This window comes from Nocardiopsis rhodophaea (genome assembly GCF_039530945.1).
In the GTDB taxonomy this organism is placed as follows: Bacteria; Actinomycetota; Actinomycetes; order Streptosporangiales; family Streptosporangiaceae; genus Nocardiopsis_C; species Nocardiopsis_C rhodophaea.
Genome location: NZ_BAAAPC010000002.1, coordinates 284,366 through 340,237 on the forward strand (window position 1 = coordinate 284,366; position 55,872 = coordinate 340,237).

The 55,872-nt window shown below is 70.1% G+C and carries 53 protein-coding genes (2 of these 53 only partly in view); 33 read left to right on the top strand and 20 right to left on the bottom strand.

What is annotated here, in order from left to right:
• The 3 genes from ABD259_RS03165 to ABD259_RS03175 form a co-directional block, all read left to right on the top strand.
• On the top strand, positions 1–594 hold the 3' portion of the coding sequence (locus ABD259_RS03165; protein WP_344099682.1) for a response regulator. 51 nt of this gene lie to the left of the window's left edge; the window shows 594 of its 645 coding nt (coding positions 52–645); its start codon lies off the left edge, out of view; it ends in the stop codon at positions 592–594.
• A 525-nt stretch (positions 595–1,119) separates the two neighbouring features.
• Positions 1,120–2,259: a hypothetical protein gene (locus ABD259_RS03170; protein WP_344099166.1), complete on the top strand. Its 1,140-nt coding sequence runs from the start codon at positions 1,120–1,122 to the stop codon at positions 2,257–2,259.
• Between the two features lie 118 nt (positions 2,260–2,377).
• The gene (locus ABD259_RS03175) at positions 2,378–3,160 is read left to right on the top strand and encodes a hypothetical protein (RefSeq protein ID WP_344099164.1); all 783 of its coding nucleotides are present in this window, start codon (positions 2,378–2,380) and stop codon (positions 3,158–3,160) included.
• 128 nt (positions 3,161–3,288) lie between these two features.
• On the opposite strand, the gene ABD259_RS03180 is transcribed toward ABD259_RS03175, so the two are convergent.
• Positions 3,289–4,452, bottom strand: coding sequence for a GAF domain-containing protein (locus tag ABD259_RS03180; protein ID WP_344099162.1), 1,164 nt, complete (start codon positions 4,450–4,452; stop codon positions 3,289–3,291).
• 188 nt (positions 4,453–4,640) lie between these two features.
• On the opposite strand from ABD259_RS03180, the gene ABD259_RS03185 reads away from it, so the two are divergent.
• Both ABD259_RS03185 and ABD259_RS03190 read left to right on the top strand, forming a co-directional pair.
• Positions 4,641–5,381 (top strand): ANTAR domain-containing protein, encoded by a 741-nt coding sequence (locus tag ABD259_RS03185; protein WP_344099680.1) that lies wholly within the window; start codon positions 4,641–4,643, stop codon positions 5,379–5,381.
• 188 nt (positions 5,382–5,569) lie between these two features.
• Positions 5,570–5,920, top strand: coding sequence for an STAS domain-containing protein (locus tag ABD259_RS03190; protein ID WP_344160054.1), 351 nt, complete (start codon positions 5,570–5,572; stop codon positions 5,918–5,920).
• A gap of 83 nt (positions 5,921–6,003) precedes the next feature.
• On the opposite strand, the gene ABD259_RS03195 is transcribed toward ABD259_RS03190, so the two are convergent.
• Both ABD259_RS03195 and ABD259_RS03200 read right to left on the bottom strand, forming a co-directional pair.
• The gene (locus ABD259_RS03195) at positions 6,004–6,948 is read right to left on the bottom strand and encodes an anti-sigma factor RsbA family regulatory protein (protein ID WP_344160057.1); all 945 of its coding nucleotides are present in this window, start codon (positions 6,946–6,948) and stop codon (positions 6,004–6,006) included.
• Positions 6,949–7,024: 76 nt separating this feature from the next.
• A complete protein-coding gene (locus ABD259_RS03200; RefSeq protein ID WP_344160060.1) occupies positions 7,025–8,269 on the bottom strand; it encodes a glycosyltransferase in 1,245 nt (414 codons plus the stop codon).
• A 663-nt stretch (positions 8,270–8,932) separates the two neighbouring features.
• Between ABD259_RS03200 and ABD259_RS03205 the strand changes: the two genes are divergently transcribed.
• Positions 8,933–9,694, top strand: a complete 762-nt coding sequence (locus ABD259_RS03205) for a PP2C family protein-serine/threonine phosphatase (RefSeq protein WP_344099154.1) — start codon at positions 8,933–8,935, stop codon at positions 9,692–9,694.
• Between the two features lie 446 nt (positions 9,695–10,140).
• Positions 10,141–10,749 (top strand): diaminobutyrate acetyltransferase, encoded by a 609-nt coding sequence (gene ectA, locus ABD259_RS03210; RefSeq protein WP_344099152.1) that lies wholly within the window; start codon positions 10,141–10,143, stop codon positions 10,747–10,749.
• A 159-nt stretch (positions 10,750–10,908) separates the two neighbouring features.
• On the opposite strand, the gene ABD259_RS03215 is transcribed toward ectA, so the two are convergent.
• The 3 genes from ABD259_RS03215 to ABD259_RS03225 form a co-directional block, all read right to left on the bottom strand.
• Positions 10,909–11,550: a copper resistance CopC family protein gene (locus tag ABD259_RS03215; protein WP_344099151.1), complete on the bottom strand. Its 642-nt coding sequence runs from the start codon at positions 11,548–11,550 to the stop codon at positions 10,909–10,911.
• Positions 11,551–11,584: 34 nt separating this feature from the next.
• A complete protein-coding gene (locus ABD259_RS03220; RefSeq protein ID WP_344099149.1) occupies positions 11,585–12,229 on the bottom strand; it encodes a hypothetical protein in 645 nt (214 codons plus the stop codon).
• Between the two features lie 101 nt (positions 12,230–12,330).
• Positions 12,331–12,594, bottom strand: coding sequence for a WhiB family transcriptional regulator (locus ABD259_RS03225; protein WP_344099147.1), 264 nt, complete (start codon positions 12,592–12,594; stop codon positions 12,331–12,333).
• Positions 12,595–13,748: 1,154 nt separating this feature from the next.
• Between ABD259_RS03225 and ectB the strand changes: the two genes are divergently transcribed.
• From ectB to ABD259_RS03275, 10 genes are all read left to right on the top strand, one after another.
• Positions 13,749–15,014 carry a diaminobutyrate--2-oxoglutarate transaminase gene (gene ectB, locus ABD259_RS03230; protein ID WP_344099145.1) on the top strand — a complete coding sequence of 422 codons (1,266 nt, stop codon included), beginning with the start codon at positions 13,749–13,751 and terminating at the stop codon, positions 15,012–15,014.
• A 125-nt stretch (positions 15,015–15,139) separates the two neighbouring features.
• On the top strand, positions 15,140–15,565 hold the full coding sequence (locus ABD259_RS03235) for an ectoine synthase (RefSeq protein ID WP_344099143.1): 426 nt from the start codon (positions 15,140–15,142) through the stop codon (positions 15,563–15,565).
• A gap of 187 nt (positions 15,566–15,752) precedes the next feature.
• The gene (gene thpD / locus ABD259_RS03240; protein ID WP_344099141.1) at positions 15,753–16,661 is read left to right on the top strand and encodes an ectoine hydroxylase; all 909 of its coding nucleotides are present in this window, start codon (positions 15,753–15,755) and stop codon (positions 16,659–16,661) included.
• A gap of 293 nt (positions 16,662–16,954) precedes the next feature.
• On the top strand, positions 16,955–17,857 hold the full coding sequence (gene ehuB / locus ABD259_RS03245; protein ID WP_344099139.1) for an ectoine/hydroxyectoine ABC transporter substrate-binding protein EhuB: 903 nt from the start codon (positions 16,955–16,957) through the stop codon (positions 17,855–17,857).
• A gap of 16 nt (positions 17,858–17,873) precedes the next feature.
• Complete coding sequence (ehuC, locus tag ABD259_RS03250) at positions 17,874–18,602, top strand: ectoine/hydroxyectoine ABC transporter permease subunit EhuC (protein ID WP_344160065.1); 729 nt, start codon at positions 17,874–17,876, stop codon at positions 18,600–18,602.
• The gene (gene ehuD / locus ABD259_RS03255) at positions 18,602–19,252 is read left to right on the top strand and encodes an ectoine/hydroxyectoine ABC transporter permease subunit EhuD (protein WP_344099678.1); all 651 of its coding nucleotides are present in this window, start codon (positions 18,602–18,604) and stop codon (positions 19,250–19,252) included. Before ehuC ends, ehuD begins: the two co-directional genes overlap by 1 nt.
• On the top strand, positions 19,239–20,132 hold the full coding sequence (gene ehuA / locus ABD259_RS03260; RefSeq protein WP_344160068.1) for an ectoine/hydroxyectoine ABC transporter ATP-binding protein EhuA: 894 nt from the start codon (positions 19,239–19,241) through the stop codon (positions 20,130–20,132). The genes ehuD and ehuA overlap by 14 nt, the downstream gene beginning before the upstream one ends.
• An 88-nt stretch (positions 20,133–20,220) precedes the next feature.
• On the top strand, positions 20,221–20,688 hold the full coding sequence (locus ABD259_RS03265; RefSeq protein ID WP_344099133.1) for a flavodoxin family protein: 468 nt from the start codon (positions 20,221–20,223) through the stop codon (positions 20,686–20,688).
• A 108-nt stretch (positions 20,689–20,796) separates the two neighbouring features.
• Complete coding sequence (locus tag ABD259_RS03270; protein WP_344099131.1) at positions 20,797–21,705, top strand: CPBP family intramembrane glutamic endopeptidase; 909 nt, start codon at positions 20,797–20,799, stop codon at positions 21,703–21,705.
• A gap of 184 nt (positions 21,706–21,889) precedes the next feature.
• Positions 21,890–22,885, top strand: coding sequence for a CPBP family intramembrane glutamic endopeptidase (locus ABD259_RS03275; protein WP_344099129.1), 996 nt, complete (start codon positions 21,890–21,892; stop codon positions 22,883–22,885).
• 86 nt (positions 22,886–22,971) lie between these two features.
• On the opposite strand, the gene ABD259_RS03280 is transcribed toward ABD259_RS03275, so the two are convergent.
• A complete protein-coding gene (locus tag ABD259_RS03280; protein WP_344160071.1) occupies positions 22,972–23,250 on the bottom strand; it encodes a hypothetical protein in 279 nt (92 codons plus the stop codon).
• A 62-nt stretch (positions 23,251–23,312) separates the two neighbouring features.
• Between ABD259_RS03280 and ABD259_RS03285 the strand changes: the two genes are divergently transcribed.
• The 4 genes from ABD259_RS03285 to ABD259_RS03300 all read left to right on the top strand — a co-directional run bounded on the left by ABD259_RS03285 (position 23,313) and on the right by ABD259_RS03300 (position 28,016).
• Complete coding sequence (locus tag ABD259_RS03285) at positions 23,313–24,029, top strand: GOLPH3/VPS74 family protein (protein ID WP_344160074.1); 717 nt, start codon at positions 23,313–23,315, stop codon at positions 24,027–24,029.
• 340 nt (positions 24,030–24,369) lie between these two features.
• Complete coding sequence (locus ABD259_RS03290; RefSeq protein ID WP_344099676.1) at positions 24,370–26,436, top strand: RNA degradosome polyphosphate kinase; 2,067 nt, start codon at positions 24,370–24,372, stop codon at positions 26,434–26,436.
• The gene (locus ABD259_RS03295) at positions 26,429–27,481 is read left to right on the top strand and encodes an NUDIX hydrolase (RefSeq protein ID WP_344099123.1); all 1,053 of its coding nucleotides are present in this window, start codon (positions 26,429–26,431) and stop codon (positions 27,479–27,481) included. Before ABD259_RS03290 ends, ABD259_RS03295 begins: the two co-directional genes overlap by 8 nt.
• A gap of 94 nt (positions 27,482–27,575) precedes the next feature.
• On the top strand, positions 27,576–28,016 hold the full coding sequence (locus ABD259_RS03300) for an SRPBCC family protein (protein ID WP_344099121.1): 441 nt from the start codon (positions 27,576–27,578) through the stop codon (positions 28,014–28,016).
• A 100-nt stretch (positions 28,017–28,116) separates the two neighbouring features.
• Here ABD259_RS03300 and ABD259_RS03305 read toward each other — a convergent pair whose 3' ends face one another.
• The 4 genes from ABD259_RS03305 to ABD259_RS03320 form a co-directional block, all read right to left on the bottom strand.
• On the bottom strand, positions 28,117–29,175 hold the full coding sequence (locus tag ABD259_RS03305; protein ID WP_344099674.1) for an ABC transporter ATP-binding protein: 1,059 nt from the start codon (positions 29,173–29,175) through the stop codon (positions 28,117–28,119).
• A 77-nt stretch (positions 29,176–29,252) separates the two neighbouring features.
• Positions 29,253–30,161, bottom strand: a complete 909-nt coding sequence (locus ABD259_RS03310) for an ABC transporter permease (RefSeq protein WP_344160077.1) — start codon at positions 30,159–30,161, stop codon at positions 29,253–29,255.
• Positions 30,139–30,936, bottom strand: a complete 798-nt coding sequence (modA, locus tag ABD259_RS03315) for a molybdate ABC transporter substrate-binding protein (protein WP_344099117.1) — start codon at positions 30,934–30,936, stop codon at positions 30,139–30,141. Before modA ends, ABD259_RS03310 begins: the two co-directional genes overlap by 23 nt.
• Positions 30,929–31,363, bottom strand: coding sequence for a TOBE domain-containing protein (locus ABD259_RS03320; protein ID WP_344099115.1), 435 nt, complete (start codon positions 31,361–31,363; stop codon positions 30,929–30,931). The genes modA and ABD259_RS03320 overlap by 8 nt, the downstream gene beginning before the upstream one ends.
• Positions 31,364–32,155: 792 nt before the next feature.
• Here ABD259_RS03320 and ABD259_RS03325 point away from each other — a divergent pair.
• The 4 genes from ABD259_RS03325 (at position 32,156) to ABD259_RS03340 (ending at position 36,213) form a co-directional block, all read left to right on the top strand.
• The gene (locus ABD259_RS03325) at positions 32,156–33,544 is read left to right on the top strand and encodes a sensor histidine kinase (protein ID WP_344160080.1); all 1,389 of its coding nucleotides are present in this window, start codon (positions 32,156–32,158) and stop codon (positions 33,542–33,544) included.
• Between the two features lie 6 nt (positions 33,545–33,550).
• The gene (locus ABD259_RS03330) at positions 33,551–34,276 is read left to right on the top strand and encodes a response regulator transcription factor (RefSeq protein WP_344160083.1); all 726 of its coding nucleotides are present in this window, start codon (positions 33,551–33,553) and stop codon (positions 34,274–34,276) included.
• A gap of 4 nt (positions 34,277–34,280) precedes the next feature.
• The gene (locus tag ABD259_RS03335) at positions 34,281–35,267 is read left to right on the top strand and encodes a DUF4097 family beta strand repeat-containing protein (RefSeq protein ID WP_344160086.1); all 987 of its coding nucleotides are present in this window, start codon (positions 34,281–34,283) and stop codon (positions 35,265–35,267) included.
• A 235-nt stretch (positions 35,268–35,502) separates the two neighbouring features.
• Entirely contained in the window at positions 35,503–36,213 is a 711-nt protein-coding gene (locus tag ABD259_RS03340) for a M50 family metallopeptidase (protein ID WP_344099672.1), read from the top strand.
• Positions 36,214–36,323: 110 nt separating this feature from the next.
• Here the strand turns inward: ABD259_RS03340 and ABD259_RS03345 are convergent, their stop codons facing one another.
• Positions 36,324–36,830, bottom strand: coding sequence for an STAS domain-containing protein (locus tag ABD259_RS03345; protein WP_344099107.1), 507 nt, complete (start codon positions 36,828–36,830; stop codon positions 36,324–36,326).
• A 376-nt stretch (positions 36,831–37,206) separates the two neighbouring features.
• Here ABD259_RS03345 and ABD259_RS03350 point away from each other — a divergent pair, with 376 nt between their 5' ends.
• Positions 37,207–38,046, top strand: a complete 840-nt coding sequence (locus tag ABD259_RS03350; protein WP_344099105.1) for a TauD/TfdA dioxygenase family protein — start codon at positions 37,207–37,209, stop codon at positions 38,044–38,046.
• A gap of 48 nt (positions 38,047–38,094) precedes the next feature.
• Here ABD259_RS03350 and ABD259_RS03355 read toward each other — a convergent pair whose 3' ends face one another.
• The 3 genes from ABD259_RS03355 to paaK form a co-directional block, all read right to left on the bottom strand.
• On the bottom strand, positions 38,095–40,395 hold the full coding sequence (locus ABD259_RS03355) for a hypothetical protein (RefSeq protein ID WP_344160089.1): 2,301 nt from the start codon (positions 40,393–40,395) through the stop codon (positions 38,095–38,097).
• 209 nt (positions 40,396–40,604) lie between these two features.
• Positions 40,605–41,243 carry a TetR/AcrR family transcriptional regulator gene (locus tag ABD259_RS03360; RefSeq protein WP_486348480.1) on the bottom strand — a complete coding sequence of 213 codons (639 nt, stop codon included), beginning with the start codon at positions 41,241–41,243 and terminating at the stop codon, positions 40,605–40,607.
• A gap of 102 nt (positions 41,244–41,345) precedes the next feature.
• Positions 41,346–42,698 (bottom strand): phenylacetate--CoA ligase PaaK, encoded by a 1,353-nt coding sequence (gene paaK, locus ABD259_RS03365; protein WP_425573476.1) that lies wholly within the window; start codon positions 42,696–42,698, stop codon positions 41,346–41,348.
• A 216-nt stretch (positions 42,699–42,914) separates the two neighbouring features.
• On the opposite strand from paaK, the gene paaN reads away from it, so the two are divergent.
• The 6 genes from paaN (at position 42,915) to paaE (ending at position 48,652) form a co-directional block, all read left to right on the top strand.
• The gene (gene paaN / locus ABD259_RS03370) at positions 42,915–44,597 is read left to right on the top strand and encodes a phenylacetic acid degradation protein PaaN (protein WP_344160095.1); all 1,683 of its coding nucleotides are present in this window, start codon (positions 42,915–42,917) and stop codon (positions 44,595–44,597) included.
• A 174-nt stretch (positions 44,598–44,771) separates the two neighbouring features.
• Positions 44,772–45,746 carry a 1,2-phenylacetyl-CoA epoxidase subunit PaaA gene (gene paaA / locus ABD259_RS03375; protein WP_344099097.1) on the top strand — a complete coding sequence of 325 codons (975 nt, stop codon included), beginning with the start codon at positions 44,772–44,774 and terminating at the stop codon, positions 45,744–45,746.
• Positions 45,747–45,787: 41 nt separating this feature from the next.
• Complete coding sequence (paaB, locus tag ABD259_RS03380) at positions 45,788–46,102, top strand: 1,2-phenylacetyl-CoA epoxidase subunit PaaB (RefSeq protein WP_344099095.1); 315 nt, start codon at positions 45,788–45,790, stop codon at positions 46,100–46,102.
• A complete protein-coding gene (gene paaC / locus ABD259_RS03385; protein WP_344099093.1) occupies positions 46,099–46,911 on the top strand; it encodes a 1,2-phenylacetyl-CoA epoxidase subunit PaaC in 813 nt (270 codons plus the stop codon). The genes paaB and paaC overlap by 4 nt, the downstream gene beginning before the upstream one ends.
• The gene (gene paaD, locus ABD259_RS03390) at positions 46,911–47,483 is read left to right on the top strand and encodes a 1,2-phenylacetyl-CoA epoxidase subunit PaaD (RefSeq protein WP_344099091.1); all 573 of its coding nucleotides are present in this window, start codon (positions 46,911–46,913) and stop codon (positions 47,481–47,483) included. The genes paaC and paaD overlap by 1 nt, the downstream gene beginning before the upstream one ends.
• Before the next feature lie 50 nt (positions 47,484–47,533).
• Positions 47,534–48,652 carry a 1,2-phenylacetyl-CoA epoxidase subunit PaaE gene (gene paaE, locus ABD259_RS03395; RefSeq protein WP_344160097.1) on the top strand — a complete coding sequence of 373 codons (1,119 nt, stop codon included), beginning with the start codon at positions 47,534–47,536 and terminating at the stop codon, positions 48,650–48,652.
• 295 nt (positions 48,653–48,947) lie between these two features.
• On the opposite strand, the gene ABD259_RS03400 is transcribed toward paaE, so the two are convergent.
• The 3 genes from ABD259_RS03400 to ABD259_RS03410 form a co-directional block, all read right to left on the bottom strand.
• Positions 48,948–49,409 (bottom strand): hypothetical protein, encoded by a 462-nt coding sequence (locus ABD259_RS03400; RefSeq protein WP_344160100.1) that lies wholly within the window; start codon positions 49,407–49,409, stop codon positions 48,948–48,950.
• 152 nt (positions 49,410–49,561) lie between these two features.
• Positions 49,562–50,152: a DUF6069 family protein gene (locus ABD259_RS03405; RefSeq protein WP_344160103.1), complete on the bottom strand. Its 591-nt coding sequence runs from the start codon at positions 50,150–50,152 to the stop codon at positions 49,562–49,564.
• Between the two features lie 172 nt (positions 50,153–50,324).
• Positions 50,325–51,635: an aminotransferase class I/II-fold pyridoxal phosphate-dependent enzyme gene (locus tag ABD259_RS03410; RefSeq protein WP_344160106.1), complete on the bottom strand. Its 1,311-nt coding sequence runs from the start codon at positions 51,633–51,635 to the stop codon at positions 50,325–50,327.
• Positions 51,636–52,097: 462 nt separating this feature from the next.
• Here ABD259_RS03410 and ABD259_RS03415 point away from each other — a divergent pair, with 462 nt between their 5' ends.
• A complete protein-coding gene (locus tag ABD259_RS03415) occupies positions 52,098–53,729 on the top strand; it encodes a glycine/sarcosine N-methyltransferase (protein ID WP_344099081.1) in 1,632 nt (543 codons plus the stop codon).
• Positions 53,730–53,888: 159 nt separating this feature from the next.
• On the opposite strand, the gene ABD259_RS03420 is transcribed toward ABD259_RS03415, so the two are convergent.
• A complete protein-coding gene (locus ABD259_RS03420; protein ID WP_344160109.1) occupies positions 53,889–54,836 on the bottom strand; it encodes a bifunctional helix-turn-helix transcriptional regulator/GNAT family N-acetyltransferase in 948 nt (315 codons plus the stop codon).
• 131 nt (positions 54,837–54,967) lie between these two features.
• On the bottom strand, positions 54,968–55,872 hold the 3' portion of the coding sequence (locus ABD259_RS03425) for an HpcH/HpaI aldolase/citrate lyase family protein (RefSeq protein WP_344160112.1). The gene runs 49 nt beyond the window's last position; the window shows 905 of its 954 coding nt (coding positions 50–954); its start codon lies off the right edge, out of view; the stop codon is at positions 54,968–54,970.

Below are 55,872 nucleotides of genomic sequence, written 5' to 3' on the forward strand. Positions count from 1 at the left end.
ACGGCGCTCGAAGCGATCCTCACGTCCCTCGATCAGAACCTGGTGCGCGCGAGTTCGGGGGAGGACGCGCTCAAGGCGCTCCTGGAGGAGGACTTCGCGGTCATCCTGCTCGACGTCGTGATGCCTGGGATGGACGGATTCGAGACCGCCGCCCACATCAAGCAGCGGGAGCGCACCAAGGACGTCCCGATCATCTTCCTGACCGGTGCCGGAATCGACCGCCACCAGGTGTTCCGCGGGTACGCCTCCCGCGCCATCGACTACCTCACCAAACCGTTCGACCCGTGGGTCCTGCGGTCCAAGGTCGAGGTGTTCGTGGAGCTCCACCAGGTCAAGCAGCAGCTGCGGGAGCAGTCGCGGATGCTGCGCAAGGAGCTGGCCGAGGAGACGGGCGGACCGGTGTCGGGTGTCGCCGGGCGCCTGTCGCGGCGCGTCGCCGAGGTCAACACCAACCTGGAGCTGCTGCGCGGGCTGGTGGTGACCGAGGAGCGCGATGACGACAGCCGTACGGTCGAGGCGGTCCGCGACCTCGACCGCTCCGTGGCACAGCTGACGACGCTGGTGGAGGCACTGCACGGTCCGGGGCCGGAGTAGGGGACAAAAGGCAGCGGAAGAATAGCGGGGCGGGACACCTGTGCGGGGTGTCCCGCCCCGCGTTGTGTCGCGTGACGGTGACGCTTGGTCAGTTGAGGGGGGCGGGGCCGGATGCGGCCGCGCGGCCGTTCGTATGTAAACCACCCCGGTGCCGATCCGCAGGAATTCACTCTGGGTTAGGTGGTTTTTGTATTTTCGCAGTTCGTGGATCTCCGATCGTTGCTATTCGTAACGAAGATCGCGAAAAATGTGATATCTGCCGCAATCGAAACGACTTGATAACTGATCACCTTCTTATTGGTTTGTGGTGATTTGAGGGTCTAGAGTGCTGCTTGTTCGGAGGTTCACGACCGCCGACCAGTGCCAGGCGCTCAACCTCGCTCGGGTGTCCCTGCTGCCGTTCGCAGCCCCGCTCTGACCGAGCCGCCTGGCACGCCACTCGGGAGTGCGCCCGCGATACCGCTCTGGCGCCGCCGACCACGTTTTTTCAACCCCCAACTTTGGAGCTTTACCGTGTCGCGAACCATGACCCGCACGGCCGCCGGCTTCGCCGTCGCCACATTCGTCGGCCTGGGCAGCGTCCTCAGCGCGCCCCTCGCCCTGGCCGACACCCCCGCGGAGAAGCCCGAGGTGAACGCCGAGGGCGCCGGTGCCGAGTCCGGCGAGAAGCAGGACGCCGGCAAGGACACCTCCGCCGAGGGCGGCAAGGAGACCACGACCCCCGACGGCGACAGCGACGCGGACGCGTCGGGCGACGCCGACAAGGCCGAGGACACCGGTGCAGGGGACAAGGGCGAGGACAAGGGCGACAAGGACGAGACGGCCGCCGAGGAGCAGCCTCCCGAAAACGTCGACCCCGAGCCCCTGACGCTCGACACCGACATCGAGGAGGAGCTCGACTTCGAAGGCGAGCACATCGCCCAGAAGTCCTACGCCTACACCTGCAAGGCGGGCACCCAGACCGACAGCGCCAAGATCCTCTGGACCCTCGCGCACTCGGGCGACGGCAAGACCGGCGATCCGTACGTCTGGGCCGCGGGCGTCGACAACGTCCCCTACTTCTACGCCGACGAGCCGGTCACGAAGGGGACCTTCTCCGGTGCGCTCAACCTGGGCGGTGCCGCGGCTCCGCAGAAGTCGCTGACCACGACATCGACAGCTGAGGGGCCGGTCGACGAGGACGGTAGCTTCCCGATCGACAGCTATAACTTTGACGGCACCTCCGGCACTATCACCCCGCTGAAGCCGGGCAAGCTGACCTTCACGCCCGGCACCGTCACCGCCAAGATCGAGCAGGCGTCCGGTACCGTCACCACGACCTGCACCCCCTCCGAGGAGCCCGCCGCCCTGGCCAGTGTCGCCATCACCGGCAAGGACATGAGCGACAAGGACAACGGCTCCGACGCCGACAAGAACAAGGACGCTGGGACGGGCTCCGGCGGCGAGAAGGGCGACGGCTCCGGCTCCGGCTCCGACGGCGACAAGAACAAGGAGGCCGACACCAGCAAGCCCGCGAACGAGGCCGGCAGCAGCCTTCCGGTGACCGGTGCCGCGCTGGGCGGCCTGGTGGCCGCCGGTGTCGCCGCCCTCGGCGGTGGCGGTGCCGCGCTCTACCTCTCGCGCAAGAGGAAGGCCGCCACGGCGGACGTGACCGACGCTTCCTAATCACCGAAACGACGGCCAATCCCGGCTGTCGTGAGCACGGCGGGCGCCCCGCGTTTCCGGGCGCCCGCCGTGCCGTGCTTCTCTGCCGGGAACCCGCCCGGCGTAGTACAAGTGAGTCATGAGCTTCCCCCGAGACGCCTCCCCGTGGCAGCGGCTGATCAGCCCCTCTGGCATCGGGCTGGTCCTGATCTGCCTCTTCCTCCCCTTCATCGGCGTTTCCTGCGAGACCAGCCTGGGCACGCTCGACGTCCAGGCCTCGGGGTGGGACCTCGCCGTCGGCGGCGAGCCCTCGGTCTTCGGCACCGGTGTGCTGGAACGGGACGTCCCCCATGGCTTCGACCCCGCGGGCGGCGGAGCCAGCGTGAGGGATAAGCGCGAGGACGTAGGCGTCCACCCCCTGATGCTGGTCGGGATCCTCTCCCTGCTGACCGGTGCTGTGCTGGGGATCGTGCTGCCGTCGCGGCTCGCCCGCGCCCTGGGCGGACTCGCCACCGGTGCCCTGGCGCTCGTGCTGTTCTCCGTCAACGAGGTGCTGGTGTACAGCACCCTGGAAGAGCAGCTGGCCGCGGAGGCCGTGTGGCTCTCGGGCAGCGCCGAGGTGGGAACCCGCTTCGGGTTCTGGGTGACGATCGCGGTGCTGATCGCGGTCGGCGCCTTCAACGCCAACGAGCTGCGCGCGGCCGCACAGCAGTCGCGCCCGCTGCACGGCGGACCGCCCTACGGACCCGTGCCACCGCCCCCGGTGTCGCCGCAGCCTCCGCCGCACACCACCCCGCCCCCGCACTTCGGCGGGCCTCCGCCCTGGCAGCCGGGGCCGCCGTCGGGCACGCGGCCTCCGGGCATGTACCCGCCGCCGTCAGCCACCGGGCGGGACGACCCCTACGGTCCGCCCTACGGGTGACCGGCGTCCGCCTCCCCACCTTCTCCGTTGATCTCGGCGATATCGACCGAAAAATCGCCGGTATTCGGCCGATATTGCCGAGATCAAGGGGGGAAGGGGCGACACAGAGAGACAGTTGAGCGGTGCGGTCAGTCCGAGGTCCGCGGCGGGAGTGCCAGCCCGATGTGCTCGCCGATCTCCTCGATCAGACCGAGGTCGGCGAGCCGGAACGAACCCCGGTTGCTGCGCCGGATCAGCGTGAGCGCGCCGCGGACCCCGCGGCTCCCCTTCAAGGGGACGCACATCAGCGACCCGGCGCCCAGGGCGCTGAGCATCGGCGCACCCTCCTCGCTGTACCCGAGGGTGCTCTCGTCCTCGATGAACTGGTGCAGGATCGACTGCCCGCTGGTCAACACGTCACGCGGGACCTCCGACCGCAGCGGGTCCAGCGACCGCACCTGCTCGCGCTGGCCGTCATCGCCCGGCCCCGCCACCACCGCGCGGCGCGCTTGGCGGGCGTCGGCCGGGAGGTCGCACACGTCGATGATCACCCAGTCGGCGTAGGAGTCGGCGAGCAGCGCCGCCGCGTCGTCCAGGGCGAGCGGGCTTCCCGCTCCGCCCGGCCCCGCGCTGCTCAGCAGCAGCCGGGTCATCCGCGTGAGCACGTCGAGCCGTCGCGCGGCCAACACGACGACCTGGTCCTCGACCTCTGACTCCAGCGGGGCCGGCCCCTCGTCCTCGGCGGTGGCCAGCGGTGGCGACATGACGACCAGCACGATCGGGTGAGCCTCCGTGGGGACTTCGACCCGGGTCAGGGTCAGGTGCACGTCCTCGGACCAGCCCCGCTGGGCCAGCCGGGACTCGAACGAGGCCGGCTCACCGCCCCGCACCACGGCCGCCAGCCACGACCGCATCGCGGCGCGTCGCCGCAGGTCGACGAAGTTGGAGAAGGGCTTGCCGGTCAGGTAGCCGCTCAGCCCGCCCAGCCGCTCCGCGCCGATGGCGTTGATACGGCGGATGTAGCCCTCGTGGTCGAGCAGTACCACCGGGACACTCAGCTCGTTGAAGACGGCCCGCAGCACCGAGCGCTCGTCCTCGCCCCCGGTGCGGCGCGGTGCGGCGGACTCGGCCTCGGCGGTGAGCCGTGCTCCGCAGTCGACCAGCAGCTGCTCGGCGTATCCGAGTTCGGCCAGTGCGGCCTCGGCCGTCCCGGCGGCGTCGTCCGGGTACATCGCGTGCGTGGCGCGCAGCGCCGCGGCGCGCTCGCGCAGTTCTGAGATCTCACGCTCTAACTCGGCCAGATTCTCCGGCACGCGAGGGCCTCCAGGCTTTCTCGGATCCGGGGCCCTTTCGCGACGCGCGTGAACGTCGTGCCCCCGGTGTTGACGCTAACGCATGCACAGCCGGGTCCGGTTCGTGGTTACCGTGGAAGTCAGCCGGAACGGCCACCGTCCGAACTGATGGTGAGGGGCCGTGTTGACGGGGGGATTGGGACGTGCCGATGTGGATCGAGCGCCTCGCGCGGGATATCGGCGACCTCGGGCAGCGCACCCCGGAGCGGGCGCTGGACCAGATGAGCATGGCTGCCGCGCGCGGGGTGCCGGGATGTTCCGCGGCCCTGGTCGTCATCTGGCGGGAGGTCGCCCCGGGGGATGAGCCCGCTGCTGGCAGCGGGCAGCACGTGGTCGTCGACTACGGTGCGTCCCACTCCGACCTGGCGACCGCGTTCGAGTACCAGTACACGACGGACGAGGGCCCGACGGTCGCGGCGGTTCGCGAGATGCGCGCGGTGACGGTGGGGGACGTGCTGCGCGAGGACCGCTGGCCCGGCTACACCAGCATGGCCGTGCAGTGCGGGGACCGTTCCTCGGTGACGTTTCCCAGCGAGCTAGAGGGTGAGGTCGTGACGTTCGGTGTGCACGCGGGGCGCGCCGGGGTCTTCGACGACGCGGTGGTCACCCCCCTGGTGGCGCTGCTCGCCGAGCACGCCGCCATGGCGCTGCACTCAGCGGGCCGCTACACCGATGTGGAGCGCGAGGCGGCCCACATGCGCCGGGCGATGTCGGCGCGGGCCGTGATCGACCAGGCCAAGGGGATCATCATGCACGCCCGCGGCTGCGGCGCCGCGGAGGCCTTCGCCGAGCTGCGCAACGTGGCGCAGCGCAACCGGCTGAAGGTGGTCGACGTGGCGCGGAGCCTCGTCGCCGAGCACGCCGAAACCAACGCGAAGGCGCTGGGCTGACGGGGGTTGTCGCGGATCGGCACAACGCGCAGTATCGGTGTGATGACGGCCTCGCGCCGAATCTGTCTCGACTTCTGCATTGGCGCTAGGGTTGGCCGCGTGGAGTTCAGGAGCGGTGCGAGGGCACGTAGGCGGTCGGAGCCGCCGACGCCCGCGGCGATCCCCGGTTACCGGCGAGGAGCGTGAGCGTGGCGTCCGATGTCTCGATCCGGACCGAAGGCGATGTCGCGGTGGTGACACCGGCGGGCGAGCTGGATGCCACCACCTCGCCCCTGCTCGCCGAAGCTCTGGACGGAATCCTGCGCGCGGCCGAGCCGTGCCGGGGGATCGTGATCGACTTCTCCAAGGTGAGCTTCTGCGACTCGCGCTGTATCGGCGTACTCGTCTCCTCCTACCGGCAGGCGCGTGACCTGGGCATCGGCCTGGCGGTTTCCGCGCCGCAGCGCACCGTGCACCGGTTGTTCGTGATCGCCGGTATCGACCAGGTCATCACGATCGAAGAGGACACCGCGCACGCGATGGAGACGGTGCTGGCGTAGCCGCGCCGGCGGTCGTGGCACGCTGGACGGCCTTGCCGGCGATCGCCTGAGCGGTGGACGTGATGGGGGAAGCACGGGGGTATCTACAGCCGGAAGTACATCCGGACCAGGGTGCCGCGCGAGCCGCCGCTGATCTCCATGAAGTCGCAGACCTGGCGGGTGATCCACAGGCCGTAGCCGCGCGGACTGAGCGGGTCGGCCGGGTGGTAGCCGCTGAGCGGGTCGGTTAAGTCGCCGCACTCGTCGAAGACCTCGCAGACCATCCGCCCGGCCGAGGTCCACATCGTGATCGTGCCCTTGCCCGCGCCGTGTTCCAGGACGTTGGCGCTCAGCTCGTTCACCGCCACGACGAGGTCGCCGACGCGGGAGCCCGGCAGGCCGGTCTCGCTGGCGAGGTCGTGGACCTCATCGCGCAGCGATGGCAGGTCGGCGTGGATGTCGAGTCTTCGGGTCTCACACGCCGGGGGCGGCAGGGCATGCGCGGCGTCGGGCACCAGAGGCGTCGGCCGGTAGTCGGGGTTGGCGCGGCTTCCGCTGTGGGTGAGCAGGACGGGGTGCGTGCTGCGGGCCGACGCCAGGACGTCGGCGGGGGTGGTGCGGTTGTCATGCAGACACAGCAGCCGCATGCGCACATCGGACAGCGCGGTCATCAGGGCGGCGTCCAGCCGGTGCCACTCGCGGAGCTCCATAGGGTCGTGCGGCGGCAGGACCGGTTCGCCGACGACCGTGACCCGGCGCGGTTCCGCGCGAGCCAGTCGGTGCAGGGCGGCGACGGTGCGTCCGGGGGCGTCATAGAGCGCTGTTCGGTCCGCGAAGCGCACAGTGGCGCTCTCAGCGGCGTCCAGCGTGCACCGGATGTCGTCGCGTAGCCGCTCGCTCACGGCGACGACGACGTGCTCGCTCGCGGCGAGGGCGGTCCGGAGCACCGGGACGACCGCCTCGCAAAGGTCCCGGCCCGAATCGAAGAACACGCCGTGGTGCTCGAATCCTCCGCTTCCCGCGGTCGCGGACTCCGCGCGCGACGTCATGACATCACCCCGGGGATCCCTCCCGGCCTGTGCCCACTGCTGTCCGATGTTCGTGGTGCTGTTCTCCGTCCGCGGACTAGTGTGCATCATCGCCGACCGCGGCGAGCAGCTCGTCCTCCTGCGGGCGCGCCCGCGTGTACACGCGCTCCGTCTCCGCGGCCACGCGCTGCCAGGTGAACCGCGACTCCGCCCGGTCGGCTCCGGCGATGCCGTAGGCGCTGCGCATCGTCGGCTCCGAGATCAGCCCGCGCAGCGCCGCGCCCAGAGCCTCGGGGCGGGCCGAGCGGAGCAGGATTCCGGTCGTGCCGTCGAGCACAGCGCCGGTGGCGCTGCCGACGGCCGTGGCGACCACGGGCAGCCCGCACGCCATGGCTTCCAGCAGGCCGCCGCCGTAGGGGTCGTAGGGCGCCGCGGAGACGTAGATGTCGGCCGAGCGCAGCAGCCGCGGCATCTCCTTGCGGTCGACGGGGCCGGTCAGCGTGACGCGGTCGTCCACCCCCGCCTCCTTGGCGAGCAGTTCCAGCCGGCGGGCGTCGTCGTCGAGGGCGAGCTCGATCGGTGCCGGCCCGGCCACGATGACGAGTTCGGCCTCGGGGACGCGGACCATCGCCTCGATCAGCGCGTCAGCGCCACCGCCGGCCAGCCCGGTCACCGAGATGATGCGGGGGCGTTCCTCGCGGCGCCCCTTCCACGGCTCGGTGGCCACGCCGCCCTCGACGGTGAAGTGGTCGGTGTCCACGCCGTAGGGGACGACGCTCACGCGGGTGCGCGGCAGGCCCATACGGGCGAGTTCGAAGCGCTGGTCGGCGGAGTTGACGATGACGGCGTCGGCGCGCCCGGCGATCGCGGCCTCCAGGCGGACCCGCTCCTGGCGCTCGGGCAGCCCGGCGCGCTGCTCGCTCGCGTTGAGCGAGTGGAACGTCTGCACGATCGGGGTGTCCTCGGTGACCCCCTCGGCGGTGCGCGCGGCGGACAGCGCGGCCAGGCCGCTGGTCCAGCCGAAGGCGTGGATGACGTCGGGGGTGTCCTCACCCAACCGGGTGGCGAGGGCGGAAGCGAAGGTGCCGGTGTGTTCGGAGACCTCGTGTTCGCCCAGGGTGTAGTGCGGGCCTGCCGTCAGGTATTCGACGTTGACGCCGCGCCCCATACGGGAGCGGCCGGGCAGGTCTTCGGCGTCCTTGCGCGAGTAGACGGTGACGCGGTGTCCGAGCTTGGCCAGATGGCGGGAGACCGAGGCGATGTGCACGCTTTCACCGCAGGTCGGCTCCCCTTTATGGGCGGGGAGGGGGCTGGTGTGCTCGGCGACCAAGGCGATCTTCACGTGTTGCTCCTCATTGCGAGACGGCGACCCGGCGCAGGGGAACTCCGCCCGCGGGCGCGGCCGTGGTGACGCTGGGCGTACGGGGGCCGGTGGGCATGCGAAAGGAAGCCCGGGCGGGCGGAGAGGAAGTTGTGAGAGGACAGGAGAGAATTGGGCAGACGCAAAAGGACCACACCTTGACCGTTCGGAAGGAAGCACAGAACGCGCTCAGCACAGCGCGAGCGGAAGGGCCGCGCGGGAGCGTGCGAAGGAGAGGTGTGTCTGCGTCTTAGACACCCATCACTGCGTCATTCTGCCAGACGGCGCGACGGGCGGCCAAACTCCGCTGTAACGTGCGGTTGTGTGAGGAAGTGATCGCGGAGCGTGCCAGCGTGTGCGCTGGTGGGGGTGTGGTGGGCACGCGCGGCCATGGGGAGGAACACGGGTAAGGAACAGGCCCCGATGCTCGCCGAGACGGGCCCGGAATCATACGTTGGGCGATAAGGATCCGTTGAAGAACTGCGTATCAAGGCGTTTTCCGCCATGATGTACGCGGATTTTGACCATGGTCAACGGTCCCTCGATACGGTTACATGATCAACGCGCCTCGGATACCGTCCTCAAGACGAGGCGCCGCGTGGGACTGTGCGGCAGTGACTGCCGATGAAACAGGAGGTTGGGCGTATGGGTGTCGTTGGTGGGGAAGTCGCGGTCACAGCCCTCACGCACCGGGGTGCTGTACGCCCGGCCAACGAAGACGCCATTGTGGTGGGGGCGCTCACCGTTGCCAGTGCGAATATGACGCTGCCCGCGCGGTGTGTACTGCCGCTAGGTGAACCGGTGATCGCTGCTGTCGCCGATGGCCTGGGCGGGCACGCCGCGGGGGAGATCGCCTCGGAGCACGCCGTGCACCGCATGGCCGAGATGGGTCCCCGTCTGGCGGGGCCGGACGACCTGGACATTCTGCTGAAGAACATCGACGAGGAGATTCAGGAGCACGCCACCCAGCACACCGAGTTCTCCGGCATGGGGACCACGGTCGCCGGGGTGCTGCTGAACGGCGACGGGAACTTCTGGTTCAACGTCGGCGACTCGCGCACCTATCGACTGGAGGGCACCCGGCTGCGCCAGATATCCCAGGACGACTCGCCTCCGCTGCCTCCGTCCGAGGACGGCAAGCCCGTGTCCACGAACTTCATCACCCAGTCGCTGGGTGGCAGCGGTGCGTCGGCCATGACGCCCCACGTGGGCCGCGACGGCGACGCCGGCCCGGGCGCGTGGCTGATGTGCAGTGACGGCCTGTCCGACCTGGTCGCCCACGACGACATGGAACGCATCATCGCCGAGGCGGGCAGCGACGAGGCGGCCGTGCACGGCCTGTGGCAGGCGGCGATGGAGGCCTCCGGCCGCGACAACATCAGCATCCTGCTCGCGCGTCGGCTCTAGCCGCTCCTTCGCTCGACGCGGAGTCCTCGGCCGTGGGGGATTTCGCGGTCGGCTCGGGTCTGTTCGGCGGGTCGTGGGTCATGGCCATTGTCAGGTTGGGCGTGTAGCCGGATGAGGATTGTCGGCGATGCTGACGGTCGTCCGGTAGGTCGCGGCGAGCTTGTCGTAGCGGGGGTGGCCGGGGCCCGGTACCGCTTGCGCCGTTTCATCGGCCGCTCCACCGGGTCGCGCTAGCGGTAGGCCTGGCGGTGGAAGGCGGGCGGCCGCCCGCCGGCCGAGCCGCGGTTGTGGAGGTCGGCCTTCTGGTAGAAGGCGGTCGGGCGAGGCGGGAGATCCGTCGTCGGCCGCGTATGCGGGGGTGGTTCGACCCTCCCGAGCGCTGCCGAAACAGCTGGTGGAGGCCGCCTCAGGGCTGTGACCTGCGCCCTTTGCTAGGGTCAGTCGGTATGTCCCGCGATAATTCCTCCCAAAAGGACGACATCGAGCTCGCCCCGCCCGTCATGGCCGACGGCCGACTGCTGTGGGCGCTGGCCCGCGACAACGGGCTCGACGAGAACTCTCCCTATGCCTACGTGATGTGGTGCCGGGACTTCGCCGCGACCTCCGTCGTCGCCCGGGACGCTGAGGGGACGCCGCGCGGGTTCGTCATCGGTCATGTGCGGCCGGACGCCCCCGACACCTACTTCCTCTGGCAGGTCGCGGTCGATTCCGCCTGCCGCGGCCGTCGCCTGGCCCGCCGCATGCTCGACTACATCGGCGACCGGATCACCGAGCGCGGCCTGACCCACCTGGAAGCCACCGTGACACCCGACAACGGCGCCTCGCGCGCGCTGTTCGCCTCCTTCGCCCGCGACCGCGGGGCGGAGCCGGTGTGGACGCCGCTGTTCGAGCGGGAGCACTTCCCGCAGCACGGCGAGCACGCGCACGAGCCCGAAGACCTGGTGCGCATCGGCCCGCTGGGCCAGCTGGCCGCCGCGGACGCGCTGTGGGACTCGGCGGAACTCGCGGCGGAGGCCGATCGCCCCCGCCGAACGGCGGTGAGCGGGCAGGGCTGACCCGCACCCGGACAGCCAGGGGCGGTGTCCTCCGATCGGGAAAGGTCGGGGGACACCGCCCCGTGTTCGTGGGCGTCCGGTCCGGGCGCGCTGCTCTGTGGCAGCGCGCCGCGGAGGGGCCTACCCGCGGTTGATGCCGGTGGGTGCCCGGACCGCGCTCTAGCCGTCCTGGCCGTCTTGGCCGCCCTGACGGCCGCGCATGCGGATGATCAGGATGACGATCAGCGCGATGATCGCGATTCCGCCGATGACCGCGCCCACGGGGCCCAGCGCCCGCATCGGGTCGGTGGACGCCGCCGGCTCGTCCTTGCCGGTGGTCGTGCTGTCCTCGCGGTCGGAGCCCGACGTGTCGTCCGGGCTGGCGGCGGCGGTGTCTCCGTCCTCGGTTGTCGCCTCGTTGTCAGCGACGGCGTCCTCGGTGACGCTGAAGGTGAGCTTCTCCTCCAGCGGGTGGCCGTCGGCGGAGATGATCCGGTAGGCGATCGTGTACTCGCCGGCGGCGTCGAGCGGCCGGAGGTCGGTCGACGCCGTGGGGCCGTCGAGCCGCACGTCGCCCTCCTGGTAGGTCGCACCGTCCGGCCCGGTGACGACGATGGCGTTGCCACCGTCGTTCACGTCGGTGTTGAAGGTGAGCGTGACCTCCTCGGGCGCCGTGTCGAGCTTCGCGCCGTCCTCCGGGGAGGAGTCGATCAGGGTGTTGTGCGCCAGAGCCGCGGGGGCCAGGCCGATGCCCAGCAGCAGCGAGGCCGTGAGTGAGGCGAGCGTGATGGCGCCGCGTCGCGCCGTGAACGTGTGAGGCATGGGGTGAGGTGACCTTTCCGGCCGTTGCTGTCCGTCAGATGGTGTGAGGACGCGCGCGCAGCGCGTCGATCGCGAGCTGGAGACGCTCGGCCGGTAACGGCGGCCCCCGTGTGCGCTCTCGGCGCAGCATGCGCGGGCTCCGTCGGGCGGGGGTGGGGTCCGGTGCGCCGGTGCGCGGACCGGGGATCGGGCGGACGGCGGGGCGCAGGAGGGCCGGCAGGGCGGCGGTCAGCAGTCGCAGCAGCGTCCACAGACACAGCTCGCCGTACGCGAGGAGGGCGGCCGCCAGGAGTGCCGCCCACAGGTGCCCGGCCAGCATGCCGGGGGAGACACCCAGCGGGCCGAGGGCGTGGGTGAGCGGCGCTGATTGGTGAGGCGTCGCCGTGTGGGCCGCGTGCCCCGCCGCGACGGTGGGAGAGACCGCGCTGAGGCTGTGGAAGACCAGGTGCAGGCCGACCTGGGCAGCGGCGAGGACGGTGAAGATCTCACCGAACCCGCGCTGGCACAGGGTGAACCGGGCCAGCAGCATGGCCATGAGCACGGTGGCCGGAACGAAGGCTCCGAGGGCGACGGGCGAACCGGCCCACAGCGCGTGCCCGCCCCAGGCCAGGCCGGTGCAGGCCACGGCGAGCATCGTCGTGCGTATGACCCGTAGAGGGCCGCCACCGGGGGACCACACGACTCCTGAACCTAACCGAGAACATCGGGGACGTGAAGCCGCCGCCGGGGTCCGCGACGACCCCGGCGGCGGCTTCACGTCCCTCTCCGCCGGAGTCGCGGTCAGCTGGCGGTCGCCAGCTCGCGGCGCATGTAGCGGCGCTCCTCGGGGCTGGTCCCGCCCCACACGCCGTGCGCCTCTCCGGCGGCGAGCGCCCACCGCAGGCACTCTTGGCGAACAGTACAGCCGCGGCAGACGGCCTTGGCGAGCTCCGCGTCGTGTTGCCCCGGTCCGGCCGTGCTCACCGGGAAGAACAGCTCGGGGTCGTACTGTCGGCAGGCTCCCTGCGCGACCCAGTCTTCGCTTTCGTGATAGAGGCGGTTCACCAGGCGCCCTCCGTTCCCTGGCTCGATGCCCGGTGGGGCGTGATGGAGCTCCACCGGCCTGTTGAGACCTCGCGTGTCGAGTCCCGTGTGGGTTCTTGGTGGTGAGACCCTCGCCTGAAGACGTGCGCGAGACCGCGTAGAGGATGCTTCAGCGCGCCGCGACCGATTGTAGTACTACGGCGAGTCGTACTACGCAAAGTCTGCTAAAAATTCGCTGCTCTTTCAAGGTGCTCCGCGGCTCATTGGTCACATTGGTATAACGCGCGTGTCACGAATCGGACGTGGCTCCGTTGAAAAATGTTTCGGGATATTCGGTCGGGCCGCCTCGGGGGCCCAATCCCCGCGCTGGTGGGTCCTTCCGCACGTCGGGCGCGGCGATCAATGCCCGTCTCGGCTCTGTCGCGACCATTCACCCGAATTTGTGTGAGGTAGCCCACCCTTAAGATTTGCTGCGCTTGCTCTATGTTTGAACGGCGAAAGGCGGGATACTCGTCATGCCCCTCCCGCTCGCGGGGTCCGCAATTGGCCCGAGTAGAGTTCCGAAATCGCTGGTGAGTACGGCGTCCGCGGGGGGTGAGCGGGTGCGGCGTGAAGCCCCCGCCATGGCGACGGATTGTGACGGTAGGCGCTAAATAGACTAGTCCTACCCGAGGAAACGGCTCCGAAACATAGTTTCCGAATCCACGAAAAACGCTGCTCAGGAACGTTCGCTATGTTCCTTCGACGTGCCTCATCAACAGATCGACGCCGGAACCCGCGGCCGAGCCGACACCGGGGATCACCCCGCAGTAGTCAGTCTCGGCGTGGGTCTCGTTGGTGTGCGCTCGATCTGTCGTGTCGGCGCCGATAGCGTCGCACGAGTCCCCGCGACCGCGGAGGCCACACCCGCATCGGGCGTCTCCGGTTGCCGCGCCCCTTCCGCTCTTGTGGCGCGGGAGCGCGGAGCGGCCCCGGCCGCCCGGATGCGGACCCTGAACTTCGACATCCAGCAGTGGCCGCAGGAGGTCCCCAGGGGATCCGTTCCCGGGGAACCCCCGTGCGGCTCGGCCCGCTAGCAGCCATGCCGCGGGCCGCGACCCAACCATCCGTCCTGACCACCCCGTCGTCACCGCCCCGAGCCCACGAATCTGGGGAAAGGAACCAAGGAACACACGATGGAGATCTTCGACCGCCTCGAATCCGAAGTCCGGAGCTACTGCCGTAGTTGGCCGGTCGTCTTCAACGAGGCGCGAGGCAGCTACATCTACGATGAGTCGGGGCGGCCTTACCTCGACTTCTTCGCGGGTGCCGGTTCCCTGAACTACGGGCACAACAACCCGGTGCTGAAATCCAAACTCATCGACTACCTCACGGGCGACGGCGTCGTGCACAGCCTCGACACCTACACCACGGCGAAGCAGGAGTTCCTGCAGGCGTTCGGTGACGTCATCCTGGGCCCGCGCGGGCTCGACTACAAGGTGCAGTTCCCCGGTCCGGCCGGCAACAACGCCGTCGAGGCCGCCCTCAAGCTGGCGCGCAAGATCACCGGCCGTGAGGTCATCGTGAACTTCACCAACAGCTTCCACGGCATGACGCTGGGCGCGCTCGCCGTGACCGGCAACTCGATGAAGCGCGGCGGCGCGGGCGTGCCGCTGACGCACGTCAACACCATGCCGTACGACAACTACATGGACGGCGAGACGCCGGACTTCCTGTGGCTGCGCAGTGTCCTGGAGGACAGCGGCAGTGGCCTGGACAAGCCGGCCGCCGTCATCGTCGAGACGGTGCAGGGCGAGGGCGGTATCAACGCCGCCAGCGCCGAGTGGCTGCGCGGGCTCGCCGCCCTGTGCGAGGAGCACGGCATCCTGCTCATCGTCGACGACATCCAGATGGGCTGCGGACGCACCGGCGGCTTCTTCAGCTTCGAAGAGGCCGGCATCAAACCGGACATCGTCACGCTGTCCAAGTCGATCAGCGGCTATGGCATCCCGCTCGCCCTCACGCTGTTCAAGCGTGAGCTGGACGTGTGGGGCCCGGGCGAGCACAACGGCACCTTCCGTGGCCCCAACCCCGCGTTCGTCACCGGCGCCGCCGCGATCGACACGTTCTGGCGCGACGACGAGCTGCAGAAGGCCACCCTCGCCAAGGGCGAGCTCATCCGTAAGCGCCTCACGGCCATCGCCGAGGAGTTCTCCGAGGCCGGGGCGCATGTGCGCGGCCGCGGCATGGCGGCCGGCCTGGCCTTCGAGCGGGAGGGCGCCGCCACGGCGCTCAGCCGTGAGGCCTTCCAGCGCGGCCTGCTCGTCGAGACCTCCGGTCCCGAGGACGAGGTCGCCAAGCTCCTCCCCGCGCTCACCATGACCGAGGAGGAGCTGGAGCAGGGTCTGGAGATCATGGCCGAGGCCACGCGAGCCGCGGTGAAAGTCTCGCAGCCCGCATAAAGCCACTGCGCAGCGGCGGCTTGAGCCGCACAATTGCAGTGGATGAACACCCGAGGGTCCCGGCGACGCCGGGACCCCGCGTTCGGTCGCTCGCGGCCGAAACGAGTCATGAGGAGTACAAGAGCGTGATCGTTCGCAGCCTGAAGGACATCGACGGCACCGACGCCGATGTCCAGACCGAGAACTGGCGCAGCCGCCGGATCATCCTTGCCAAGGAGGGCGTGGGCTTCTCGTTCCACGAGACCGTCCTGTACGCGGGGACGGAGACGAGCATGTGGTACGCGAACCACGTCGAGCTCGTGCACTGCATCGAGGGCGAGGCCGAGCTCACCAACGACGAGACCGGGGAGAAGTTCATCATCACCCCGGGCACGCTCTACCTGCTCAACGGGCACGAGAAGCACACCATTCGGCCCAAGACCGACTTCCGGGTGCTGTGCGTCTTCAACCCGCCGGTGACCGGCCGTGAGGTGCACGACGAGAACGGTGTCTACCCCCTGCTGACCGAAGAGGACGACAGCGCCAAGGAGAGCCTGGCCACGGCCGAGTAGCGTGGGGGTGCGGGCGCGCCGACCCGCGCGCCCGCACCCGCCCTCCGGCTCCGCACGATGGATAAGCGAGTGTGCGGACCACCGGATGGGGGCACCCTCGATGAGCAGGGAAGAAACGAAAAGAGCCTGACCCGTAAGAAGTACACGATCGATAGCGCGAAGGAGAGAAACCCCGAGGGGTATAGTCATGACTGCGTTGACGACCGACTTCGAGCAGCCGACCATGGACGACTACCCGACCCGCAAGGACGGTTTTCCGTCCCTGCTCTACCGGCGGGACGCCGTGGTCTGGGGCGATGGAGACGGCCCAATCGACCGCGCCACGCTGGACTCCTACGACGACAAGGGCTACCTGCAGATCGAGCAGCTGCTGACGCCCGAGGAACTGGAGAAGTACCGCGCCGAGCTGCGCCGCCTCAGCGAGGACAAGGAGCTGAGGAAGGACGAGCGTGTCATCGTCGAGCGGGAGTCCGACGAGGTCCGGTCCATCTTCGAGGTCCACAAGATCAGCGACGCCATCGCCGAACTGGTGCGTGACCCGCGGGTCGTGGGCCGCGCCCGGCAGATCCTGGGCAGCGATGTCTACGTGCACCAGAGCCGCGTCAACTCCAAGCCCGGCTTCAGCGGCAGCGACTTCTACTGGCACTCCGACTTCGAGACGTGGCACGCCGAGGACGGGATGCCCCGCATGCGCGCGGTGAGCATCTCCATCGCGCTCACCGACAACTACGAGCACAACGGCTCGCTGATGATCATGCCGGGCTCGCACAAGACGTTCGTCTCCTGCGTCGGCGAGACCCCCGAGGATCACTACAAGGCGTCGCTGAAGCAGCAGGAGATCGGCACTCCCGACCAGGACAGCCTGTCCATCCTCGCCGCCAAGCACGGCATCGACGTGCTCACCGGTCCCGCCGGCGGCGCCATCATGTTCGACTCCAACTGCATGCACGGCTCCAGCGGCAACATCACGCCGTTCCCGCGGTCGAACATCTTCATCGTGTTCAACAGCGTGGAGAACGCCTGCGTGGAGCCCTTCGCGGCGCCCACGCCCCGCCCGCCGTTCCTCGGCGCGCGTGATTTCACCCCGGTGGTCTGATTCGGGGCCGCGGCCATGGCCGCGTTGTTTGATCGTTATTGGCCGAACCTGGCCGTAACTTGTGCATAACGCGGGATTTCGCTCCTGCCGAAAGCGGCAAAGAATAAGCCGCACATCACTCAGACGAGCGTCATGCGCGGGCCGACGGCCTGCCGACGTGACACCGGTGCCCCCTGAGGCAACCCTGGTCACAGGCGAACCGCCGGCGTTCACGCACGTACGTCCCGCACGACAGCACGGCGCTCCCTCCGGTGCAGGAGGGGGCGCCGTGCTCGTTCCTGAGGAGACACGAGATGACGACGATCAGAGGAAGCGGCATGGACCGCCGCCGCTTCCTGGCGAGAACGGGCGGGGCCGCGATGGCCGCGCTGATGGGGCCGACATTACTCGGCGGCTGCTCCCGCGTCGGGACCGGAAACACTTTCGACCGCGTCCGTGAGCAGGGCTACATCAACGTCGGCTTCGCCAACGAGGCCCCCTACGGCTACACCGACCTGGCCACCGGCAGGCTCACCGGCGAGTCGCCCGAACTGGCCCGCGCGATCTTCGCGGAGCTGGGCGTCGACGACCTCCGCGGCGTCCCCGTCAGCTTCGACGGCCTGATCCCCGGACTCATCGGCGGCCAGTTCGACATGGTCGCCGCGGGAATGGCCATCGTCCCCGACCGCTGCCGGCAGGTCGCGTTCACCAACCCCGACTACCTCAGCCGCACCGCCTTCCTGGTCCCCAAGGGCAATCCCGCCGGCATCGAGGACTTCTCGTCGATCGCCGACAACCCCGACCTCACCCTGGCGGTGATGAACGCGACCGTGGAACAGCAGATGGCCGCCCAGGCCGGAGTCCCCGCCGCCCAGGTGCAGACCGCCCCCGACACTCCCAGCGCCTACGAGCTGCTGGAGACCGGCCGCATCGACGCCGTCGCGCTGACCGCGATCTCGCTGCGCTGGATCCTGAAGACCCGCGGCGGGCCCTTCGAGGTGACCGAGGCGTTCTTCCCGGTCGTCGACGGCGAGGAGGTCATCGGCGGCGGCGGATACGCGCTGCGCAAGGAGGACACCGACATGCTCGCGGCCTTCAACGAGAAGCTGGAGGAGTTCAAGGAGAGCGGGCGGCTGCTGGAGATCATCGAGCCGTTCGGGTTCTCCGAGGACGAGCTCCCCGGCGACCTGACGGCCGAGCAGCTGTGCTCGGCCTGAACCCCGGGGAGCCGCAATGACCTTCTTCACCGACTCACTTCCGCTCTACGTCAACGGCGCCTGGTACACGCTGCTCATCACGCTCGGCGGGTGCGCGCTCGCGTTCGTGATCTCGATGGCTGTCGGCATCGTCGGCGCGACGCGCAACCCCTGGGCCCGCGCCGCTGCCACCGTCTACGTCGAGGTGTTCCGCGGCGTCGCCGCCCTCGTGCTGATGTTCTGGCTCTTCTACGCCATGCCGCTGGTGACCGGCTACCGGCTGGAGCCGGTGTTCGCCGCGATCCTGGCGTTGGGCCTCAACGTGGGCGCCTACGGGGCGGAGAACGTGCGCGGCGCCATCAACGCCGTGCCCAAGGCGCAGTACGAGGCGACCATCGCGCTCAACTTCAGCGCGTTCCAGCGCATGCGCCTGTGCATCCTTCCCCAGGCGTGGGCGCAGATGCTGCCCACGTTCGGCAACCTCGCCATCGAGCTGATGAAGGGCAGCGCCGTGGTCTCGCTGATCGCGGTCTCCGACATCACCTTCGTCGCCCAGCAGCTGCGCACTTTCTCCGGTGAGACGCTGCTGGCGTTCGCCAGCGCGCTCGTCATGTACTTCGCGATCGCCCAGGTGATCCTGTTCTTCGTGCGTATGGCCGAACGGCGGGCCAACCGGCGGCTCGGCCGCCTGCCCGCCCGGACCGCACCGTCCTGGGCGGCGCGGACGCTGCTGGGTGCCGGGCGTGAGAAGGGACGTGCTGCGTGATGTTCGACTGGGGATTCGTTGGCGAGGCACTGCCGGACCTGCTCAATGGACTCCGCTACACCTTGCTGGCGACGGCGCTCGGCTACGTGTTGGCGCTGCTGCTCGGCCTGGTGGTGGCGATGACCCGCAGGGCGGCGCCGCAACCGATCGCCGGGGTGGTCTTCTGGGTCATGGAGTTCATCCGCTCCACGCCCCTGCTGGTGCAGCTCTTCTTCATCTTCTACGTGCTGCCGGGCATCGGGATCTCGCTGAGCCCGTTGACCGCCGGTGTCATCGGGCTGGGCGTGCACTACGCCGCCTACACCGCCGAGGTCTACCGGTCCGGGATGGAGGGTGTCCCCAAGGGCCAGTGGGAAGCCGCTCGGGCGCTCAGCCTGCCGGTGCGCCGTACCTGGTCGGCGGTGATCCTGCCACAGGCGATCCGCAGGGTGATCCCGGCCCTGGGCAACTACCTGATCGCGATGTTCAAGGACACGCCCCTGCTGTTCGCCATCACCGTGCCCGAGATGTTGTTCGAGGCCAACCGCCTCGGCGGCACGCACTTCAAGTACCTGGAGACGATCTCCGCCGTCGGCGTGCTGTTCATCATCGTCAGCGCGCTGTCCGCCGTCCTGATCCGAACCCTGGAGCGACGCTATGCCGCGGTCTGACGACATCCACACCAACCGTCCCGATGCCGATGACGCGGGCGAGGCCCCCCGTCCGCGCGCGGAGAACGGGCAGGGCGGGGCCAATGGGAAAAGCGGCGACCAGCCGCTGATCCGCTTTGAGCGGGTCGTCAAGCAGTACGGCGATAACGTGGTGCTCCGCGAGCTCGACTTCTCGGTCGACGCCGGGGAGCGGGTGGCCCTCATCGGCCCCAGCGGGTCGGGCAAGACCACCATCCTGCGCCTGCTGATGACGCTGGAGCGCGTCAACGGCGGCGTTATCTGGGTGAACGGCGATCCCCTGAGCCACATGTACAAGTCGGGGGAGAGCGGCGAGCTGGTCCCGGCCACCGAGAAGTACCAGCGCGAGGTGCGCAAGAAGATCGGGATGGTCTTCCAGCAGTTCAACCTGTTCCCGAACATGAGCGTGCGGCGCAACATCACCGAGGCACCCGTCCACAGCCTGGGGATATCCCGGGACGAGGCGAACCAGCGTGCCGAGGAGCTGCTGGAGATGGTCGGGCTGAGCGACAAGGTCGACGCCCACCCCACGCGGCTGTCCGGTGGCCAGCAGCAGCGGGTGGCGATCGCGCGGGCGCTGGCGATGCGCCCGGAGATCCTGCTGCTCGACGAGGTCACCTCGGCGCTGGACCCGGAGCTGGTGGCCGGCGTGCTCGACGTGCTGCGCGAGATCGCGCGTACGACGGACATCACCATGCTCTCGGTGACCCACGAGATGGGCTTCGCCCGCGACGTCTCGCACCGGGTGCTCATGTTCGACAACGGCCAGATCGTGGAGGAAGGGCCGCCCGAGCAGATCTTCGGTGAGCCCCGGGAGGAGCGCACCAAGTCCTTCCTGCACGCCGTGCTGGAGAGCAGCTGAGCCGGGGAGGGCGGCGTCGGCGGCGGGCGCCGCGCCTCCGCCGCCCTCCCCGGCTCAGGCGCGGCAGGGTCCGTGCCACCCTGGAGGCATGGCACGCCTGCTCATCGTTCACCACACGCCGTCGCCGTCCATGCAGACCCTGCTCGAAGCGGTGCTGGAGGGCGCGCGCAACGACGAGATCGAGGGCGTCGAGGTGGCGACGCGCCCCGCCCTCGGAGCCACCGTTTCCGACGTGCTCGCGGCGGACGCCGTCATCGTCGGCACCACCGCGAACATCGGCTACATGGCCGGCGCCGTCAAGCATTTCTTCGACACGGTGTACTACCCCTGCCTGACCGACACGAGCGGGCTGCCCTACGCCCTGTACGTGCACGGTAATAACGACACCACCGGGGCGGTCCGCGCGGTGGAGGCCATCGCCAAGGGGATGTCGTGGGAGCGCCACCGCCCGCCGGTCTCCGTTATCGGGGAGGTGGGGCGCGATGACCGTGAGGCGTGCTGGGAGCTGGGCGCGGTCTGCGCGCTGGCGGCCCTGGAGCGGTCCGGGGAGGGGTGATCCGACCAGGGGTTCACCACGCCGAGGAATTGCGACATACCGGAGTCATTGCACTACTTTTAGCTTCTCTCGGGGCAGACTGATGCTCTGACCAGGGGGAGAAAGCACGTGGCAGTGGCATACAGGTGGGCACTGGCGGCCGGTCTGCTGTGTGGTGCGGCGGCGCTGGCGGTCGCTCTGGCCGTGCATGACGTGCGGTTCTACAACCTGACGTGGTTGCAGGCTCCCGTACCCGGGGCGGTATGGCTCCCCACGCTCACGGGCATCGCGCTGGCCTGGGTGCTCACGGAGCGGGCCTACGTTCGCGATCTGGACGAGCGCACATGGCGCGCGCTGCGCGGCCACCCGATCGGGAGCGAACTGACCTGGCTGCTGATCTTCCTCGCCTGCTTCATCGGCGGGTCCGCCCTCCTGGCGACCGTGTTCGGGCAGCTGCTCGCGGGGGTGCCCTTCACCCCGGTGGTCCGCGTCATCTTCCTGTTCATGCTGCCGATCCTGTTCGTCGACCGCGCCGGCTTCACGCTCACCGGCTACGGCGCCGCGATGCCCGCGCATGTCCTGCGGGTGGCCGAGGCCAAGCGCTGGCTGGGCGTGGTCCCGCTGATCGCCTGCTGCGCCCTGGCGGCCGTCTCGGTGTACCCGACGTCCCCACCGACACCGAAGCTGGTGATCCTCGCTGCCGCGGTCGGGTTCATCACGGTCGCCATCCCCGAGGAGGTCTTCTTCCGCAGCATGCTGCAGTCCCGGCTGGAGCGGCTCGCCGGGCGCTGGGCCGGAATCCTGCTCTCCTCGCTGCTCTACGCCCTGACCTACGCGGTGTTGGGCTCCTACAACGAGTTCAGCCCGCTGCCCGAAGGCGAGCTGCACTCCGACGTCGCGCACGCGCTGCTGACCTACGGCGTGCTCGGCGTGCTCTACGGGTACGTGTGGGTCTGCTACCGCAACCTGTGGCTCAATGTCGCGCTGCACGGAGCGCTGGCCCTCGTGGTCGCGTCCCCCGCCCTACTCATTCTTTGACCAATGCCGCGAATGGTCACGTAACAATGCCATTCAGGTAAAGTGCTGGTGAGGGGCGTGATGCCTCATCTTCCGATGCGCGGATGTCCCCCGCTGATCCGCGCGGTCTCCAATGAGCCAGATGCCGGGCAGCCGGCTGTTCGCGTGTCACCGAAGCGGTCCGGTCGTGGCGTCTGCCCCGGGCGTGAGAGAGGGGGAAGAGATCAAGGCGAGCACGGACACCGCGGCCATGACAACGTGGACGACTCCGAGCCGTCGAGCGCGGATCGCCGAGCACACCATCCTCCTGGCCGGGGCTGCGATCTTTCTCACGGCCGCGATCAGCCTGCTGGTCACCGGCCACACCACGATCCCCACGTCCGCGGACTACCGCCCGGGGCCGCTGTGGACGCTGTGGCTCCCCGTCGCCGCGGCGCTCCTCCTCATCCGGGTGCTGCCGTGGCGCGTCCCCGACACCGACATGACCCGGCGGGTCCGTGAGCGGCTGAAAGGGCGCTCGTTCCGACGCGAAATCGCGCTGCTGCTCGGCTGCATGGTCGGCTTCTACGTCGGCGACCTCGTCCTCTACCCGGTGTTCTGCCTGGTCGACGCGTCCTTGTGCGCGCTGTCGTACTACACCTCCAAGGTGTTCTTCCTGTTCATCACGCCGCTGGTGTTCATCGGCAGCTACGGGATCATGCGCCATGCCAGCGGTCCCGACCTGGGCGGCCTGGCGGTACGGGCGGGTGAACCGTGGCGCTGGGCGGGCATGGGAGCCGTCGTCGCCTACCTGGCGATGGTCTTCGCGCCGTGGGCGTCGCACCCGCCCGACCTGGGACGTGTCCCGGAGAGCTACGCGCTGCTGGTGGTGCTCGCGCTGAGCGTGGTGGGGACATCGCTGCTGGAGGAGGTCTTCTTCCGCGCGATGCTGCAGACCCGGCTGGAGATGCGGTTCGGCCGCTGGCCCGGCATCGTCCTCGCCGCCCTGTGCTACGGGGTGACCGGGATCGTCGCCACCAGCTACCCCGACGACCTGTGGATCGCACTCGGCACGGCGATCAGCGTGCAGGGGGTGGCCGGGCTGATGTACGGCTACCTCTGGTCGCGCTACCGCAACATCTGGCTCAACTTCCTGCTGCACACCTGCGCCACCACGCTGGCCCTGATCCCGCTGACGCACACCCTCGCCGGCCGGCCGTGACCGCGCCGGTGGCGGCGCGAACGCCGCCGCGCCGGCACCGGCCCTCGACGGTCGCCGAGGGATCGATTGGTCCACCAGGTGACGGACTACTGGTACTTACCGCAGGTGCGGCACTTTCCCGAGGAATTGCTGCTGTTGGGCGCTCCGCAGTGTCGGCACGCCCAGGTATCGGTCGCGCCGGGGCCGCGGCAATATGCGCGCACAGCGATCATTCGGGAATCGGCAACCCTGTCGATGTGGACCAGATGCCGCACGTGGTGGGGGATGGTTTCGGCCTCGGAACCCGGCAGCAGCACGGTCTTGGGGGTGCCATCGAGGCAGTCGGCGATCCGGGCCCACGCGCGTGGCGTCATCAGGACCTCCATTCAGCGAGAGCCCATCGTATAAAGGTCGCTTCGGCCGTCGCTTAATGTCGGGGGAATACGACATGCGACGGCGCCTGATCGCCTACGGGGGAGCCATGACCGAATCGAACGGCACGATTCTGGCCGAAGAATTGCTGCTGATCTGCCACGACCCCGTCACCGGACGTCCGCTGGCCGATGCCAACCGGGTGCAGGTGGCGCTCGCCGGGGCACTGCTCGCCGACCTCGCTCTGGCCGACCGGATCCGGGTCGACGAGCGCGGCTACGTCTACGGCCTGCACCCCGCCCCGAGCGGCGACCCCGATCTGGACGCGCTGGCCCAGCGCATCGCGATGGAACAGCGCCACCGCAAGCTCACGTGGTGGGTGCACAAGACCATGTCCAACAAGATCAGAACGGGGCTGCTCCATCGGGTGGCGTACCGCGGCCTGATGCGCCATGAGCAGGACCAGGTACTGGGCATCTTCCCGCGCAACCGCTACCGCCCAGCGGATCCGGCCGCCCACGCGTGGCGGCGGGAGCGGATGCGCGCGGTACTGGTCGCCGAGCGCGCGCCCGACCCCGGCACGGTGGCGCTGCTCGCGCTCGCGGGTGCCATGCGCGTCGACGGCAAGCTCTTCCCCGAGCTGCCGCGGCCGCAACGCCGGTGGCTGATGAAGGCAGTCGTCGAGAACGACGGCATCGGACAGGTCGTCCGCAAGGTAATCCAGTCGGTCGAGGCGTCGACGATCGCCGTCATGGGCGCGGTCGTGGTGGCCGGCGCCGCGGGAGGGAGCTGACCCCCGTCGTTTCGGGGCCGTCGGCGCCCCTCGCCGCGCCTGGCCCCGTGCTCTCGGCATCACCGGCTTCCACCAGCCCCTGCTCCCTCCCGTACCGCGCTTCCCCCTCAGCCCCCGGGGCCCTCTCCGCACCTTGGCGGCCCCCAGTGCGGACGCGGGCGATTTGTACCAATCAGGTCCATATGCGAGAAGATCGGGGTAGACGTTGCTAGTGAGGTGCGCGTACCCCCGAAGAGCGGGTATGGACTACGCGAAGTCGTAATGACATGGACATAAGGCTGTCCGTGCGCGTTCATGACGATGGGGGAGTTTGCGCACCGTGAGTGTGGAACCGGTGTACATGGGGCAAAGTGGCGAGAACCTTCCAGCGGAACGCTACCTGGATCGTGAGGAGGGCTGGCTGCGCTTCAACCAGCGCGTGCTTGAGCTCGCCGAGGACACCGACATCCCCCTTCTGGAGCGCGCCCGCTACCTCGCCATCTTCTCCAGCAACCTCGACGAGTTCTTCATGGTCCGGGTCGCGGGGCTCAAACGCCGCCTGGCCACCGGCCTCGCGGTGGCGTCGCCCAGCGGTCACCACCCTCGCGACCTGCTGGAACGCATCTCCGAGGTCGCACACGATCTGATGCTGCGCCACGCCCGCTGCTTCCACGGCTCGGTCCGCCCGGCCCTCGCCGAGGCGGGCATCCGCATCCTGCGCTGGGACGACCTGGAGGAGACCGACCGCCAGCGCATGCACCGGTTCTTCCGACGGTCCATCTACCCCGTGGTGACACCGTTCGCGGTCGACCCCGCCCACCCGTTCCCCTATGTCTCCGGCCGCTCCCTCAACCTCGCCGTCACCGTCGGCGATCCGCGGACCGGGCGCGACACCTTCGCCCGCATCAAGGTCCCCTCGGTACTGCCGCGGTTCATCGAGGTGTACAGCGAGCACTTCGTGCCGGTCGAGGACGTCATCGCCGCGCACCTGCCGCAGCTGTTCGAGGGCATGGAGGTGATCGAGCACCACGCCTTCCGCGTCACCCGCAACGTCGACCTCGAAGTCGACGAGGACGAGACCGACGACCTCGTCCAGTCGCTGGAGAACGAGCTGCTGCGGCGCCGCTTCGGTCCGCTGGTGCGGCTGGAGGTCGAGGAGACGATCTCCAACGACGTGCTCGACATCCTGCGCAAGGAACTCGGAGCCGAAGAGGAGGAGGTCTACCGGGTGCCCGGACCGCTCAACCTGGCCGGGCTGGACCAGATCGCCGACCTCGACCGCCCCGAGCTGACCTTCTCCCCGATGGTGCCCGTCGAACCCCGCCGCCTGATGAACGGCGACGTCCTCTCGGCGATCCGCGAGCGCGAGCTGCTGGTGCAGCACCCTTACGAGTCGTTCACGGCCACCACCGAGCGGTTCATCGCGACGGCCGCCATCGACCCCAACGTCGTGGCGATCAAGCAGACTCTCTACCGCACCAGCGGCGACTCACCGATCGTCACCGCGCTGATCGAGGCGGCCCGCGACGGCAAGGAGGTCACAGTGCTCGTCGAGATCAAGGCGCGGTTCGACGAGCAGAACAACATCCAGTGGGCGCGCAAGCTGGAAGACGCGGGGTGCCACGTCGTCTTCGGTGTCGTCGGCCTCAAGACGCACTGCAAGCTCTCCCTGGTCGTGCGCCGGGAGGACGACGGTTCTCTGCGCCGCTACTGCCACGTCGGGACCGGCAACTACAACCCCAAGACCGCTCGCATCTACGAGGACTTCGGGCTGTTCAGCGCCGACCCCGACGTGGGCGAGGACCTGAGCGACCTCTTCAACCAGCTCACCGGCTTCTCCCGGAAGAAGGAGTACCGGAGGCTGCTGGTCGCTCCCGGCGGGCTGCGCGAGTCGCTCATGTGGCAGATCCAGAACGAGATGAACAAGCACGCCCAAGGCGAGCCCGCGCGCATCAGGATCAAGGTCAACTCGCTGGTCGACGAGGACATCGTCGACGCCCTCTACGAGGCGTCCCGGGTGGGCGTCCCCATCGACTTGTGGGTCCGGGGCAGCTGCGTGCTCCGTCCGGGGATCCCCGGGCTGTCCGAGACGATCCGCGTCCGCAGTATCCTCGGACGGTTCCTGGAACACTCACGCGTCTTCATCTTTGAGAATGGGGGGGAACCGCAGGTCTGGATCGGAAGCGCCGACCTCATGCCGCGCAACCTCGACCGCCGGGTCGAAGCGCTCATCCGCGTGACCGATCCCGATCACCGGATGCGCCTGGTGGGAATGCTGGATCTGGCGATGGCGGAGAGCACCTCCTCCTGGCGGATGGAGTCCGACGGCGGGTGGACACGCGTCACCCGCGACGCCTTGGGCGAGCCCCTCCTGGATCTGCAGAACACCCTGCGCGGTGACCGCCACCTGCGGGCCGTCGATGGCTGAAAAGACCGACACGCACGCCGAGACCGGTTCCGACACAGTCGACCCGGCCGCCTATATCCCGGAGGAGGCCACCATCACCAGCGCCTTCCCGCCCCGAGACACCGCTCCGGCCGGGTACATGGAGCCCATCCGCGCCGCGGGCGCGGTGCTGTGGCGGGACGTCGACACCGCCGGAGGCGCGGGTCGCGGGAAGGAGCGCCAGATCGCCCTCATCCACCGGCCGGACCGCGAGGACTGGACCCTCCCCAAGGGCAAGGTGAAGAACGGCGAACACCTGCTCACCGCAGCCGTACGCGAGGTGACCGAGGAGACCGGGCTGCGCCCGGTGCTGGGACGCCGCATCCCGCCGCAGCGCTACCTCAAGAGCGGCTGGCCCAAGCAGGTGGAGTGGTGGGCCGCCACGGCGTCGGGGCCATCGTCGTTCTCACCGAACGAGGAGGTCGACGCGCTGGAATGGGTGTCGATCCCCGAGGCGCGGGAACGGCTCAGCTACGACCATGACGTGCAGGTGCTCGACAACATCGTGTCCGGCCCGCTGGCGACGTTCCCGGTGATCCTGATGCGGCACGCGTCGGCGGGGGAGAAGAAGAGCTGGGACGACAACGACCTGTTGCGCCCGCTGGACGAGGTCGGCCGCTCCGACGCGCTGGAGCTCGCCGAGGTCCTGTCCTCCTTCGGCACGCCGCGCGTGGTGAGTTCGGCGGCGGCCCGCTGTACCGAGACACTGCTGCCCTACGCGGTGGCCTACAACGCGCCCATGCGGACCGAGCGGGCGTTCACCGTGCAGACCGTGGACCGGTCGGCCCCCGCCTACGACCGGCAGGCCGCGCACGACGCCTTCGCCGAGGTCCTGCAGGAGGGTGAGCCGACGGTGGTGTGCACCCACGGCGAGCTCGTCACCGAGATGATGCGCGACGCGCTCGGGCGGCTGGGCGCCCCGGTTTCCCAGCAGCTGTCGCTGCGCAAGGGCACCTTCTGGGTGGTGCACGTGTCGGCCGCGGACCGCACCCTGGCCGCGATCGAGCGCCACACGGTGCGCGGCTGAGGCAGGCGGCGGGGGTCCGCCGCCCGGCCCCCTCCCCGGAGCGAATGCCGGGGCCGGGACGACGGGCCCCGGAAGGGGCTGCGAGGATGCCTCTATGGCCACAAAGAAGGTTTCGCGTAGCGTCGTGATCGCCGCTCCGGCGGAGAAGATCTTCGACGTCCTCGCCTCCCCCCACCGCCACCCCGAATTCGACGGGTCCGGCACCGTCAAGGGACAGATCCGCGGCCCCGAACGGCTGGAGCTGGGCGCCGAGTTCGGCATGGACATGCGCCTCGGCGTCGGTTACCGCATTACCAACCGGGTGGTGGAGTTCGCCCCCGACCGGCTGATCACCTGGCGGCACTTCGGCCCCCACCGCTGGCGCTGGGAGCTGGAGCCGCTCCCGGACGGGACGACGCGCGTCACCGAGACGTTCGACTACTCCGCCAGCCGGGTCGCGTTCGCTTACCAACTCGCCGGTCTACCGTCCCGCAACGCCCGGTCGATCGAGCAGACGCTGCCGCGCCTCAAGCACCTCGTCGAGGACGCCGCCTAGAGCGGACCGAACGCGCGTCCGCCGCCCCGGCGGCCCCGCAGCGCCGTTCGAGGGTGGTGTTCCACAGCGCCTGGAAAGCATCCCCCGCTCCGGGACCGAATCACGCGGGGTAACACTGCACCTCGGCGGCCTTCACCCCGACCCACAACCGGCTCCCCACTTCCAGGCGCAGCTCGGCCAGGGCGGACGGGGTGATGTCCGCGCTCATCTCCAGTTCGCCGTCGAGGTGCACGCGGACCTGGTCGCCGAAGCGCTCGATGCCCTGGATGGCCATCCGCCACACGTTGCGGGGCGTGCCCACGGGCCGTTCCCGGTAGAGCGCGACGGCGCGCGGTGGGAACGCGACGAAGACGTCGCCCGCGTGGGCGTGGCCGACCTCGATCGAGGTCGGCGCGGCCGCGCCGACGACCGGGGGAGACGGGCCCTGGACCACGACCCGCGTCCCTTCGGCCCGGCCCCGGTAGAGGTTGAGGCCGACCAGCCGGGCCACGTAGGCGGTGCGCGGGCGCTGGGCGATGTCCACGGGCGGCCCCTCCTGCACGACCGCGCCGTTCTCGATCACCGTCACCCGGTCGGCGAGCACCATCGCGTCCAGCGGGTCATGCGTGACGAGCACCGCCACACCACCGAAGCCGGCGAGGTGGGCGCGCAATCGCGAGCGAACCTCCACCCGGGTGTGCGCGTCGAGCGCGGCCAGCGGCTCGTCGAGCAGCAGCAGCCGCGGATCGGCGGCCAGCGCCCGTGCCAGGGCGACCCGCTGGGCCTGCCCGCCGGAGAGCAGCCGGGGACGGGTGCGGGCGTAGGCGGCCAGTCCCATCCGGTCCAGCCACTCCGCGGCGCGCGCACGGGCGGCGGCCCGCCCCAGGCCGCGGCAGCGCGGCCCGAAGGCCACGTTGTCCACCGCGCTGAGGTGCTCGAACAGGAGGTAGTCCTGGAACACCATGCCGATGGGACGGCGCTCGACAGGAACCCGCGCGAGGTCGGTGCCGTCCACGAGGATCCGGCCGTCGGTCATCGGGGCCAACCCGGCCAGCGCCCGCAGCGCTGTCGACTTCCCGGCGCCGTTCGGGCCGAGGACGGCCAGCACCTCGCCCGAGGCGGCCGTCAGCCCGACGTCGAGCCGGAAGGTACCCCGCTCCACCTGAAGGCGGGCGTCCAGGGCGGGGAAGGCGGCCGCCGCCGCGGCCGTGCTTTCGTCCTCCGCTCGCCGAGCGGCGGCGTTCTCGCGTCCCCCGCTCACAGCGCCCTCACCCACCGGTCCCGCAGGCCCACCAGGATGGCGATGCTGACCAGGAGGAGCACCAGGCTCACCACGATGGCGGTCTCGGGATCCCGCTGCATCTCCAGATAGACGGCGATCGGCATCGTCTGCGTGCGGCCGGGGAAGTTCCCGGCGAAGGTGATGGTCGCGCCGAACTCACCGAGAGCACGCGCCCAGCACAGCACCGCGCCCGCCAGCACGCCCGGCAGCACCATCGGCAGGGTCACCCGGCGAAAGATCGTCGCCCGCGTGGCCCCGAGCGTCGCGGCCGCCTCCTCGTAGCGCCGGTCGGCACCACGCAGCGCCCCCTCGACACTGATCACCAGGAACGGCATGGCCACGAACACCTGCGCCACGACCACCGCCGGAGTCGTAAACGGCATCGAGTAGCCGAACCCGTCGTACAGGAACTGGCCCACCACCCCGCGCCGTCCCAGTGCCAGGAGCAGGGCGACACCGCCGACGACGGGCGGCATCACCATCGGTACGGTCACCAGCGCCCGGACGAACCGGCGCCCGGGAAACGCGGTCCGCGCCAGCAGCCACGCCAGCGGGACGCCGAGCACGAGCGCGACACCCGTCGCGACGGTCGCGGTCGTCAGTGACAACGCAAGCGCGGCGCGGATCTCGGGTTCGAGCAGCCGGGTGCCGAGCGTCGACCACGGAGCACGCAGCAGCAGCCCGGCCATCGGCAGCGCCAGGAACACCAGCCCGCCCAGCGCCGGAATGACGAGCAGCCAGGGGAACCTCCCCGAACGCGCCCGCACGCGCTCGCCGGGGCGATCGCCGCCCGCTCGCCGGTCGCCTCCGGCAGCGCCCCGCGACCGCGCGTGCACGGTGACGGGGGCGTCGCCGTCGCCGTCAGGAGGTGCGGAAGCCCGCATCACGCAGCACCTTCTCACCCTCGGGGGACCGGACCAGCTCGATCCAGGACCGCGCCAGCTCCGGTTCGGAGGCCTCGGACAGCGGAGCGATGGGGTAGTCGTTGACCGCCTGCCCCGCGGCGGCGAAGTCGATGCCGTCGACCGCGTGGTCGGCGGCGGTGATGTCGGTCGCGTACACCAGGGCGGCGTCCACCTCGCCGAGCGTGACCTTGGTCAGCGCCGCCCGGACGTCCTCCTCCTCGGACGACGGGGCGACCTCGACACCGGCCGCGTCCAGTGCCGTTCGGGCGGCGGCGCCGCAGGGAACCTGCCGCGCGCAGAGGGCGACCGTCACGTCGGGGTCCGCGAGGTCGTCGAGGCCGGCTATACCGGCGGGGTTGCCGGGCGGCACGGCGATGCGCAGGGTGTTGCGGGCGAACACGACGGGCGGGTCAGCGGTGCGGCCGCCATCGTCGACCTGGTCCATGGTGGCGGGGTTCGCGGAGGCGAACACGTCGGCGGGCGCGCCCGCGTCGATCTGCTGGGCGAGGGTGGAGCTGCCCGCGAAGTTGAAGTCCACCGTGGTGCCCGGGTGCGCCTCCTCGAAGCGTTCGCCCAGTTCGGTGAAGGTGTCGGTGAGGGAAGCCGCGGCGAAGACCGTGAGGGTCGCCCGGCCGTCGGCCGCCGAGCCGTCGGTGCCGCCGCACCCCGCCGCGCTCGCGAGCAGCGCTCCGGCCAGCAGCGGGGCGCCGACCATCCGGTGCGCGGCGCTCCCGGACGGGGCGGCCCTAGGCATGGTGGGTCCCCTTCGAGGTGTCGCTCTCCACGATGACGTTGGTCGACTTCACGATCGCGCTGGCCACGGACCCCACCTCAAGTTCGAGATCCTCGGCGGCCTCCCTGCTCATCAGCGACACCACGCGGTGCGGTCCGGCCTGGATCTCCACCTGCGCCATCACGTCACCGAGCACGACATCGGTGACCAGCCCGCGGAAGCGGTTGCGGGCAGAGGACAGTCGTCGCGCCGGGTCCTCACCGGAGTCGGTGTCCGCGTGGGCGCGGGCTTCGTCCCGCATGAACGCGGCCAGCGCGGTGCCGTCGACGATGCGCTGCCCGTTCCTGTCGCGTACAGCCGCGAGGCGGCCGGAGTCCACCCAGCGCCGCACGGTGTCGCCGCTGACCCCGACGAGCGCGGCGACCTCGCTGATCCGAAAGTTCGGCATACGACCGAGCATAGATTGTGCACATGCAAGGGGAAACCGTGGATTCCTTCGGGCTTGCCTGGCTAGGGGTGCTGATCCCTTGGCAGAAGCGACGAGTGAGCCTCCGGGCCGTTGCGGTCTCGCACGGATCGCGGAGCGTGCGGGAACCGTGTCCGCTGGGCGGCCGTGTCGGCGGTCGGCTCATCCTGACCGATGTTCGGTGGTGAAAAGCGGCGCCGAGTGCGGAGAGGGTTCGGGCGCCGGTCCTCTGGCGGGTGCGGCGGCGGGCGAGTGGCGTCGGCCCGCTCGCCGGGCACCTTCCCGGTGAAGCGGGGAGAGCGGCGGTGGGCGTGGGGCGCGCCTGTATTTCGCGCGATGATCATGGGAATTCTCCCGACAAAACGGACGGAATCGGGTTCATGACCATGATCATCGCCAGAGGGAGCCCGGGGCGGGATTGTGGTCTCGTGTCGCGGAAGACCCTTTACGCGAAGCGAGAAGAGCCCCGTACACCGCGATCCCGGCTCGGCCGCCCCCGTGGGAGGCCGGCGTCCGCAGCCCCCTTTCCGCCGTTGGTGCCGCTTTTCACCACCGAACACCGGTCAGGATGAGCATCGACAAGGCCGCCCAGCAAACCCACTGCCCCATGGCCCACCCTGGTGAGAGTGGTGGGGCCGGTGCGCCGTTGCCCCCGCACCTCCACGCGTAGTGACAGCACTACCCGTCACTCACCTGGTGTCCTCATCGCCGCGTCGGCCCGGTGGCTCTAGATTGAGCGGGAAACATCCGGATCACCGCGGGAGTAGGGCGAACATGGCGGGCACGCGTGCGGCCGGTGGGCGAAAGCGCGCGGTGCGGGCCGCCGCCGAGCTCGTCTTCGCGCGGTCGTGGGGCGAGCGCCTGATCGGGGTGCTGCACCTCATGGCGTCGCTCGTGCTCTCCGCGCTCTACCTCCTGCCGGCGGTGATGCTGGCGGTCGCGGTGGCCTGGGTCGTCCTGCGGGCCTCCGGGCTGGTACTCCAGATCGGCGAGCGGGTCGCCCAGGACCTGACCGTCACCCTCCACCTCGGCGACCTGGTGATCGAGGGCCTGATCTTCCTGGTCCTCTTCCCGCCGCTGGCGACGCTGATCGCCCGGCTCTCGTGCGCCGTCCAGCGCAACCGGCTGGAGAGCGTCTTCGGCGTCACCGGGCCCGGCGCTCTCATCCTGGAGTCGCTGTCCACGGGCCGGTTCCGTGTCCTGGGCTTCCTCTTCGGCCGGGACGCCTGGACGGCCGTCGTCTACAGCACCGCCGCCGGTCTGCAGGGGCTCTTGTCCGGCGGGATCACCATCGGCCTCGTCGTCTACGGGATCGCCATGTCGATCGGCTCCTTCCTGGGGCTCGGCTACCTCGTCATCGACGGCGCCGCGGCCGACATCGCGCGGCTGATCACTGTCATCGTCGGCGGGCTGCTGTCCGCGCTCCTCGGGCTCCTGCTGGTCCCGCTGCTCGTCGGCTTGGAGGTCGAGGCGGCGCGTCGGCTGCTGCTCGACGGCGCGGACGTACGCGTCCGGAGGCGGCTGCTGGAGGTCCAGGACAGCCGACTGCGGATGGTCGACGCCGCCGAGTCCGAGCGCCGCCGGATCGAGCGCGACCTGCACGACGGCGCCCAGCAGCGGCTTCTCGCCGTCACCATGACCCTGGCCCGCGCCCGCTCCCGGTTCGACCGCGATCCCGACCAGGCCCGCGACCTGCTCGACCAGGCACAGACCGAGGCCAAGGAGGCCATGGCCGAGCTGCGCGAGGTCGCCCGCGGCCTGCACCCGCGCGTGCTCACCGACCACGGGCTGGAGGCGGCGCTGCCCGTCGCCGCGGGGCGCTGCCCGGTGCCGGTCCGTGTCGATGTCGACCTGCCCGATCGGCCGTCCCACCGGGCGGAGGGGATCGCCTATTACGTCGTCTGCGAGGCGCTGACCAATGTGGCCAAGCACGCGGGCGCGGATAACGTCGCGGTACGCGCGGAGCGGGTCCGCGACCACAGCCGCGACGACCTGCTTCGGCTCACCGTTACCGACGACGGTGCGGGCGGCGCCGATCCCGACGCCGGAACCGGGCTGTACGGCCTGTGGGACCGGGTCAACGCCGTGGACGGCACGCTGCGCGTGCACAGCCCCGCGGGTGAGGGCACCGTCCTGACCGCGGATATCCCCTGGGAGGCATAGACAGCGATGCGGATCATCATCGCCGAGGACTCGGTGCTGCTGCGCAGCGGCATGGCCAAGCTCTTGGAGGACGAGGGTGTGGAGATCCTCGCGCAGGTGGGCGACGCCAAGGAGCTGCTCGCGGCGGTCGCGGAGCACGATGCCGACCTGTGCCTCGTGGACATCCGGATGCCGCCCACCTACTCCGAGGAGGGCATCCAGGCCGCGATCGAGATCCGCACCGCCCACCCGGACGTCGCCGTCCTGCTGCTCTCCCAGCATGTGGTCAGCAGGTACGCGGCCGATCTGCTCGGCGGGGGCGCCACCAAGGTCGGCTACCTGCTCAAGGACCGCGTCGCCGACATCGACGAATTCCTCGACACGCTGCGCCGGGTGGCGGCCGGCGGGACCGCTATCGACCCCGAGGTGGTGGCGCAGCTGCTCAGCCGCCGACACGACAGCGAGCTGGACCGGCTCAGCCCGCGCGAGGGCGAGGTCCTGGAGGTGATGGCGCAGGGGCTGAACAACGCGGGCATCGCCGCGCGGCTGTTCATCACCGAACGCGCCGTCGAGAAGCACATCCGATCCATCTTCACCAAGCTCGACCTGGGCCAGGACGACCATGACCACCGCCGTGTGCTGGCGGTCCTGCGCTACCTGCGCGGGAGCGAGGTCGAGGCCTCCGGCGCGCCGACCGGTCGACCGGAACCAGGAGGGGCGACGAGCAAGGGGGCTGACTCCCCGGAGAGGTAGGGACATGACGTTCACCAGCAGGGGGCTGTACGCCTCATCCAGCAAGGTGCCGCGGCGGCGCAGGCCGCGCGTCGGCTGGCTCGTCCTGGGGGCGATCGTCGCGGTCGCGGCACTGGTGCTCGGCGCGCTGGTAGCGCTGGCGGACGTCTCCCTCGACCGGGAGGAGAAGGCCGCGTCGTTCAGCGGGGTCGGCGGACTCGTGGTGCGGAACCAGACCGTCGGGGACATCCGCCTGACCGGGACCGAGGGGGACGCCGTCACCGTCGAGCGGACGTCGCGCGGTTCGCCGCTGGCCGAGCCGGTCGAGTCTCTCACCGAGAACGGCGATGAGCTGCGGGCGGAGGCGCGGTGCGAGGGCCCCGCACTGTTCGTGTTCGGGTCCTGCCGAGTGGACTACGTCATCGGCGTACCCGAAGGCACCTCGATCAGCGTCGAGACCGGCTCCGGCGCGGTCGACGCCGTGTCGTTGGATGCGGACCTGAAGGTGTCGTCCGCGTCCGGGACGGTCGAGGTGGACGGCATGCGGGGGGACGTCACCGCCTCCACCTCCTGGGGCGAGATCGAGCTGGAGGGCGTCGAGGGCAGCATCGATCTGGAGACGAGGTCCGGCGGTATCGAGGCCTCGGGATCCGGTGACAGCGCCCGCGCGGTGTCCACCTCGGGCAGCGTGGACCTGGACGACTTCTCCGCGACGACCGTCGAGGCGAGCTCCACCTCGGGCGGTGTGGAGCTCGGCGGCGGGTTCGAGACGGCCGATGTCAGTTCCACCTCCGGGCACGTGGCCATCGAGACCGCGGGGCCGTTCCAGCGGATCACGGCCGAGAGCACCTCGGGCGGCGTCGACATCGAGGTTCCGGCCGGGACCTACGACGTCAGCGCCGAGACCGGCAGCGGCGGTCGCGACATCGGGGTCGGCACCTCCCCGGACGCCTCCGCCCGGATCGAGGCGAGGACGACGAGCGGGTCGCTGAGCATCCAGCCGGAGGACTGACTCCACGGAACCAGGGCTTGGCTGACCCGCTCGTCGGCCCGGCGCCGGGCCGAGCACTGCCCCCGATGTCCTACAGTGCGCCTTACTGAGCCTTCGCCCGCGATGTCGGTGACACCGTTGGCGGAAGTTCGGTAGCGCGTGCTGATCACTCGGTATCGGGAGAGAGCGGGGCCGGATGGCAGGAACATCGTTGGCGGGCTCAGGGAGGGGTTCCCTCGCGGTGGACGTGCTCCCGATGGAGGCGACGCGGCTCGGCGACGTCATGCGCGACATCTTCCTCGTGCAGTCGGCGCCGGAGCAGTGGATCATCGTCGCCGCGGGCGTCCTCGCCCTCCTCGTGGTGCTGGCGCGCGGCCCGTGGCGTGTCGCGCGCAATGTGGTGACGATCGTGCACGAGGGCGGGCACGCGCTCGTCGCGCTGCTCTGCGGCCGCCAGCTCTCCGGTATCCGACTGCACTCCGACACCTCCGGGGTCACGGTGACCCGTGGCAGGCCCGACGGCGTCGGCATGGTCCTGACCGTCCTGGCCGGGTACATCGCCCCGTCGATCGTCGGCCTCCTGGGCATCCTGATGCTCGCTGGCAACCGGATCACCGCGCTGCTGTGGATCAGCATCCTGCTGCTGCTCGCCATGCTGCTGCTGATCCGCAACATCTACGGCGTGCTGTCGGTGGTCGGCACGGGACTGGTGATCTTCGGCGTCTCGTGGTTCACCCCGGCCGATGTGCAGGCGGCGTTCGCCTATTTCTTCACCTGGTTCCTGCTGCTCGCCGGGGTCCGTCCGGTGTTCGAGCTGCAGGCGCAGCGCAGGGCGATGCCCACGCCGCAGTCCGACGCCGACCAGCTCGACCGGCTCACCGGCGTTCCGGGCACCGCCTGGGTGTTCCTGTTCGGTCTCGTCAACGTGGCGGCGCTGGGGACGGGCGTCTGGCTGCTGATGTTCTGATCGGTCGGTCCGGGGCAGAACGAAAAGGAACACAGCTGAGGGGCGCCGCGCGGTGATCGCGCGGCGCCCCTCAGCTGCGTCTGGGTCGTGGTGTCGTCGCCGACGCCCCCTCAGCCCGTGGGGCTCTCCAGCGGTGCGGCGAGCGCGGCGTCGACGGTCGGGAACACGGGGATGCGCGTGTTGATGCGGGTGACGTGCAGCAGGCGCGCGACACGGTCCGTGGGGGCGGCGATGAACACGCTGGTGTCGTGCTCCCTGGCGATCTTGTGCGACTGGATGAGGACGCGGAGTCCGCTGGAGTCGATGAACCCGAGCCGGGAGCAGTCCAGAACGACGCGGCCGTGGGCCTGGGGGTCCACGGCGTCCAGGACGGCCTGGTGGAACTGGTCCTCGGTGGCCATGTCGATCTCGCCGTCGAGGGCGATGACGAGGCCGTCGTCGTGGTTGCGGGTGGTGATCGTGAGCGCGGGCATGGAATTGGCTCCGGGGTGAAGCGCCGGCACCGGCGGCAGATCGGACAGGGCCGCGGTCCGGATGGTCTCCGTCCTCGGACGTGCGGCGAAGACGCGGGTCGTCGTGTACCCGGGCACGCTGCTGCGGCTGAACTGCTGTGTCATCGGTGTGCTACCCCTCATGCCGACAGTGCGGACTGCCAGGCATTCGTGTGGTGGTCCGCCGTCCGGTGGTGACTGTGACGACGTGGCGATTCCGACGTCGGCTCGGGGCGCCCGGCGGGATGTGCTGCTGGCTGCGGCCTGGGCGGCCTTGCGTGTGTTCCGCGGTGTGCGGATGTCGCGTCGGCTCGGTCCTAAGACGCTTAGAACAAGCATCCGCACCGCACCATACCACAAGGTCGTGGCCGTTTCGTGATGTGAGTGAAGCGGGAGTGTGTTCCAGGGGATGGGGTTGGTCACCCCGGTGCGGACGGGCCGCCGCGGAGCGTGGTGTTAGGCTCACGGTGACCAAGCAATTGCTTGTTTTATGGAGGCGTCCATGGCCATCCAGTTCGCCAGAGCCACGGCGCGCGTTGGCGCGTACGTCACCGGCGTCGACCTCCGAAAGGAACTCTCCGACGCCGAGATCGCCACGATCTATCAGGGGCTCCTCGACCACGGCGTGCTGTTCTTCCGCGACCAGCACATCACCGACGAGGAACACCTCCGCTTCGCTCTGCGCTTCGGCACGCTCAGCGTCCCGCCGCTCAAGGCGCGCCCGGACACCGGCGACCCCGTCGCCGACTCCGTCCACGTGCTTAACCAGACCAGCCCCAAAGGCGAGGGAGGGGACAACTGGCACGCCGACAACACGTTCATGCCCGAACCGCCGATGGGGTCGCTGCTGCGCGCCATCACCCTGCCCACGGTCGGCGGCGACACCCTGTGGGCCAGCGCCTACGCCGCCTACGACGACCTGTCCCCGCAGATCCGGGAGCTGGCCGAGAACCTGGTCGGGATCCACGACATCACCCCGGGAGCGACGAAGGCGATCGCCAAGGGCCACGCCCTCGACCTGGAGAAGCTGCGCCGCGACTGGCCGCCCGTCGAGCACCCGGTAGTGCGTGTCCACCCCGAGACCGGACGCAAGCTCCTCTACGTCAACCGCAGCTCGGTCACCCGCCTCAAAGGGCTGAGCCCCTGGGAGAACGAGGCGCTGCTGCCCCTGCTGTGCGACCAGGTCCGGCACCCGGAGTTCCAGGTTCGGCTGAAGTGGGAACCGGGCACCATGGCGTTCTGGGACAACCGGGCCGTGCAACACTACGCGGTGCCCGACTACACCGAGCGCCGGGAGATGCACCGCGTCACGGTCGACTTCGCCCGGGGCTTCACCGACTGATCCGCGACGCCCGTGGCCGCCTTCGACGTGTGAGCGGCCGGGCCTCCCTCACAGCGGGAGCTTGCTGGCCTGCCGCGGATGGGGTGCCTCGCGCGGCCCTTCCTGTTGCAGTACCCACGTGCACGCCGACAGGGTGAGCGGGACGGCCACGGTCAGCGCAAGGGCGGGGATGGCGATGCCGGAGTCGTTGACGGCGAATCCGACGAGCGCGGTGACCAGCGATCCGGTGAGCCCGGCCCGCAGGGTGGGCGCGTACTCATAAGCGCGCTGCAGCGCGCCCATCCTCCAGTCGGTGGGCTTGTTCAACACGGCGAACAGGAACAGCAGCGCGCACGCCGAGAGGAGGGTGAGCTGCCAGTTGCCCAGTGACCCGAGCATCGCGGCCAGCTTGCGGCTGATCACCATGACCGCCTCGCCGCCGGTGAGCTGGTCGAAGAAGTGCCCGAAGTGGCTGCGTTCGCCGGACGGCCGCAGGAAGTCGAGGTAGGCCAGCAGGCCGATGACGACGAGTGCCGCGGTGACGATGCCCAGCCCCCACCGCCAGGTGACGCGCTGGCCGGCGATCATCAGCACCGTTACCGCCAGCCCGGGGATGATCGCGATGACCCCGCCGAAGTCGGTGCCCAGTCCCGGCCAGCCGATCACGAAGAGCGTGGCCGTCCCCACGAGCAGCGCGGTCGCCACGGCCGCCGTCCTGCTCCCGAGCCGGACCAGGTAGTGGCCGATCCCCGCCACCGTCATCAGCATGCCGGTGGCGAAGGTCGCGAACGCGATGTTGCCCAGGCCGTAGAAGCGCCCGGCGACGATGGGGGTGTAGCCCGTCGGCGAGTTGAGCTGCAAATTGGCGCCAGTGCACATGTCGACGAACAGGACGGCGGTGGTGATGCCCGCGACCGCCGTCATCGGGCCGAGGATGCCGCGCCGCCAGGGGCCCGCCATGGAGATGGCGACCACCAGCAGGTCGGTGAGCAGCACGCAGCCGATCAGGGCCAGCTGCGGCACGTCCGCCGACCACCACGGGATGAGGTTGGACAGGTAGCTGGAGACCGGGAACGCCGCGCCGCCGAGCGCCACCACGCGCGTGACCGATAGCACCAGGGAGCGCTTCTGGCGGTCCCGGTCGCCGTAGCGGTGCAGGGCATAGGCGGCCGCGGCGTAGATGAGCAGCTGCAGCGCCACGAAGAACGCGAAGAACCCCGCGGTCAGCGCCCCCACCACGCGCGCGGCGGTGTTGAGGTCGGCGAGGCCGCCGATCGCCGCCCTGAAGTCGGCGGGGCGCTCCTCCCGCTTCCAGACCCGCCCCACCGTGCCGTCGACGGGCAGGCCCATCGTGCTGGCGACGGTGGTGGTGGCGTCGGTGAGGGTCACCAGGCCGTCGCGCCGGGTGGAGTCGGAGGTCAGAAAGCCGCCGTCGAAGCGCGTGCCGCGCGGCCCCGGGCCGTGCATGAGCGCCGCGTTGAGGTTGGACGCGCCGGCCTCCACCGACACCCCCGCCACCATCAGCGAGGTGTTCTCCGGAAGGAGGTCGAGCACCCGCCCGAGCTTCTCGTCGATCCCGGCCAGCGCCTCCAGCCGGTCCTCGTGCTGGATCGGGTCGGGCTCCGGTTCCTCCTCGGCGTCGGGGCCGTCCTCGTCGACCTCGGCGTCGGGGTCGACCGGCGGGTCGAGGTAGAGGTCCGCGAGGCCGTCGAGGTCGATGACCGCCAGCCTCGCCGCGTTCAGGTCCGAGCGCCGCAACCCGCCGACCTCACCGATGTAGCGGTCGATCCGCCCGTCGCGGTCGGCCGCGGCCAGCGCCGCCCCGGCCCCGACCGCCAGGGTCGCGCCGCCGGCCTCCCGCACGGCCCCGCCGAGCGCGCCCACGCGCGCTCCGTAGGGGGAGGTCGCGTTCTCCTCGATGAAGTTGTCGTAGTCGGGGAAGACCGCGCCGCGTCCGTCGCGCTCGGGGGCGACCGGCAGCTCGCAGATGGAGTACTGCTGGCGCTCGCTGAATGCGCGCTGCCCGGCGGAAAGGGTCAGCCAGCCGTCGACGGGGCAGGTGCGGGAGGTGGCGGTGCGGATCGACATGTCGCCGATGGCGCTGTTCTTGGCGAGGTCCCACAGCACCGGCATCGTCGCGGGGTCGATTTCCTCCCACATCAGGCCCGGCACCCCGACGACCACCACGGGGCTGTGCCCCCGTTGTGCGGCCGGGACGGAGGAGGCGGCAGGGGCGCCCGCCCGCGCGTCGGGGGCGAGGACGATGACCAGGGCCAGGGCGGCGAGGACGGCGTGCAGGCGGGCGAGCGGGCGGAGGTGTCGACGGAGGGCGCCGTCCATCGCGCGTATCAGCGGCCCGCTTTGTGCCATGGCGCCACTCCCTCATTCCGCCGTCGGCCGAGCACGCAGAACACAGTATCCGCACGGTTACCGCGATCGTGGGATATGCCTCGGCGCCGCGTCGTTCGCCGTTCCCGCCGTTGATGCGGTGCTATGAGGGGCCGTCACGTCGGGAACGTCCACGCTTCCGCCGTCACTACCGACGGTAGGCGCATCGGCGGGCGCGGGGAAGTGGGTGGTCAGGCGCGCAGCCCGTTGAAGGCGACCGTGGCCAGGGCGTCGGCGAGTTCCGGAGCGTCCAGGCCCTTGCCGGGCCGGTACCACTCGACGATGGAGTTGACCATGCCGAAGAGCAGCCGACCGGCCAGCGCAGGGTCGATGTCGGGGCGGATGTCGCCCGCCTCCACGCCCGCGCGCACGAGGTCGCCGACGAAGTGGTCGAACTCGCGGCGCCGCTCCAGCGCGTGTCGCTCCACCGCGGTGTTGCCGCGCACGCGCAGCAGCAGGGTCACGTGCGGGAGTTCCTCGACGAGCACGCGGACGCTGCCGCGCACCACGTACTCCAGCCGGTCGATGGCCGGACCGGAGGTCGCCCCCGGCTCGTCGGTGACCGCGAAGAGGGCGTCCAGCGCGTGGTCCAGCGACCGGCGCAGCAGCTCGGACTTGCCGCTGAAGTGGTGGTAGATCGCGGACTTGGTCACGCCCAGCGCGCGGGCGAGGTCCTCCATGCTGGTGCCGTCGTACCCGCGCTCGTTGAACACCCGCACCGCGACACGCAGTACGGACTCGGCGTCGTGGCCGGGACGGCCGGCGCGGCGCCGGACGGGCGGTTCGCCGGATGATGACGCGCGTGGTCCGGATGCGGGCGGTGGGGACACAGTCGGTGAATCTACCGCTCGGCGCGTGCCGGGGCCGCGTGCATCGCGGGCATGGGGATCAAAGGTGCGCAAGGTTACAGTCCTCGCAATCGCCTGTACCGGTTACCGGGGGCGCTCGTCGACGATGCGCCGGATCTTGCCGACGGAACGCTCCAGGGTGTCGGGCGCGACCACCTCGACCGCGGCTCCCACACCGATGTTCGTGCGCAGGGCCGCGGTCATCCGGTGGCGGGCCTCGTCCCGGGCGCGGGGTGGCGCGTCGGGCCGGTGCTCCACGCGGACCGTCAGCTCGTCGAGCCGGTGCGGGCGGCGCAGCACCAGCTGGAAGTGCGGGGCGAGCGCGTCGATGCGCAGCACCTGCTCCTCGACCTGGCTGGGGAACATGTTCACGCCGCGCAGGATGATCATGTCGTCGCTGCGCCCGGTCACCTTGGCCATCCGCCGGAACGCGGGCCGGGCGGTTCCGGGCAGCAGCCGCGACAGGTCGCGGGTGCGGTAGCGGACGATGGGCAGCGCCTCCTTGGTCAGCGACGTGAACACGAGCTCGCCCGCGGTGCCGTCCGGGAGCCGGGTGCCGTCGATGGGGTCGACGGTCTCGGGCAGGAAGTGGTCCTCGAAGACGTGCAGTCCGTCCTTGGTCTCCACACACTCGTTGGCCACGCCCGGACCCATGACCTCCGAGAGCCCGTAGATGTCGACGGCGTTGAGGTCGAAGGTCTCCTCGATCTCCGCGCGCATGTCCTCGGTCCACGGCTCGGCGCCGAGGATCGCGGTGCGCAGCGAGGTCTGCCGGGGGTCGAGGCCCTGGGCGCGGAACGCGTCGGCGATGGTGAGCAGGTAGGAGGGCGTGACCATGATGGTCTCGGGGCCGAAGTCGCGGATCAGCTGGACCTGCCGCTCGGTCTGCCCGCCGGAGACCGGGATGACCGCGCAGCCCAACCGCTCGGCGCCGTAGTGGGCACCGAGGCCGCCGGTGAACAGTCCGTACCCGTAGGCCACGTGCACCTTCTCGCCGGGCCGTCCGCCGGAGGCGCGGATGCATCGGGCGACCAAGTCCGCCCAGATGTCGAGGTCGCCCGAGGTGTAGCCGACGACGGTGGCGCGTCCCGTGGTTCCGCTGGAGGCGTGCACGCGCACTACCCGGTCCATGGGGACGGCGAACGCGCCGAACGGGTAGGCGTCGCGCAGGTCCTGCTTGGTGGTGAACGGGAACCGCTCCAAGTCGGCGAGGTCGCGCAGGTCTTCGGGGGCGACGCCGGCCGCGTCGCACTTGCGCCTGTAGAAGGGCTGGTGGTCGTAGGCGTGCCGGAGCGTGTGCTTGAGCTGGCGCAGCTGGTGCTCCTCCAGCATGCCCCGGGACACCCGCTCCATGGGGTCGAGAAGGGCGGGCTCGGGGGCGGGCCCGAGCCGTCGCGCGTGGGTGGACGGGCTCGGCTGCGTGTCGTGCTCGGTCAACGCACGCGTTCCTTCCATGCTGATACTTATCGCATCTGACCTGCGACGTTCCGATGTCCGGCGGGGTGGGTCGGGGCGACGGGCACAGCCGCGGGCGCGGTTGCGGGCCTTGCGAACTGAATGAACGGTCGGTTAGTAATGCCTCATAGACAAGCACCACCGGCAGGGGAGCTGTCAAGAGCGGTTCCCCCTGGCACGCGTTGGGAGTACGGATCAGTGGCCGCACACGGCGCTTCCCCCGCAGAGCTCTTCGAACGGCACCAATCGACCCTCCAGGAGGCGGTCAAGGCCATCCACGGCCGGTACTTCTGGACACCCCACCCGGAGTCGCCGAGCCCGAAGGTGTACGGCGAGGAGGCCGCGCCCCAGGGTCAGGCGGCGTTCGAGGCCTACCTCGGCACGGACTTTCCCATCGACCAGCCCGGGGGTGACGACCGCATCGTCACCGAGCGCTCCCCGTACGGGATCACGCTGGGTGTGGGCTACCCGCACGCCGACGCCGACGCCCTCATCGCCGCCGCCCAGGCCGCGCTGCCGTCCTGGCGCGACGCCGGGCCCGAGGGCAGGGCGGGGGTGTGCCTGGAGATCCTGCACCGGATCAACCAGCGCAGTTTCGAGATGGCGCACGCCGTCCAGCACACCAGCGGGCAGGCCTTCGTCATGGCCTTCCAGGCCGGCGGCCCGCACGCCCAGGACCGCGGGCTGGAGGCGCTCGCCTACGGCTACGACACGATGGCCCGCTACGCCAGCTCCGCGCGCTGGGAGAAGCCGCAGCGCAAGGGCGACCCGCTGGTCATGGACAAGCGCTTCCACGTGGTGCCGCGCGGGGTCGCCCTGCTGATCGGCTGCAACACCTTCCCCACCTGGAACTCCTACCCGGGCCTGTTCGCCAGCCTGGTCACCGGCAACCCGATCATCGTCAAGCCGCACCCGCGCGCGGTGCTGCCGCTGGCGATCACCGTGGCCGTCGCCCGCGAGGTGCTGTCCGAGGCCGGCCTCGACCCGAACACGGTGCTGCTGGCCGCAGAGCGGGCCGACGAGAAGCTGGCCGCGACCCTGGCGGTCCGGCCCGAGGTGAAGATCGTGGACTTCACCGGCTCCACCGAGTTCGGCCAGTGGCTGGAGGAGCACGCCCGCCAGGCCTTCGTGTGCACGGAGAAGGCCGGGGTCAACGCCATCGTCGTCGACTCCACCGACGCCTACAAGAAGATGCTGGGCAATATCGCGTTCTCGCTGTCGCTGTACAGCGGGCAGATGTGCACCACGCCGCAGAACATCTTCGTGCCGCGCGGCGGTATCGAGACCGACGAGGGGCACAAGAGCGCCGAGGAGGTGGGCGCCGACCTCGCGGCGTCGGTGTCCGGGCTGCTGGGGGACGAGACGCGGGCCACCGGCATCCTGGGCGCCATCGCCAACGACGGGGTACTGCGCCGCATCGAGGAGGCGGGCAAGCTCGGTGAGGCCGTCCTGGAGTCCTCGGACATCGCCCACCCCGAATTCGCCGACGCGACCGTGCGCACGCCCGTCATCGTCAAGCTCGACGGCGACCGGCGCGACGTGTACGGGCGCGAGCACTTCGGGCCGATCTCGTTCCTGGTCACCGCGGAGGACACGGATGACGCGCTGCGGCTGATGCGCGAGACCATCACCGAACGCGGAGCCCTCACCGCCGCGGTGTACGCCACCGGCGAGGACGTGCTGGACGCGGCGGAGAAGGCCGCGCTGGAGGCCGGTGTCAACATGTCGGCCAACCTGACGGGCCAGGTCTTCGTGAACCAGTCCGCGGCCTTCAGCGACTACCACGGCAGCGGCGCCAACCCGGCCGCGACGTCGTCGCTGACCGACCCGGCGTACGTGTCCGGGCGGTTCAGCTTCGTGCAGTCGCGGCGCCACGCGTGACCGATCCGGCACCCGTGCGGGCCGATCACCCCCGTCGGGGTGGTTGAGCCCAGCGCGTCGGAGGCGTGGGGAAGGCGGGGCCATTGACCCCGCCTTCTCCCTCGCAGTATTTTCTAACTGAACGTTCGGTAGGTAATGGCGGCCGCCCGGGAAGGGCGGGCGGGAGGACACCACATGACCGCGACCGACAGCGCACCGGACACGGCGTCGGATGCCGGGCGCGAGCGCTTCGACGCGATAATCGCCGCCGACGAGCGGATCGAACCGCGCGACCACATGCCCGACGACTACCGCAAGACCCTGGTCCGGCAGATCGCGCAGCACGCGCACTCCGAAATCATCGGCATGCAGCCAGAGGGAAACTGGATCACCCGGGCCCCCAGCCTCAAGCGCAAGGCAGTCCTCATCGCCAAGGTCCAGGACGAGGCCGGGCACGGCCTCTACCTCTACAGCGCCGCCGAATCCCTGGGCGTCGACCGCACCGACCTGCTCGACCTGCTCCACCAGGGCCGGCAGCGGTACTCGTCGATCTTCAACTACCCCACGCTGACCTGGGCCGACGTCGGCGCCATCGGCTGGCTCGTGGATGGTGCGGCCATCACCAACCAGGTGCCGCTGTGCCGCTGCTCCTACGGCCCCTACGCCCGCGCCATGGTGCGCATCTGCAAGGAGGAGAGCTTCCACCAGCGCCAGGGCTTCGAGAGCCTCTACGTCCTCGCGCGCGGCACCGACGCGCAGCGGGCCATGGCGCAGGACGCCGTGAACCGGTGGTACTGGCCGTCGCTGATGATGTTCGGCCCGCCCGACGCCGAGTCGCCGCACAGCGCGCAGTCCATGGCCTGGAAGATCAAGCGGTTCTCCAACGACGAGCTGCGGCAGAAGTTCGTCGACATCATCGCGCCGCAGGCCGACGCGCTCGGGCTCACCCTGCCCGACCCCGACCTGCGATGGAACCCCGAACGCGGGCACTACGACTACGGCCCCATCGACTGGGAGGAGTTCACACAGGTCCTCAAGGGCAACGGGCCGTGCAACCGGCAGCGCCTGGCTCACCGGCGCGCCGCCCACGACAGCGGCGCCTGGGTCCGCGAGGCGGCCCGCGCCCACGCGGCCAAGCGTGCCGCGCGGGCGCAGCGGGAGGCCGCGTGAGCGGTCAGGCCGGAGCGGTGAACGGAAGGGAGCGAAACGGCGTGAGCCCCAACGATGACGGACGCGGCGGCCGGAGAGGCGAGTGGCCGCTGTGGGAGGTGTTCGTCCGGGCCCGGCGCGGCATGTCCCACGTGCACGTCGGAAGCCTGCACGCCGCCGACGCCGAGCACGCCCTGTACAACGCGCGCGACCTCTACACCCGCCGCCAGGAGGGGGTGAGCGTGTGGGTGGTCCCGGCCGCCGCGATCACCGCCTCGGCGCCGGAGGACAAGGGCGCCTTCTTCGACCCGGCCGAGGACAAGGTCTACCGGCACCCGACGTTCTACGAGGTCCCCGAGGGGGTGGAGCACCTGTGAGCGAGCCCAACGGCACCGTCAACGCGCCCGCGGCCGACACCGCGCTGGTCGCCTACGTGCTGCGGCTGGGCGACGACGCGCTCATCGCCAGCCACCGGCTCGCCGAGCTCGTGTCCAGCGCGCCGCAGCTGGAGGAGGACGTCGCCCTCGCCAACATCTCCCTCGACCTGCTCGGCCAGGCCCGTGCGCTGCTGACCTACGCCGGGCGCGCCGAGGAGCAACTGACCGGCGTGCTGCGGACCGAGGACGACCTCGCCTACATGCGCGATGAGAACCAGTTCGTGAACTGCCGCCTGGTCGAGCTGCCCAACACCGACTTCGCGCACACCATCGCCCGGCAGCTGCTGTTCTCCGCCTACGCCTACGAGCTCTACGGGACGCTGGTCGACTCCGCCGACGAGACCCTCGCGGGTGTCGCCGCCAAGGCGGTCAAGGAGCTCGACTACCACCGAGACCACGCCGCGCTGTGGACCGTGCGGTTGGGTGACGGCACCGACGAGAGCAACGCGCGCATGGCGGCGGCGCTGAAGGCGTTCTGGCCCTACGTCGATGAGGTGTTCGCCTCGGACGACGTGACGCGCACCGTCGCCGCGGCCGGCACCGGGACCGACCCGGCGTCGCTGCGGCCGGCCTGGGACACCTACATCGACGGCGTCCTCGCCGAGGCCGGGCTGGACCGCCCGGACACACCGCCCCTCACCGGCCTGGCCGGGCTGGGCGGCCGCCAGGGCGTGCACACCGAGACCTTCGGCTACCTGATCGCCGAAATGCAGCACCTGCACCGTTCACACCCGGGGGCGACGTGGTGATGTCCCGGGAGACAGAGCGGTCCCGGCGGGCGGCACCGTCCGCCCCCGCCGGGACGAACGAGGATGCCGAGCGCTCCGACCGCGCCGGCGGCGACGCCGCGGGCATCACCCGCCTGGTCGGATCCGTCCCCGACCCGGAGATGCCCATGGTCGACCTGGCGGACCTCGGCATCCTCCGCGACGTCAGCGTCGACGGCGCCGGGGCCGTCACGGTGACCATCACCCCGACCTACTCGGGGTGCCCGGCCATGGACACGATCCGCGACGACATCCGCGCCCGCCTGGCCGAGCACGGCCACACCGACGTCACCGTGCGGACGGTGCTCACCCCGCCCTGGTCCACCGACTGGATCACCGCGGAGGGGCGGCGCAAGCTCGCCGAGCACGGCATCGCACCCCCGCCGCAGCGCGCCCAGCGGCCGAACGCCACCTTCGTCCCGTTGTCCGTCCGCTGCCCCCACTGCGGCGCGACCGACACCCGCGAGGTGAGCAGGTTCGGTGCCACCGCGTGCAAGGCGCTCTACGTCTGCGCCGCCTGCAAGGAACCCTTCGACCGCGTCAAACCCCTCTGACCGGCCGGCCCGAACGCCTTTCGGCACGTCCATCGAGCACCAGGGGAGCCATGAACACAGAAGTCAGTGAGCGCCCGGCGGCCGCGCGCACCCGCGGCGTGTTCCACCCGCTGACCGTGGCGGCGGTCGACCGGCTCACCGACGACGCGGTGGCCATCACCTTCGATGTCCCCGAAGAGCTGGCCGAGGAGTTCCGCTTCGTCCAGGGGCAGCACCTCACCATCCGCTGCGAAATCGACGGCCGGGAGCTGCGCCGCAACTATTCCATCTGCTCTCCCGCCCCCGACGGCCCGCTGCGGATCGCCGTCAAGCGGCTGGAGGACGGCTCCTTCTCCGCCTACGCCAACGAACGGCTGCGCCCCGGCGACGTCCTCGACGTCATGCACCCGATGGGAGGCTTCCACGTCCCGCTCACCCCCGGCCGGGCCCGCGTCCACGCGGCCGTCGCCGCGGGCAGCGGGATCACGCCGGTGCTCTCGATCATCACGACGACCCTGGCCGCCGAGCCGTCGAGCACGTTCACCCTCGTCTACGCCAACCGCACCGCGCGCGACGTGATGTTCCTGGAGGAGCTGCAGGACGTCAAGGACCGCTACCCCCAGCGGTTCCAGCTGGTCAACGTGCTCAGCCGGGAGGTGGGCGAGTCGCCGCTCAGCAGCGGACGCCTCGACGCCGACAAACTCGACCTGCTGTTCACCCGCCTCATCGCGCCCGACGAGGTCGATCACTGGTACCTGTGCGGCCCGGCCGAACTCGTCCGCCTGGTCCGCGACGGCCTGCGCGCACGCGGGATCCGCGGGGACCGCGTGCACTACGAACTCTTCCACGCCGAGGACGAGCAGCCGCTGCCGCGCCGCCGCCACACCGAGGGCGGCGGAGCTGCCGCCGCCACCAGCCACGTCCGCTTCACGCTCGATGGGCGCACCACCACGGTCGACGTCGACCCCGACGCCGAAACCGTCCTGGCCGCCGCCCTGCGCGTCCGCGACGACGCGCCCTACGCCTGCCGCGGCGGAGTCTGCGGGACCTGCCGCGCCAAACTCCGGGAGGGCGAGGTCGACATGGCCCGCAACTACGCCCTCGAACCCGACGAACTCGCCGACGGGTACGTCCTCACCTGCCAGTCCCGCCCCCTCACCGAGAACGTGGTCGTCGATTACGACGCCTGACGCCGCCAGCCCCACGGGCACCGATTCACGGCGCGGGCCGATAACCGCCCACATGGCGTTCGAGGGGATGGCCGAACCGCGTCGCGTGGTTCAGCCCCCGCTTGAAGGGGGCGGAGCTCCCACGTCAGGGCGTCGTCGAGCGCCGCCCTCGGGCTTCCCCGTCCTCGGTGTGCTTGGGCGGCCGTGTCGGCTTTTCCGATGTTCTGGGGTAACGACGCCGGGGTCGTGTCCCGTCCCCCAATGACATCGGACGCGCCCCCGGGATAGCGGTTCATGGGATCTTAGTGTTCAGGCCTCAGGCCTGGTCACCCATGTATTTCTTGTAGGCCGTGCCGTTCTTGTAGCCGGTGTCCATCCAGCCCTCTTCCTGCACCCCTTTCTCGCTCCAGCTGCCGTCCTTGGCGATGTACCCCTTGTCCAGCCAATACTTGAACTGAAGCAGGCTGACGACCGGGTCGTCGGCGTACTCGATTCTGTTGGGGTTCATCCAGCCCGTCTCCCTCAGTCGGACGATCTCCTGGTAGGCCTTGGCCGGGTCGATGGTGACGAACACGGTGGGTTTCCCCTTCGATACGGTGTTCTGCGCCTTCACCGGCTGTTCGCCTCCCACCGAGGCTGTGGCGGGGGAGACCGCGATACGTGCGTTCTGCGCGGCTTTGGCAGCTTCGGGCCCGAAGTTCGGACGTTCCATAAGCATGGCGACAGCCGGGGCCCCGACCATGGCTATCAGGGCAACGGCGGTCAGTTTCTTCCGCATCTTCAATCTCCTCGGGTCCGCGGCCTTGAATTCGGCTCACGCAGAGGACGCGTATGAGCGTCCCGTGGTTTTCACGCGGATTCCTTGCGGCCACATCACGGTGGCCCGTGGAGTGTGCTGCGGTTGTGTATCAGCCCTGGCGTGGTGCGGGGTCAGTCGCGTTCGATGCGGGTGTCGGCATCCGGCTCGTGATCGCGGTGCCGCCCGCCGTAGGGCCGGGTCGGCCGTTCGGTCGCATCGCGGTAGCCGCTGCTGTACCCCGTCCCGGGCACGGTCCCGTCCTCGCGGTGGGTGCGCCGTGTGCCGCGGTTGGGGCGCACGGAGCTCCCCCCGACGCTGGTGAGCAGCGAGATGATCGCGATACCGGTGACGGCGTTGATGACGCCCGTGGCGATCTGGCTGGCCAGGGACGCGCTCTGGGTGAACGGGCTGACCGCGGCGACGATCGTTGCCAGCCCGACGATCCAGCCGAAGAACGTCATCGGCCGAGGGGCGCTGAGCAGAAGCAGGTGCAGCAGGGCGGTGGCGATCAGCGCGGCCGCGGCCGCCATGGCCGCGTAGACGCCGGTACCGGCGTCGCCGAAGTATCCGGCTTCCTCAGGGGCGAGCACCGGGATCTGCAGCACCCCGCGTGCGACGAGCGTCCCCACCAGTATGAGCAGCCCGGCGACCACGGCCGTGGCCAGTCCGCCCGACCACAGCCGGGTGACGTTGATACGCCGATCGTTCCCATATTCGCTCATGCCGGTCCCCCCTGATACGGCGCCGAATACGGTCATGGCACCCATACCCGGACACCTATGGCCATAATCGCCCGTCCCGCGCGGCGGAGGAGTCGGGAGCCGCGTCGGCGGGGCGGCGGGCGGCGCGGGCGGTGGTGGACGGAACCGGGCGCGGGGTAGGGGAGACCGCGGTTCAGACGGCGGGTCCCCCGGGACGGACGGCCGCGGCGATGTCGGCCGCTAATGTCGCCATATCCTGCGTGTCCAGGGCAGATATGGTCACCCGGATGCCCGGCGGCGAGTCGAGCCGAAAACGGCGCCCTGGTGTGCAGGACCACCGGCGTGCCAGCAGCCCGGCGACCGCTCGGGCCTCGTCGGGAACCTCCACCCACACGTTGACCCCCGACCTCCCGCGCCCGCGCAGGCCGTGGCGCTCCAGCTCCCTGATGAGCCCCGCACGCCGCTCGCCGTAGGACCGCCCCGCCTGCTCCGCCGAGACTTCGGCGCGCCGCCGCAGCTCGACAAAGGCCTCCTGGAGGACCTGGCTCACCCAGCCGTGCCCGGACTGCTGCTGGGCGCGGACCCGGTCGACGGTGACGGGGTCGCCGGTGACCATGGCCAGCCGCAGGTCCGGACCGTACCCCTTGGCGACCGACCGGACCAGGGTCCATCTTTCGGTAGCGCCGCCGATGCGTTGGAAGGGCAGATCGACGAACGCGAACCCGTGGTCGTCCTCGACCGTCAGCACCTGGGGGTGATCGGCGAGGAGGGCGCGCAGGCAGGCGGCTCGCTCGGCGCTGATCGCCGCGCCGGTCGGGTTCTGCGCCCGGTTGGTCACGATGACGGCCCGCGCCCCGCCGCGCAGGGCCGCGTTCAGATCGTCGGGCAGCGGCCCCTCATCATCCATCCGCATCGGCACCCGCTTCAGCCCAAGGCCCGCGGCGAGGTCGTATTCGCTGGGCCAGCCCGGATCCTCCAGGGCGACAGTGTCGCCGGGCCGCAGCGAGGAGCGCAGCACCCGGTCGATACCGTCGAGGGCACCCGAGGTCAGGGTCAGCGCGGAGCAGGGAACGCCATCGGCTTCGAGGATGGCCCGCGCCTCGTCTCGCATCTCCGGGAGGATCGGCGGATCGCCGTAGAGCGGGTGGCGGCCGGAGCGCCGTGCCGCCACGGCGGCAAGGGCGGCGCCGAGGTCGGGGAGCAGCCGGGGATCGGGGTTGCCGCTCCCGGCGTCCCGGGTGTCCGGAGAGGCGGCGGCCTCGGTGTCGCGTGGAAGGCTGGCGGGGCGGGCGCGGACGCGGGTGCCGCGCCGACCGCCGGTCTCGACGAGCCCGCGGTCCCGCAGCAGCCGGTAGGCGGAGGCGACGGTGTTGGGGTTGACCCCCAGCTCGCTGGCGAGGTCGCGGATCGAAGGAAGAGCCGTCCCCGATGGCAGGTCACCTTCGATGATCGCCTGCTCGACGCTGCCGGCGATCTCGTACGATCCGCGTCCGGTGATGGCCATGTTCCGCATTATCCAGCAGGGCGGCGGGCTGGAGTGCGGCACCGCTCGCCACCCTACGCCACGGACGCCGGGTCCGCACCCGTTCCCGCGCTCCGACTTCCGCCGCCCGACGTCGGCGACCGCCGTTGGCCAGCGCCGGGTGGGACGCGCGTTCCCGTGAATTCTCTGTCACCCGCTGATTAATTCTCCATTGGTTATCGGCAATCTGTTGCGTCTTCCGATTCGTGTTGTCCTATAGCGGAACATTGTTTTGCGGGGCGAACGTACGTACGCCTGCGACGGGTTGTGTGCGCAGGGTGAATTCATCCCCGCTGACCTGCGAAGTTGTTAAGATTTTGTATGGGGTACTTGAATTCTCGCGTGGGTCGTGTTTTTCAATGGAAGAACGCGGAGTCTCGCCCTTGGCGCCGTATGGCGTCGTGCGGGATGGTGTTTCGAGTGTGAGGAGTCGACATCAAAGGCATGGATCAGCAGCGTTTTGGGGATGACCCGCTCGCTGTACGCGACACCGACCACTACAAAGCGGAATACGTCACCGGCTTCGTCGAGAAGTGGGACGAGCTCATCGACTGGAAGCGCCGGTACGCTAGCGAAGGGCGCTTCTTCATCGACCAGCTCAAGGAGCGTGGCGTCCGCAACGTGCTCGATGTCGCCACCGGCACCGGGTTCCACTCGGTGCGACTGGTGGAGGAGGGTTTCGACACCGTCAGTGCGGACGGAAGCCCAGAGATGCTGGCCAAGGCGTTCGCCAACGGGCTGGACTTCGGCGGCCACATCCTGCGCGTCGTGCAGGCTGACTGGCGCTGGCTCAACCGGAGCGTCCACGGTACCTACGACGCCATCATCTGCCTGGGGAACTCCTTCACCCACCTGTTCTCCGAACGCGACCGGCGAAAGGCGCTGGCCGAGTTCTACGCCATGCTCAAGCACGACGGTGTGCTCATCATCGACCAGCGCAATTACGACGCACTGCTCGACGGCAAGTACGGTAACAAGCACACCTACTACTACTGCGGTGAAGAGGTCTCCGCCGAACCGGAGTACGTCGACGAGGGCCTGGCCCGGTTCGTCTACCGGTTCCCCGACCGGTCCGAATACCACCTCAACATGTTCCCGCTGCGCAAGAACTACACGCGGCGGCTCATGCGCGAGGTGGGCTTCCAGCGCATCGACACCTATGGGGACTTCCAGGAGACCCACCAGGGTGAAGACCCGGACTTCTTCATCCACATCGCCGAGAAGGCCTACTACGAGGACGACCGCCGCGCCGACGGCTACTCCGCCGCCGTCCAGACCGCGCGCGACTACTACAACTCCAGCGACGCGGACACCTTCTACCACACCATCTGGGGCGGCACCGATATCCACGTCGGCCTCTATGACTCCCCGGAGCAGGACATCGCCGAGGCGAGTCGCCTCACGGTGGAGCGCATGGCCGCGAAGACGGACATCACCCCCCGTACGCGGGTGATCGACGTCGGCGCCGGATACGGCGGCTCCGCCCGCTACCTGGCCCGGACGTTCGGCTGCAAGGTCACCTGTCTCAACCTCAGCGAGGTCGAGAACGAGCGCAACCGGGTCATGAACCGCGAGGCCGGGCTCGACCACCTGATCGAGGTCGTCGACGGCTCGTTCGAAGAGATCCCCTTCCAGGACAACTCGTTCGATGTCGTCTGGTCGCAGGACGCCTTCCTGCACAGCGGCGACCGGACGCTCGTGCTGGAGGAGGTGGCGCGGGTGCTGCACGGCGGCGGCCACCTGGTCTTCACCGACCCCATGGCCACCGACGACGCCTCTGCCGAGGTGCTGCAGCCCATCCTGGAGCGGCTGCACCTGGACACCATGGGCACGCCGGGCTTCTACGACCGTGAGGCGAGCCGACTCGGGCTCCGCAAGGTGGAGTTCGATGACCTCGCCAGCCACCTGCCCGTCCACTACGCGCGGGTGCTCGCCGAGACCGAGCTGCGTGAACCCGAGCTGACCGGAAAGATCAGCGAGGAGTACCTCGACCGGATGAAGACCGGTCTGCGCAACTGGGTCGAAGGCGGCAAGTCCGGCTCGCTGACCTGGGGGATTCTCCACTACCGCAGCTAACGGCGGCTGAGGCGGCCGGTACGCCCCCGCGACCTCGCCCCCGTCGCGCCCCACCAGCGTTCCCCGCCATCATCCCCACCCCCGGTCCGGCCCCGCGAACCAGCGGGGCCGGATCCCGTTTCCGGTCGCGCCTTCGCCGAGATCAACGGAGGAAGGCGCTCAGGCGAGGTCCAGATCCCAGGTCTGACCGACGAGGTCATGGCCGAACATGCGTCCCGGCTCGGACTTCACCAGTCGGAACCCGGCGCGCTGGTAGATGCGGCGCGCGGGGGCGAGGACGGATACCGTCCACAGGACCATCCGCTTGTACCCCGCGGAGCGGGCGAATGAGACGCACGTGTCGATGAGGTGGCCGCCGACGCCGTGCCCGCGCGCCGACGGCTCCACGAAGAGCAGCCGCAGCCGGGCCGTGGTGTCGTCCTCGCGGACGCAGAAGATGGCGCCCACGCGCTCCCCGTTGATCTCCGCGACCCACGCGTTCTCCCGGCGCGGGTCGTGCTCCTGGCCGTACTCCGCGGCGACTTTGGCGACGAGCGCCTCATAGGTCTGGTCCCAACCGTGCTCCTCCGCGTACAGCGCGCCGTTGCGCTCGATCACCCACCCCAGGTCGCCCGGGCGCAGCGGGCGCATGACCACCGTCGACGGGCGGTCGGCGGCGGGCTCGCCGAACAGGTGGCGGACGGTGGCCATAGCGGAGAGGAGGCGGCGCCGGTCGGCCGGGGTCAGATGCCCGACGAGCTCGCGGATCTGCTCGTTGGAGCGGTCGTCGAGCATCGCGGCAGCATCGGCGCCCTTGCCGCTCAGCTCGATCACCTGGCGTCGGCCGTCCTCAGGGGACGGGGAGCGGGTGATCAAGCCGTTGTTCTCCATCCGCGTGAGCACGCGGCTGAGTTGCCCGGCGTCCATGTCGAGGGAGCGTCGCAGGTCGACGGCCTCGGTGCGGTCGCGGTTCCGCAGCTCGTAGAGGATCCTCGCCTCGGTCAGCGACCAGGGTGAGTCGAGCAGCCCCGGGCGGAGCAGCCCGAGGCGTCGGGTGACGAGTCGATTGAACCCCCGGATCTGCGTGATGTCGTCCAGTGGAATGTCGGTGGAGCGCTGGGTATCCATGACTTCCTCAACGGATTGATTGACTCAGGCAACCAATCTACGCCGGGCCGTCGGACGAAGAAAGGGGTGGCAATGCCACCCCCAAGGTCCAAGCACCCCTCCGGCCCGTAGCCACCGGCCGCGAGCCCAGTTCAGCTTTCCGGCTCGAACCGCTTCGTCTGCGTGAGCCCCGCGGCACGCCCCTTGGCCGCCACGACCAGGGCCATCTTCCGCGACGCCTCGTCCAACATCTCGTCGCCGAGCATCACCGCGCCGCGGCGCTCCACCGTGGTGGCGTGTTCGTAGGCGTCTAGGATCAGCTCGGCGCGGTCGTAATCCTCCTGGGTCGGGGCGTAGGCCTCGTTGGCCGCGGCGACCTGCGACGGATGCAGCACCCACTTGCCGTCGAAGCCGAGGGCGGCCGTGCGGCCGGCGGAGCGGCGGAACGCCTCCACATCACGGATCTGCAGGTAGGGCCCGTCGATCGCCTGCAGGCCGTGGGCGCGCGCCGCCGTCAGAATGCGCATCAGCACGTAGTGGTAGGCGTCCCCGACGTCGTATCCGGGCGGCTGCTCGCCGACCACGAGCGTCTTCATGTTCATCGACGCCATGAAGTCGGCCGGACCGTAGACCAGCGTCTCCAAGCGGGGCGACGCGGCCGCGATGGCGCCGATCGACTGGAGCCCGCGGGCGTCCTCGATCTGCGCCTCGATGCCGATCCGCCCGAGGGGCAGGCCCACGGCGCGCTCGATCTGCGTGAGCAGGAGGTCCAGCCAGGACACCTGCTCGGGGCCGGTGACCTTGGGCAGTACCAGGCAGTCGAGTTCGGCTCCGGCGCCCTCCACGACTGCGATCACATCGCGATAGGTCCAGGGGCTCCCGAGGTCGTTGACGCGGACCGTGCGGATCCTGCCGCCCCAGCCGCCCTCGCGCAGCGCCGCGACGACGTTCTCCCGCGCGCGCTCCTTCTCCAGCGGGGCGACGGCGTCCTCCAGATCGAGGAAGAACGCGTCCACGTCCAGCCCGCGCGCCTTCTCGATGAACCGCGGGCTGGACC

What these genes read in the sequence shown, in the direction of transcription:
- ABD259_RS03170 (WP_344099166.1), top strand. Translation starts at nt 1,120, where the DNA reads ATGACCCGCACGGCCGCCGGCTTCGCCGTCGCCACATTCGTCGGCCTG.
- ABD259_RS03175 (WP_344099164.1), top strand. Translation starts at nt 2,378, where the DNA reads ATGAGCTTCCCCCGAGACGCCTCCCCGTGGCAGCGGCTGATCAGCCCC.
- ABD259_RS03185 (WP_344099680.1), top strand. Translation starts at nt 4,641, where the DNA reads ATGTGGATCGAGCGCCTCGCGCGGGATATCGGCGACCTCGGGCAGCGC.
- ABD259_RS03195 (WP_344160057.1), bottom strand. Translation starts at nt 6,948, where the DNA reads ATGACGTCGCGCGCGGAGTCCGCGACCGCGGGAAGCGGAGGATTCGAG.
- ABD259_RS03205 (WP_344099154.1), top strand. Translation starts at nt 8,933, where the DNA reads ATGGGTGTCGTTGGTGGGGAAGTCGCGGTCACAGCCCTCACGCACCGG.
- ectA (WP_344099152.1), top strand. Translation starts at nt 10,141, where the DNA reads ATGTCCCGCGATAATTCCTCCCAAAAGGACGACATCGAGCTCGCCCCG.
- ABD259_RS03215 (WP_344099151.1), bottom strand. Translation starts at nt 11,550, where the DNA reads ATGCCTCACACGTTCACGGCGCGACGCGGCGCCATCACGCTCGCCTCA.
- ectB (WP_344099145.1), top strand. Translation starts at nt 13,749, where the DNA reads ATGGAGATCTTCGACCGCCTCGAATCCGAAGTCCGGAGCTACTGCCGT.
- thpD (WP_344099141.1), top strand. Translation starts at nt 15,753, where the DNA reads ATGACTGCGTTGACGACCGACTTCGAGCAGCCGACCATGGACGACTAC.
- ehuB (WP_344099139.1), top strand. Translation starts at nt 16,955, where the DNA reads ATGACGACGATCAGAGGAAGCGGCATGGACCGCCGCCGCTTCCTGGCG.
- ehuC (WP_344160065.1), top strand. Translation starts at nt 17,874, where the DNA reads ATGACCTTCTTCACCGACTCACTTCCGCTCTACGTCAACGGCGCCTGG.
- ehuD (WP_344099678.1), top strand. Translation starts at nt 18,602, where the DNA reads ATGTTCGACTGGGGATTCGTTGGCGAGGCACTGCCGGACCTGCTCAAT.
- ehuA (WP_344160068.1), top strand. Translation starts at nt 19,239, where the DNA reads ATGCCGCGGTCTGACGACATCCACACCAACCGTCCCGATGCCGATGAC.
- ABD259_RS03265 (WP_344099133.1), top strand. Translation starts at nt 20,221, where the DNA reads ATGGCACGCCTGCTCATCGTTCACCACACGCCGTCGCCGTCCATGCAG.
- ABD259_RS03280 (WP_344160071.1), bottom strand. Translation starts at nt 23,250, where the DNA reads ATGGAGGTCCTGATGACGCCACGCGCGTGGGCCCGGATCGCCGACTGC.
- ABD259_RS03285 (WP_344160074.1), top strand. Translation starts at nt 23,313, where the DNA reads ATGCGACGGCGCCTGATCGCCTACGGGGGAGCCATGACCGAATCGAAC.
- ABD259_RS03290 (WP_344099676.1), top strand. Translation starts at nt 24,370, where the DNA reads ATGGGGCAAAGTGGCGAGAACCTTCCAGCGGAACGCTACCTGGATCGT.
- ABD259_RS03295 (WP_344099123.1), top strand. Translation starts at nt 26,429, where the DNA reads ATGGCTGAAAAGACCGACACGCACGCCGAGACCGGTTCCGACACAGTC.
- ABD259_RS03300 (WP_344099121.1), top strand. Translation starts at nt 27,576, where the DNA reads ATGGCCACAAAGAAGGTTTCGCGTAGCGTCGTGATCGCCGCTCCGGCG.
- ABD259_RS03310 (WP_344160077.1), bottom strand. Translation starts at nt 30,161, where the DNA reads ATGCGGGCTTCCGCACCTCCTGACGGCGACGGCGACGCCCCCGTCACC.
- modA (WP_344099117.1), bottom strand. Translation starts at nt 30,936, where the DNA reads ATGCCTAGGGCCGCCCCGTCCGGGAGCGCCGCGCACCGGATGGTCGGC.
- ABD259_RS03320 (WP_344099115.1), bottom strand. Translation starts at nt 31,363, where the DNA reads ATGCCGAACTTTCGGATCAGCGAGGTCGCCGCGCTCGTCGGGGTCAGC.
- ABD259_RS03325 (WP_344160080.1), top strand. Translation starts at nt 32,156, where the DNA reads ATGGCGGGCACGCGTGCGGCCGGTGGGCGAAAGCGCGCGGTGCGGGCC.
- ABD259_RS03330 (WP_344160083.1), top strand. Translation starts at nt 33,551, where the DNA reads ATGCGGATCATCATCGCCGAGGACTCGGTGCTGCTGCGCAGCGGCATG.
- ABD259_RS03335 (WP_344160086.1), top strand. Translation starts at nt 34,281, where the DNA reads ATGACGTTCACCAGCAGGGGGCTGTACGCCTCATCCAGCAAGGTGCCG.
- ABD259_RS03340 (WP_344099672.1), top strand. Translation starts at nt 35,503, where the DNA reads ATGGAGGCGACGCGGCTCGGCGACGTCATGCGCGACATCTTCCTCGTG.
- ABD259_RS03345 (WP_344099107.1), bottom strand. Translation starts at nt 36,830, where the DNA reads ATGACACAGCAGTTCAGCCGCAGCAGCGTGCCCGGGTACACGACGACC.
- ABD259_RS03350 (WP_344099105.1), top strand. Translation starts at nt 37,207, where the DNA reads ATGGCCATCCAGTTCGCCAGAGCCACGGCGCGCGTTGGCGCGTACGTC.
- ABD259_RS03355 (WP_344160089.1), bottom strand. Translation starts at nt 40,395, where the DNA reads ATGGCACAAAGCGGGCCGCTGATACGCGCGATGGACGGCGCCCTCCGT.
- paaA (WP_344099097.1), top strand. Translation starts at nt 44,772, where the DNA reads ATGACCGCGACCGACAGCGCACCGGACACGGCGTCGGATGCCGGGCGC.
- paaD (WP_344099091.1), top strand. Translation starts at nt 46,911, where the DNA reads ATGTCCCGGGAGACAGAGCGGTCCCGGCGGGCGGCACCGTCCGCCCCC.
- paaE (WP_344160097.1), top strand. Translation starts at nt 47,534, where the DNA reads ATGAACACAGAAGTCAGTGAGCGCCCGGCGGCCGCGCGCACCCGCGGC.
- ABD259_RS03400 (WP_344160100.1), bottom strand. Translation starts at nt 49,409, where the DNA reads ATGCGGAAGAAACTGACCGCCGTTGCCCTGATAGCCATGGTCGGGGCC.
- ABD259_RS03405 (WP_344160103.1), bottom strand. Translation starts at nt 50,152, where the DNA reads ATGAGCGAATATGGGAACGATCGGCGTATCAACGTCACCCGGCTGTGG.
- ABD259_RS03410 (WP_344160106.1), bottom strand. Translation starts at nt 51,635, where the DNA reads ATGGCCATCACCGGACGCGGATCGTACGAGATCGCCGGCAGCGTCGAG.
- ABD259_RS03415 (WP_344099081.1), top strand. Translation starts at nt 52,098, where the DNA reads ATGGATCAGCAGCGTTTTGGGGATGACCCGCTCGCTGTACGCGACACC.
- ABD259_RS03420 (WP_344160109.1), bottom strand. Translation starts at nt 54,836, where the DNA reads ATGGATACCCAGCGCTCCACCGACATTCCACTGGACGACATCACGCAG.